Source organism: Janthinobacterium sp. 13, from assembly GCF_002749695.1.
In the GTDB taxonomy this organism is placed as follows: domain Bacteria; phylum Pseudomonadota; class Gammaproteobacteria; order Burkholderiales; family Burkholderiaceae_D; genus Janthinobacterium; species Janthinobacterium kumbetense.
Genome location: NZ_PEEQ01000001.1, coordinates 3,496,861 through 3,553,367 on the forward strand (window position 1 = coordinate 3,496,861; position 56,507 = coordinate 3,553,367).

Sequence of the window (56,507 nt, forward strand, 5' to 3'; positions counted from 1 at the left end):
TGAATTTTGGTTTCGCTTATATTGTTTTCTTGGAGAAATAGCATGTCGTTTTACGAAAAACTCAAAGCCCTCAACATCGAATTGCCAGTCGTTGCCGCACCAGCTGCCGCTTACGTGATGCATGCCCGCACGGGCAACACCGTCTTCCTGTCCGGCCACCTGGCCAAGAAGGATGGCAAGGTCTGGGTGGGTCAACTGGGCAAGGACGTCACCACGGAAGAAGGCAAGATCGCCGCGCGCGGCATCGCCATCGAACTGATCGCCACCTTGCAAGACGCATGCGGCGGCGACTTGAGCAAGGTCAAGCGCATCGTCAAGGTCATGAGCCTGGTCAATTCCACTTCCGAATTCACGGAACAGCACCTGGTGACCAATGGCGCCTCGGAACTGTTCGTTGAAGTCTTCGGCGACAGCGGCAAGCACGCCCGCTCCGCCTTCGGCGTGGCGCAAATCCCGCTGGGCGCTTGCGTCGAGATCGAACTGATCGCCGAACTGGCCTGATCAGCTGAGCATGCCGGCGCTTGCCGCCGGCTCGCCTTTTCCTCCTTTCCAGCAAGAGCGGAACCGCCATTGGGGTGGAGGGATCGGTGTATTCAAGAAAAAAACGGAGACACGTAATGAAAACGAGTGAACAAGGCTTGCACCGCGGCCTGGGCGAGCGGCAGATTCGCCTGATGGCGCTGGGCGCCGCGATTGGCGTGGGCCTGTTTTTGGGTTCCGGCAATGCGATCAAGATGGCCGGTCCCGGCATCATGCTGTCGTACATCATCGGTGGCGCGGTCATCTTCATGATCATGCGCGCGCTGGGCGAAATGGCCGTGCACAATCCCGTGGCTGGTTCCTTCAGCCGCTATGCCCAGGATTACCTGGGTCCCCTGCAAGGCTATCTGACGGGCTGGAACTACTGGTTCCTGTGGCTGGTCACGTGCGTGGCGGAAATTACCGCCGTCGCCATCTACATGGGCATCTGGTTCCCCGACGTGCCGCGCTGGATCTGGGCCCTGGCGGCCCTCGGCTCCATGGGCGCGATCAATTTGCTGGCCGTGAAAGCCTACGGCGAATTCGAATTCTGGTTTGCCCTGATCAAGGTGGTCACCATCATCCTGATGATCGTTGGCGGCACGGGCATGATCATCTTCGGTTTCGGCAATGGCGGCGTGGCCATCGGCATTTCCAACCTGTGGACGCATGGCGGCTTCTTCCCGAATGGCGCGCAGGGCGTGCTGATGTCGCTGCAGATGGTGATGTTTGCCTACCTGGGCGTGGAAATGATCGGCCTGACGGCCGGCGAAGCGGCGAACCCGAAGAAATCGATTCCCGACGCCATCAATTCGGTGTTCTGGCGCATCCTGATCTTCTATGTCGGCGCACTGTTCGTCATCCTGTCGATTTACCCATGGAATGAAATCGGCACCACCGGCAGCCCCTTCGTCATGACGTTCGAACGCCTGGGTATCAAGACGGCCGCCGGCATCATCAACTTCGTCGTGCTGACGGCAGCCTTGTCGTCGTGCAATGGCGGTATCTTCAGCACGGGCCGCATGCTGTACAACCTGGCGCTGCAAGGCCAGGCGCCGAAGGCGTTTGCGGAAACGACGGCCAGCGGCGTGCCGCGCCGCGCCATCCTGGTATCCGTCTTCGCGCTGCTGCTGGGCGTGCTGCTGAACTACCTGGTGCCGGAAAAAGTGTTTATCTGGGTCACCTCGATTTCCACCTTCGGCGCCGTCTGGACCTGGGGCGTGATCTTGGTCACGCAAATCCAGTTCCGCAAGACCTTGACGCCGCTGGAAATCAAGAACCTGGCCTTCCGCATGCCGTTCGCGCCCTACGGTTCCTGGATTTCGCTGGCTTTCCTGGCGCTGGTGATCGGCCTGATGGCGTATTTCCCCGATACGCGCATCGCCCTGATGGTGGGGCCGGCCTGGCTGATCCTGCTGACGGTGCTGTACTACGCGCTGGGCCTGGCGCCGAAAGACCGCCGCGATGACGTGCCGCAAGGCTACGAAGCGGGCTGGCCGCCGGCCGACGTGCCGCATGGCAAGAAGTAATCCAGCCTAGTTGAGCTGAATCAAAAGCGCGCCCCTGCACTTGCAGCGGCGCGCTTTTTCTTTCATATTGGCCATTCCATGCCGCACTAGCGCCAGTACGCGTTTGATGGCGCACGCCTGGCGTTGTTTCCTTGCATCAAAGTTCTGTTTAGCTGAACCGATGAAAGCCCTATAATCGCTTAGTTTTGAAAATGGACGCGATCTTTCCGGTTTTTTCCAGGTAAGTAATCGCCAGGAAATTATTGTGAATTTATAGCAAACAGAAGTGGATGCGATGCAAGGCGCCCGGCGCGACGCAGTGCGAGCACTGCTAGCGATGGGCAACGCAGCAGCGCGCCACTTATGGAAGCTAGAAAACACAAGAATTTATTGGGGGTTACTTAAGGCCGGGGCGCCGTTTTTAAGTGTTTTTACCCGTCATGCGAAAATACGTATGCCTCATAAAGGAAGTCTAGTGAGCCAAACCCTGGTCCAGAAACTTTGCCGCACCAAGCCGATCGATACCACGGTCGAATATGGTGAAGGCCTCAGCAGCAGTGGCTTGAGCCGGTCCATCGGCCTGTTTTCCCTCACCATGATCGGCGTGGGCGCCACCATCGGCACGGGCATTTTCTTTACCATGGTCGAAGCCGTCCCCAAGGCGGGCCCTTCGGTCGTCCTGTCTTTCCTGATCGCCGCCATCACGGCCGGCCTGACGGCCCTGTGCTATGCGGAGCTGTCGTTCCGCATTCCCGCCTCCGGCTCTTCGTATTCGTTTGCCTACGCCACCGTGGGCGAGTTCCTGGCCTTCATCATGGCCGCCTGTCTGCTGCTCGAATACGGCTTGGCGGGCAGTGCCGTGGCCATCGGCTGGTCGTCCTACCTGAATAATTTCCTGGAAAATGCCTTCGGCTGGCACATTCCCGAGATGCTGCGCACGCCGATGATCGTTTCCGGCCCGCATGGCATGGAGTTTCATGCCGGCCACATCAACTTGCCGCCCATCTTCCTGATCTGCATGTGCGGCTTTTTGCTGCTGCGCGGCGCCAAGGAATCGGCCCTGATGAACGCCATCATGGTGATCATCAAGCTGGCGATCCTCGTGTTTTTCATCGTTATCGCGTTTTCCGGCTTCAATGCCGACAATTTCTTCCCCTTCTTCAATGCCGACAATAGCAAGGGCTTTGCCGGCATGACGGGCGTGACGGCGGCGGCCGGCACCGTCTTCTTCTCCTTCATCGGCCTCGATACGGTGGCGACGGCCGGCGACGAAGTGAAAAATCCTACGCGCAATGTGCCGCGCGGCATTCTCGGCGCCTTGCTCATCGTCACCGTGTTTTATTTGCTGGTGGCCGTGGCCGCCCTGGGCGCGCAACAGGCGAAATTGTTCGAAGGCCAGGAAGCGGGCCTGGCGGTGATCCTGCAAAACGTCACGGGCAAGACCTGGCCCGCGCTGGTGTTGTCGGCCGGCGCCGTCATTTCCGTCTTCAGCGTGACCCTGGTGACGATCTACGGCCAGACGCGCATCCTGTTTGCCGTCAGCCGCGACGGCCTGATCCCGAAGTCGTTCCAGAAGATCCACCCGCGCACCCTGGTGCCGGTCAGCAATACCATCATCGTTTGCCTAGTGGTGGCCGTGGTGGCCGGTTCCGTCGATGCCACGTACCTGTGGGACATGGTCAGCATCGGTACCTTGACAGCCTTCATGGTGGTGTCGATCGCCGTGCCCGTGCTGCGCCACAAGCAGGGCGCGAACCGCATCGAAGGCTTCAGCGTGCCGTTCGGGCCGTACGTGATTCCTGGCCTCAGCGTGCTCGCTTGCCTGTACATCATGCGCGATTTGCCGCATACGACGTTTGTCGTGTTCAGTGTGTGGATGGCGGTAACGGTAGCCATTTACTTCCTGTACAGCATGCGGCATTCGCATCTGGGCAAGAAGGCCCGCTAATGCAGTCTGTTCCCTCCGAAACCGCCGCGCTTGCCGGCGGTTTTTTTTATTTCTAACCGGAATTTACATGATGAAAATAACTGATCTGGCCGCTTGCGGCTTGTTGGCAAGCAGCCTTCTGGGTACCCTGGCACAGGCCGCTCCCGCCACCGAGCCGGCCTTGCGCGATTACCGTGCCGTCGCCCTGTCGGCCAACGGCCAGCGCATCGCCGCCATCGAATCGAGCAGGGCGGGCGAACAGCCGCAGCGTCCGCACGCGGTCATCGTCGTGCGCGACGCCGCCAACGGCGCCATCGTGCAGCAATTCGATCCGTGCGCCGTGTGTTCCTACGACAAGCCCAGCTGGTCGCCCGATGGCCGGCAGCTGGCTTTTGTCGGCTACGACGCCAAGGCGGGCACGGCGCAGCTGTACCTGGCCACGATGACACAGGCGCAAGCCCAGGTATTGACGAGCATCAAAGGTGTGGCCAGTACGGCGCGCTGGTCGCCGGATGGCAAGCAGCTGGCCCTGCTCGCGACGGTGGGCGCGCGCAAGCTGGCCGGCGCCGTGGAAGCGGGTGCGCGCCAGGTGGGCGAAGTGGGCAGCGAAGACGATGCCCAGCGCATCGCCGTCGTGCCGGCCAGCGGCGGCGAGCCGCGTCTGCTGTCGCCCAGCGACACCTATGTGTATGAATACAGCTGGACGCCCGATGGCCGCGGCTTTGTCGCCACCAGCGCGCAAGGCAATGGCGACAGCAATTGGTGGGTTGCCAAGCTCAGCCATATTGATGCGGCCACGGGCGCGCTCCGCGTGATCGCGTCGCCGTCCATGCAGCTGAACCTGCCATCGGTCTCGCCGGACGGCAAGACGGTGGTCTTCATCGGCGGCCTGATGAGCGATTTCGGCTCCATCGGCGGCGATATCTACACCGTACCGCTGGCCGGCGGCACGCCGCGCAATCTCACGCCAGACTATCGCGGCACGTTCAATGGCGTCGTCTGGCGCGGCGCCGGCTTGCTGGCAACGGCCCTGATCGACTCGCAGCTGGCGCTGGTACCCGTCGATGCGCAAAGCGGCCCGGCCCGGCCTGTGCTGCTCGGTGAGCTCAGCAGCAGCGGTAGCGATGGCCGCCTGTCGTTCAGCGCCGATGGCCGTCACGCCGCTGCCGCCCAGGAAGATTTTACGCACGCCAGCTACCTGGTGGCGGGACCGGTGGGGCAGCTGAAAAAGATTACGCGCGACAATGACGGTTTTGCGCCGCAACTGACGGTGCAGAACGTGGGCTGGAACAACGAGCAATACAAGGTGCAAGGCTGGCTGCTGGGGCCGTTGAAGGCGGATGCAGGCAAGCGCTACCCGATGGTCGTCAATGTGCATGGCGGCCCGGGCGCCGCCGCTTCGCCCCGTTACGTGGGAGCGAGCACCCTGATCCATGAATTGACGCAAAAGGGTTATTTCGTCTTCCTGCCCAATCCGCGCGGCAGCTTTGGCCAGGGCCAGGCCTTTACGCGCGCCAACATGGCCGACTTCGGCGGCGGCGACTGGCGCGACATCCTGGCCGGCATTGATGCCGCGCAAAAAGTGGCGCCCATCGACGGGGACCGCCTGGGCCTGATCGGCCATTCGTATGGCGGCTTCATGACCATGTGGGGCGTCACGCACAGCGACCGCTTCAAGGCGGCCGTGGCGGGCGCGGGCGTGTCGAACTGGATCAGCTATTACGGCCAGAACGGCATCAACCAGTGGATGATCCCGTTCTTTGGCGCCTCCGCGTATGACAATCCCGCCGTCTACCGCAAGGCTTCACCCATCGAATCGATCAAGGCGGCCAAGACGCCGACCCTGATCTACGTGGGCGAGCGTGACGTGGAAACGCCGGCGGCCCAGTCGCTGGAATTCTGGCACGGCTTGCGCGCCATGGGCGTGCCGTCCAGCCTGTTCATCTACGATGGCGAAGGCCATTCCTTCCGCAAGCCCGAGCATCAGCGCGACTTGCAGAAGCGCACCATCGGCTGGTTTGAGCAGTATCTGAAGTAAGTTGCGCCGGCTTAGCGCGGCGCTACAATATGCACGATCGCCGCGCTATGTATCACGATCTTGTCCGCATCTGCCTGTAACAAGCGGATACGGCGCTGCACCAGAGGCCAGCCCGACCAGGTCACGTCGCTGACGGGCGGCGCGGCAGGCACTGCCAGCGGGGCGCTGATGGCGGCCTGGTTGTCGAGCTGTTCCAGCGCGCGCGACAGGGTCAGACACACTTGCGTATGGCTGTGGCCAAGCAGGGCGTTGACGGGCGCGACGGGCAGCTGGCTGGCATGCCGGCCCAGGATCGAGCGCAGCGCCGCCACGTGGGCGACCAATAAATAATTTTGCACGATGAACAGGTTGATGTCTTCCACGGCCCGCTGCTTGCTGGCCGGTTCATCGAGCATGCGCACCAGCGCCGAGCTGAGTGCGGCCAGGCTGTCCATCAGGCGCTTGCGCTCGATGCGGTAGGCGAAGTCGTCGAAACATTTCCCCTGCAGCAGCGCGAAGCTGGCCTGCATATAGCTCACATTCACATTCAGCACCTGGCGCACCAGCCGTGGCAGGCTCTGGTATTCCCAGTTGGCCAGCACGAAGCTGAACACGGTCGCCACTGCCGCGCCGATCAGGGTGTCGATCAGGCGCTCGCTGACGAGGTTCGGGTTGCTGGGCGCCACCAGGTGCATTTGCAGCAGAATCATCAGGCTCACGGCGATGGCCGTGTAGCGGTAGCGCAAATAGATGAAGGTGGGCGTGGCCACGATGGAGAGGAACAGGATGGCCATCAGCACGATATTGCTGTGCACGAAGCGGATCACGATGGCCGTGATGATGCAGCCGATGATGGTGCCGATGATGCGGTCGGCGCGGCGCTGGCGCGTCATGCTGAACGTGGGGCGCAGGATGATGACGATGGTCAATACTATCCAGTAGCTGTGCGCCGCATATGGCAGCCAGTGTCCGATCAGCAATCCCACCGAGATGGCCATCGAGACGCGCAGGGCGAAGCGGAACACGGGCGAGTCCAGGCGCAGATTCGACAGCAGGGTTTTCAGTTCGTATTTCTGCTGCGACAAGAACGGCGCCATGTCCGCACCGCTCCAGAACGGCACGTTGTCATACACTTTCTGGCTGGCCAGGTGCAATTCCGCGATCATTTTCAGAATGGCGCGGATCTTGTTGCGCTGCGCGCGCAGGGTAGCCAGCGCTTCCTGCGCAGCATCGCCTTTTGCGTGCAGACGGGCAATTTCCTCTTCGATATCGGCCCATTCCTTGTCGTAACTGATCTGCGCATACGAGGCGCGCTTGCGCGTGACGGCATAGGCCACGGCTTCGATGTCGCGCGCCGCCTTGTAGGCCAGGTCGTGCAAGGATTTCAGCACGTCGGAGTCGGCCAGGTGCTGGCGCAGCAGCGCGTAATCCGTGTGTGTGGAGAGTATCAGTTCATACAGATCCAGCATGCACACGTGCACCTGCACGACGATAGCATCCTTGCTGTTCTTGTGGCTGCGCAAAATCAAGTCGCGCGATGCCTGCTGGCGGTCGGCCAGGATGCTTTGATGGCGCACAAGTTTGTTGAACTGTTCCGTCAGGTTAAAACGCGTGTCGTAGAAATCGGCCTTGATGTCGATGTAGGCCGCCAGTTCGAACAGGGCTTCGGCCAGCACTTGCTGCTTGATGCGGTGGCGCAAGACCCAGGCGATGGCCATGGCGTACGCCAGATAGATGAGGCCACCGAGCATGAACAGGCCCGCATGGTGGAACGATTGCTGCCACGTCATCTGGTGCTCCATCGACATGGTCATGATGAACAGGGCGGCCAGCTGCAAGGGCATGGATTTCTTGCCGTACACCACCATCATGCTGGCGAGGAAACTCACGAGCACGAGCACCGTCATCAACAGCCACTGCACGGGGCCGCACAGGCTGATTAGCAAAGTGACGGCACTGCACAGCAGCACGGAAGCGAGCATTTCATTGAACTTGTGGCGCAGCGGGCTGGGCATGTCCATCAGGGTCGTGCACAGGGCGCCGATGCACACCGTCATGGCGGTGGCGCTGTCGCTGATTTCCTGGGTCAGCAAGGCCAGGCCGACGAGACCGATGGCCACGCGCAAGCCCAGGTAAAAATAATGGCTGTAAATAAAGGTGCGCAGGTTCAGTGCGTAGTGCATGGGATTACCTTGTGGGCAGGGCACAGAAAGAGGCGCCGCACCGGGGTCTCCGATGCGGCGCCAGGATGTTGCAGTCGCTACAGCCTTGATTTACATCAGGGCAATTACGGGATATCTACGCCATTCCGGCTCGGCAAAGCGCTGGCAGTGTGCAAAGATGAAATTCAGCACGGCTTCCTGATTGCTCAGCAGGGCGGGATTCGCTGCTTTCCACTCGGCGAATTTGGCGGCCAGCGCCGGCTCGTCGCGCAGCAGCTCGGATGCCATGTCTTCGAACACGTAATCGGAAAACGCTTCTTTCTTCTCCAGCACGCTGTTGAAGAAACCCCAGCGGAAGAAGCTGTCGTGCGCCTGCGGCTCCAGGGTTTCCACGGCGTAGCGGGCGTTGTCCTGGTCCAGGCTGACGACATAATCGCCTGCCTGCACGGTGAACTGGCCCGCGCGCGTTTCCAGTTCCACATTGTCGTGGAACATGTGGCCTTCGTAGGCCGTGGCCCGCGTGCCGACGTCGGTGATATGGTAGTAGCGCGCCGTTAGCGTCTGTTCGGTGGTGATGCGGTGCATTTCGACGCCGTTCCAGCGCAGCCGTTCGATGACTTCGCGCCACGCTTGCGGCACGATATAGGCTTTCGGCGCGGCCACGGTGACGTCCGCATCGAAGCGGTTGTAATACTTGATATCGCGTTCCCACGGCTGCGAGCGGTCGTAGGACAGGCGCTGGTAGTCGCCCAGCAGACTCGGCGTGTATTGCGCCGCATAGCCCTTGAAGGGGAAGGTCGACGGCTGTTCTTCATTCATGGTCCAGTGGATCGGCCACGCGGCTTGCGTGCGGCCGGCCGCCTTCGCTTGCGCGCGCAGCTGCTTGATCTGTTCGCCATGTTTGACCGTGAACGCCATGGTGATGTCGAGCAGGGCGCGCATGGAGGCGTAGCGGTCGGCAAACGGTTTCAACATGTGTGTTTCCGGCATGAAACCAATGACGTGATGCAAGGCCGCAAACCCGGTCGAGAAACGGGGCACTTCGAGGAATTCGGCGATGCCGTGGTCGGGACTGTCCTTGACGGGATTCACATACGGGCAGGTGGGCCAGCCGGCTTGTTCCATCTGCGCAAAGATGTGCGGCAGCATGGTGTCTTGCAGGAAGGGACCGAGGCCATTGCCCAGCTTATCCGTCTGCGTGTGGATCAAGGTCATCGTGTACGGATAGTCGGCGCCGTTCGACGTGTGCGTGTCGACCATCACGTCCGGGTCCCAGCTGGCCAGCAGGCGGTTGAACACCTGCGCGTTCAGGCTGTCGCACTTGATGAAATCGCGGTTCAAGTCCAGGTGGCGGCTGTTGCCGCGGAAACCGAATTGCTCCGGGCCATCCTGGTTCACCCGCGACGTGTTGGCGCGGTTCAGGCTGCCATCGACGTTGTAGATCGGAATGAACAGCAATACCGTGCTGCCCAGCGCCGCCAGGCGCTCCGGCTGCGTGCAGAGGTCGCGCACGATGGCCATGCAGGCGTCGATGCCTTCCGGTTCGCCCGGGTGGATGCCGTTATTGTTGAAGAACACGGTGCGGCCTGCGCGCTTGATTTGCTCGCGGTCAAACACGCCGTCCGCGCTGACGACGCCAGCGTGGATGGGCACGCCCGAGTCGGACAGGCCGATCTGTTCGAAGTGCAGCACCTGCGGATAGCGTGCGGCAAGATCTTGATAGAAGGTGATGCATTCCAGCCAGGTCGTGGTCTGGTTGTGGTTACCGAGTTCGTAGGTCGTGCGCAAGTCTGGTGGCATAGCGGTCTGAGTCTGGGAGGGGGAAGGCGCGCTGGGTAAGTACGCCCGCTAGGGGCCAATTGTAGCACCGGCTCTTGCCTTGAGGCGCCGCAGGGGCTGGTTGCCGTACTTGTGTTATGAATACGTTTCACGCGCAAGGGGAGGCGGCATGGGCAAGGCGGCGATGGCAGCGCTGGCGGCGCTGGTGTGGGGGATAGGCCTGGCGGCGCAGGCGGCGCCATTGCGCTTGCCTGCGGGCAAGGAACCGGTGGCGCAGGGCGGGTCCGTCACGGCCGTCGCGCAGGGCGCGTTGATACGCTACCGGGGCTGGTTGCTGGCCATCGATGGCGCCGTGCCGGAAGAGCGGCCTGACATCGTGCTGACGTCGGCGGATGCGCGCCACGCGCCGCTGCTGCAGATCGGCGCCACGCAGCGCACCTTGCCCCTGTGGTCGGCCTTCGAGCTCGTCAAGGGAAGCGCGCGCCTGCGCATCACGGCGCTGCCGGGGCTTGAAGCGCTTCCCGCGCTGCTGCTGGACTTTGGCGAGAGCGACTACCGCATCGTGATTCCCGCCGCCCCCATCGAACGGCAAGCCCATCCACTGCTGGCGCAGCGCTTTCCCGGCGCCGACCTGGCCTTGCTGCTGCAGGATGGCCGGCGGGTCATGTTGCCGCTGGGAAGTGGCAGCGCGCAAGTGTTTGGCGCAGAGCAAGCCGTGCCTTACCGTTTTGCGAAAGTGAACAAACGTTAGGCGAAAAAAAGCCACTCCCGCAGGAGTGGCTCAGGCTAAAGCGCCCGTTGCCGGGTTATTGCTTTTTGTTATTCAGCGCCCATTTCTTTCAGCAGGTTGTCCGCGTGGTCGATGTGTTTCATGTTCCACAGCATGTAGCGCAGGTCGACCTGGATCGAACGGGTGTTGGCCTTGTTGTAGTCCCAATCGGAAATGATCGAGTCCAGGGTGCCGTCGAAGGCCAGGCCGATGAATTCGCCTTTCGAGTTCAGCGCGGCCGAACCGGAATTGCCGCCGGTGATGTCCAGGGTCGCCAGGTAGTCGACCGGCACGGTTTTCAGCTTCGGATCGACGAATTTACCGAAGTCCTTGGCTTTGATCGCAGCCAGTTGATTTGCCGGTGCATTGAACTCGCCCTGGCCCGTGGCTTTGGCCACGACGCCATTGACGGTGGTGAACGCGGTCCAGGTGGTGCCGTCGGCGCCATGGTCACGGCCGGCAACGCGGCCGAAGGTGACGCGCAGGGTGCTGTTGGCGTCAGGATAGACGGCTTGGCCTTTGCTCTTCATGAAGGCAATTTTTGCTTTCATGTAGTTGGCGTAGGCTTGCTGGATCTTGCCTGCCAGTTCTTCGTCTTCCGCTTCGTTTTTCAGCGAATCCGGATACATGGCGACGGCTGCCTGGATGAAGCTGTCCTTGCTGGCCTGGAATTCGGCTGGCGTGCGTTTCAGCCATGCTGCGCGCTCGGCCTTGTCGGCCAGCTTGCTGCCCGCATACAGTTTGTCCAGGGCGGCGGACAGGTCGGCTGGCGACATGCCGTCCTTGATGCCGATGGCGGCGTCAAAGCTGGCGCGGCGCTGTGCTGCCGGTTGCGCGGCGTACTTGGCCAGGCTGTTCAGTACCAGCGCCTTGTCGACTTTTTCATCGTAGGTGCGCTCGACCGACGTGATGCCCGCTTCCAGGCGTGGCAAGTCGCGCGACTGGTAGCCGGACTTGCGTTCCGTGTCGGCCTTGGTGCTTTCGTTGGACAGGCGGTACAGGCTGCGTGCCGTGTTCAGCAGGCGTGGCTGTGCGTAGCCCAGGAAGAAATCGCGCTTGGTGTCGGCATCGCGCTCGGCGATCAGCTTTTCCACTTGCTCGATGTCGCCGGCAAATTCCGCCTTGCGGGCAGCATTCGCGTTGACCCAGGTTTTCAGGGCTTCATGTTCTGCCGTCTTGCGTGCCAGGAAGTCGCTGCCCGCGTACGAATCGAGCATGCCTTGGCGGTTCTTGTAGTAATTGTTCACGCCAGCCACCTGGCCCGCGTATTTCAGGGCAACATCCTTGTTGTCCTTGGTTTCGCGCGCGATGATGGCCAGGGTTTCGCCCGACGCTTTCACGAAGGCCGGGTAGTTCCAGTCAAACGTGAACGCCACTTCCGATGGCAGGCGGTGACGGTTGGTGCGGCCAGGGTAGCCCAGCGCCATGACGAAATCGCCTTCTTTCAAGCCATCCTTGGCCAGTTTCAGCACGTGTTTTGGCTGGTATGGCACGTTGTCCTTGCTGAAGTCGGCAGCTTTGCCGTCTTTGCTGACGTAGGCGCGGTAGAAACCGTAGTCGCCCGTGTGGCGTGGCCACATCCAGTTGTCGGTGTCGCCGCCGAACTTGCCCACGCCGGCCGGAGGCGCGTGCACCAGGCGCACGTCGCGGATTTCCAGTTGCTTGATCAGGTAGAACTCCAGGCCGCCGTAGTAGCTCGACACGGTGCAGCGGAAACCCGCTTCTTTTTCGCATTCGGCGACCAGTTTCTTCTGGTTTTTCTCGATCGCGTCGATGCGTGCCTTGCCTTGCAGCTTGGCCACGTCGGCGGTGATGATCTTGTCGCTGACATTGGTCACGGCGGAGGTGACGAAGATGCGGCTGCCTGGGGCGGCCGGCAATTCTTCAGCGAACGTCTTGGCCAGGAAACCGTTGGCCAGCAAATCGCGCTCTTTGGTCGAATTGACCGCCACGCTGTTGTAGACGCAATGGTGGTTGGTGGCAACCAGGCCTTGCGGCGAGACGAACGAGGCCGAGCAACCGCCCAGGCTGACGATGGCGCCCATCGGGAACTCGGTCAGTTTGGTCAGGGTGGTCGGATCGAGTTTCAGTCCGGCCGCTTTCAGTTCCTTGGCTACTTGTGGCAGCTGTTGGGGCATCCACATGCCTTCGTCGGCGTGTGCGAAGTTGCTCAGGATAGCGAGCGCGATTAAAGATTTTTTCATTCGAGTTCTAGTCTTTTACATGAAGGGAAGTCGGAACCAACGTGTACCCAGTGTTTTTTCTCAGCGGGCGACCTAGAGTATCCGCACCGAACTCGCACTAGTCAATCACATTTTCCCGGCGGCATGTTTGTGGTTGCTTGTTTAAATGGCACTATTTTCGACATTGCAGGGGGAGAAAGCGGCTGCCAGCGGGCATTTTCCCGTACCTCGGCTGTGGTATTGTCCATACAATTGTCCTGGCAGCAATAAAAATGGCCAGGCGCCTGCGCGGCCCGGCCATTTGCGGATGTGCTGCTTTTGGTCTGCTTAGCGTATTTTGCCGCGGCGCAAAAGATTCACGATGCCCAGCAGGATCACGGCGCCCAGGAACGAGACGAGCAGCGAAGACAGGCTGAAATTGTCGCTGTTGATGGTACCCGTGCCGAACAGGGGCGCCAGCAGCCAGCCGCCCAGGAAGGCGCCGACGATACCGACGACGATATTGAGGAAGATGCCCTGTTGCGCATCCGTTTTCATGACCATGCTGGCCAGCCAGCCGATGACACCGCCAATAACGATCCAGATAATGAAATTCATGTAATCCTCCGCGCGATGGATGAGTGGTTGTGCCAGAGCGGTGCGGCCTGCACGTCATGGCAAATTGATACTGATGCCGCACGATAGAAAAGTCCAGCGGATTCGCATGGCGCATGCAAAAGCCCGCCTGGCTGCGGGCAGCGAGGCGGGCTTGTCATGCGGCAAGGTCGTGTTTAATCGGCCTTGATGGCTTCCACCTGGATGGCCAGCTTGACTTCCGGCGAGAACGCCGGCATGCCGTAGTTCAAGCCAAAGTCGCTGCGCTTGAATTCTGCCGTGGCATCGGCACCGCACACTTCACGCTTGTAGCGCGGGTGCATGATGCACTTGAACTTGCTCACGTTCAACTTGACGGGCTTGGTCACGCCCAGCAGGGTCAGTTCGCCATCGACTTCCACCAGTTGCTCGCCGTTGAACTTGAGCGACTTGCTCTTGTAGGTGATTTCAGGGAATTTCTCGACGTTGAACATGTCCGCTTTCTTCGCGTGCGTGTTCATGGCGTCCAGGCCGAAGTCGATCGAATCGGCATCAATGACGAGGTCCAGGCTGCCCGCCTTGGCGGCGCGGTCCAGGGTGACCGTCCCCTTGGTCTTGTTGAACTTGCCACGCCACACGGACATGCCCATGTGATCGGCTTCGAAGCTGGGGAAGGTGTGCGTCGGGTCGAGGTTGTAGGTGTCGGTAGCGGCCATGGCCGAACCCGCGCCGGCGGCTGCCAGCACGGCGATCATCAAGTGCTTAAGTTTCATCAATATCCTAAAAAGAATCGGTTGGTGGTGTGATTTTAATCAGTAGCGGTTGAAAAACGTTCAGGGCAAGGCGCCTTGCCGAAGGCAGTACGGAATAGTACGACGAGGCAAGAGCAACGCAGCCATGGACGTTTTCTCAGGTGTTACTGCGCGGCGACGTGGAACTTGATGGTGACCTCGTCGGCAACCATGCTCGTGTCTTTCCACTCGCCTTCGCCGATGTTGTAGGTCAGGCGCTTGATCGGCAGGGCGCCGTCGAACGCATATTTGCCGCCGTCGGCTTTCACCGTCAGGGGGAAGGTCACGTCGGTGGTCTTGCCTTTGATGCTCAGCTTGCCGCTGACCGTCAGCTTGCCCGCGCCAGCGGCCTTGATGCTGCTCGAGACGAAGGTGGCTTTCGGGAACTGGGCCGCGTTGAACCATTCTTTCTTGGCCACTTCCTTGTTGTATTCCGGGTCGCCGATATCGATGCTGGCCGTCTCGATTTCCACCGATGCTTTCGACGCATCCGGCGTGGCCGGGTTGTAATCGATGGCGATATTGAATTTCTTGAACTTCGCTTCCACGGGCACGTTCATTTGCTTGAACACGGCCGACACGCTGGTCTTGGCGGGATCGACTTTCAGCAGGGTGGCGGCAGTGGCGGCCACGGACAGGCCCAGCAGGGAAGCGAGGACGATGCGTTGGGTGGTTTTCATCTTATTTTTCCTGGAGTTTCAGTGAGCAAAGCAGATTAAGAAGGGCTTGGAACGCCGGACAAAACCGCAAATCGCGACGCGCAGCAGGTTTGGTTCGACGTTCCTATGGCAGCATGCGCTTCAGTACGCCATCGCGGTCGATGAACTGGTGCTTCAGCGCCGCCAGCACATGGGCGGCCACGGCGGCGGCCATCGTCATGTTCAGAACATAATGAATCTCTTTTAAAAGCGGCTTAAGTTCCGGGTTCGGCGCCATGATGACGGGCAGCTGGAACAGGCCCAGGTAGACCACGGGAACGCCGGCGGCCAGGGTGTACAGGTAGCCGGAGACGGGCACGGCGAAGATCAGGATATACAGCAGCACGTGCATGGCGTCGGCCGCCTTCTTTTGCCAGGCCACCATGCTGGCAGGGTGCGGTGGCGGCACATTGGCCTTGCGCCACAACAGGCGGATGGCGGCGATAGCCAGCACGGTCACGCCCAGCCACTTATGCCACGAGAAATATTTGAGCTTGGTGGGCGTCAGGCCGGGAATATCGACCATGACCAGGCCCATGACGAAGGCGCTGATGATCAGCAGGGCGGTCAGCCAGTGCAGGATGATGGCGGTGGTGGTGTAGCGTTGCATCGACGGCTTTCTTGAAAGTAGTACGTGTTAGGACTAATTCGGCCTAATATACCAAAGAAAAGCAAATTGCGCTGCGTGCTGCAGATTCTACAAGAAAGATTGCCGGAAAAACCGCGGGGCGGGCAGCATTTGTGTGCTGGCCGCCCCGCGGGAGTGGGATCGTGAAGATCCCCATGTGGAAACTGCTTAGATGGCTTTGGCCAATTGCGCGGCGATACCGATGTAGTTAGCCGGCGTCATGGTCAGGAGCACGTCCTTGGCATCCTGCGGAATGGCCAGGCCATTGACGAAGGTTTGCAGCGCTTCTTTCGAGATGCCCTTGCCGCGCGTCAGCTCTTTCAGCTGCTCGTACGGGTTTTCGATGCCATAGCGGCGCATCACGGTTTGCACGGGCTCGGCCAGCACTTCCCACGTCGCGTCCAGGTCTTGCGCCAGGCGCGCATGGTTCACTTCCAGCTTGTTCAGGCCGCGCAGGCAGCTGTCATAGGCCAGCAGGGTGTAACCGAGGCCCACGCCGATATTGCGCAGCACGGTCGAATCGGTCAGGTCGCGCTGCATGCGCGAGACGGGCAGTTTTTCCGACAGGTGTTTCAGCACGGCGTTGGCCAGGCCCAGGTTGCCTTCCGAGTTTTCGAAGTCGATCGGGTTGACCTTGTGCGGCATGGTCGAGGAACCGATTTCGCCCGCTTTCAGTTTTTGCTTGAAGTAGCCCAGCGACACGTACGTCCAGATGTCGCGGTTCAGGTCCAGCAAGATCGTGTTGGCGCGCGCGAAGGCGTCGAACAGTTCAGCCATGTAGTCGTGCGGCTCGATCTGGATGGTGTACGGGTTGAAGACCAGGCCCAGGCGCTGTTCGATGACGGCCTGCGAGAATGCCGGCCAGTCGAAGCCGGGGTAGGCGGACAGGTGGGCGTTGTAGTTGCCGACGGCGCCATTCATCTTGCCGAGGATTTCCACTTGCTCGATGCGTTTCACGGCGCGCTGCAGGCGGGCCACGACGTTGGCAAATTCCTTGCCCAGGGTGGTCGGGCTGGCCGTCTGGCCGTGCGTGCGCGACAGCATCGGCACGTCCGCATTGTCGTGCGCGATTTGCGTCAGCCTGGTCACCAAGCTTTGCAGGGCCGGCAGCATCACGCCGTCGCGCGCGGCTTTCAGCATCATGCCGTGCGAAGTGTTGTTGATGTCTTCCGAGGTGCAGGCGAAATGGATGAATTCCGACGCCGCCACCAGTTCCGGCACGTCCGCCACTTGTTCCTTCAGCCAGTACTCGACGGCCTTGACGTCATGGTTGGTGACCGCTTCGATGGCCTTGATGCGGGCCGCGTCGGCTTCCGAGAAGTCGGCTGCCATCTTGTCGAGCAGGGCGCTCGCTTCGGCCGAAAAAGGCTTGATTTCGGCGAAACCGGCTTGCGACAGCGCTTGCAGCCAGGAGATTTCCACTTTCACGCGGTGGTGCATGAAACCGGCTTCGGACAGGATCGGGCGCAGCAGATCGGTCTTGCTGGCGTAGCGGCCATCGAGCGGAGACAGGGCCGACAGCGTGGAATACGGAGTAGTAGAAGTCATGAGAGCGGACGCAAGTTAAAGAAACGGTTGGCGTGTGGCGCGCGGGGAGGGCAGGGCTATTGCAATACAGCAACACTGACGGCGCCACAGTAAAGGGCGATTTTACCACCGCTGGCCGCTGGCCAGCCGTCCGTTGGCCGCCGGCACGCCGCTTTTGGACCGAATCCGGCGCCGATGCGGCGTGCCTGCCACACCCGCCGGGCCGCCGGGCGCGTGCTGCCAAACAGCGCTGCCGCCGATGCTATACTGCTTGCTGCTCCCTTACCTTAAAGTACCTATGAAACTGATCGGTTCCCTCGCCAGCCCGTATGTCCGCAAAGCCCGCATCGTGCTGGCGGAAAAAAAGCTCGACTATGTCTTCGAGCTGGAAAACGTGTGGGTGCCGGAAACCCGCATCGCCCAGGCCAATCCCCTGGGCAAGGTGCCCTGCCTGGTGATGGAGGATGGCAGCACCTTGATCGATTCGAAAGTCATCGTCGAATACCTCGACACGCTCACGCCCGTGTGCAAGCTGCTGCCGGCCGGCGGCAACGGCCGCGAGCGGGCCGACATCAAGAACTGGGAAGCGCTGGCCGACGGCATTCTCGACGCGGGCGTGCTGGTGCGCCTGGAGCGCACGCAGCGCCCGCCCGAGCAGCAAAGCGCGGCCTGGATCGCGCGCCAGCTGGACAAAGTCACCCTGGGCCTGGCGGCGCTGGAAGCGCGCCTGGGCGAGAGCGCATATTGCGCCGGCAAGAACTACACCCTGGCCGACGTGGCCGTGGGCTGCACCCTGGGCTGGCTCAGCTTCCGCTTCCCGGAAATCGACTGGCGCGCCGATCACCCCGCGCTGGCGCGCCTGTTCGACAAACTGTCCGAACGGCCATCGTTCAAGGATACCGTGCCGCAGTAAAGGCGCGGACGTAAAAAAACCGGCGATTGCCGGTTTTTTTATCTGCCTCGAAGAAAAATTACTCCTCAATCGCCATCTGGCTTTGCAGGTAGTTCTGGATGCCGACTTTGGCGATCAGGTCGATCTGCGTTTCCAGCCAGTCGATATGTTCTTCCGTGTCTTCCAGGATCATCAGGAACAGGTCGCGCGAGACGTAGTCGCCCGCTTTTTCGCTGATGGCGATGCCTTCCTTGACGGTGGCGTGCGCGGCGCGTTCCAGCTTCAAGTCGCATTCCAGCATTTCCGGCGTGTTCTCGCCGATCAGCAGCTTGTGCAGCGCTTGCAGGTTCGGCAGGCCGTCGAGCATCAGGATGCGGTCGATCAGCTTGTCGGCGTGTTTCATTTCGCCGATCGATTCTTCGTATTCCTTCTTGCCCAGCTTCTCCAGGCCCCAGTGCTTGTACATGCGCGCATGCAGGAAGTACTGGTTAATGGCCGACAGTTCGTTGGTGAGCTGTGCGTTGAGCATGCGGATGACTTCTTTATCGCCCTTCATGGGATTTCCTTTGTTCTGTGTCGCGTTCGATGATGAAACCGGAGGCTGCTGGCGTTCACTGCCGGGTGGCGCTGGCTGCCTGGTGGCGCGCAGGTTGCCGGTTTCGCTATGCCCGCATGATAGCGCAAAATATGGGCGATTTCGGGCGGTAAACGGCATTTTTCCGTCTTTTTAACGTAAATATCGTGCGAATAAAACCCATTCTCAAATGGATTGGCACATTTTTCCGTTTTTTATTTGCTAAGGAAAATGATGGCCATTCTCATTCGCGTTCCTGGCGCTTTTTTGCTGCTGCTGGCGCGCCTGCATGGCCGCGCTGAAAAGGCGTGAAATGTTGGTCCGTTCTTGCTTTTGTGTCTTCTTGGGCGCTGCCGGCGATGCGATAATCAGGCAGCGATATTTACTGAAAAAGGATAGCAAGATGATGCTGCATATACCCGGCGTGCTGACGCCGGAACAGGTCACGCAGTTTCGCCAGCGCCTGGCGCAGACGGACTGGGTCGACGGGCGCGCCAGCGTCGGGGCACAAGGCGCGCAAGTCAAGCGCAACCGCCAGCTGGCGGAAGGTTCGCCGCTGGCGCTGGAACTGGGCGAGATCGTCAGCCGTGCGCTGATGGCCAATCCCCTGTTCTTTTCCGCCGTGCTGCCGCTGCGCATCCTGCCGCCGTTCTTCAACAGCTATGCGGGCGGCGAGCACTATGGCCTGCATATCGACGGCGCCATCCGCACGCCGAAAAACGGCATGCAATCGATGCGCGCCGACGTCTCGTCGACCGTGTTTTTGAGCGAGCCGGACGAGTACGAAGGCGGCGAGCTGGTGGTGGTCGACGCGTATGGCACGCATGAAGTGAAATTGCCGGCCGGCGACGTGATCGTGTATCCGTCGAGCAGCGTGCATCAGGTACTGCCCGTCACCAGCGGCGAGCGCATCTGCTCCTTCCTGTGGACGCAAAGCATGGTGCGCGAGGATTGGAAGCGCAGCATGCTGTTTGAGCTCGATCAAAACATCCAGAGCGTGCGCGGAGAACACGGCGATTCGCCGGCGACGGTGGGCTTGACGGGGCATTATCACAACCTGCTCAGGATGTGGGCGGAGATGTAGCGCGCAAAAAAAAGTCTGCCTGGCCCGGGGATGTAGGCTGGCAGACTGAAACAAGCAGTTGCTTGACTGGTACAGAAAACAGGGCGCAAAAAAGCAAGCAGGGCACAGGGTGCGGTGCTTGCGGGCTGGCAGCGGCGCAAGGGCCGCCGGAAGGCTAGCTCAGTTGGAAGGTCAGCGGTACTAACACGTACACGGGAACAGGCTTGCCGTTTTCGATCATCGGCTTGAACAGCGCGCGCTGGGCGGCCTGGCGGCCCGCTTCGTCGAGGTTGCCGTAGCCGGTCGATTTATGGATCAGGATTTGCTCGGGCAAGCCCTTTTCATTGATCAGGATGCGCAACACCACGGTGCCGCTCTCGCCCAGGCGGCGCGACAGATTCGGGTAGATCAGTTGCGGCGCCTTGATGTATTCGACGCTGCTGACGGTGCGCGGCGTCGACGGCGCCGGAGGCGTGGGCGACGGTGTCGATGGCGCTGTCGGCGCAGCGGTGGCAACCGGTGCCGCTTCGGCGCGCGTCGGCTGCGGCGGCGTGATCGTCGGTTCGCTCGGCGCCACGGCGATCAGCGGCAGCGGCGGGATCACGGCGCGCGGCACGGGGGCGCTCAATTCCACGGTTTTCGGTACGGACGGCGCTGGCGGCTTGGGCGGCGCCGGCGGGGCGATGATGCTGATGGTGGTGATGGTCGGCATGGCCGCCGTGACCACGCGGCTCAGCAGGCCGCTCTGGATGGCGTAAAAGCCGGCGATGTGCAGGACGACGATGGCCATCAGCGGCGCGAATTTGTTGCGCTTCTTGTCGAAGTCGGCAAATTGCTGCACGGCCTGCACCGTTACGGGCGGGGGCATCATCGTCATGGCGTTCATCGCTTTCTTTAGTTTGTCAGTACAGCTCGCATCAATACGGTTTCTTGCAGCGCCACGGTGGCGTTCAGGTGATCGTTCAGCACTTCCCGCGCGCAGGTGTGGCATTTGCCGCAGCAGGTGGCCACGCCCAGGTCGCGGCGCAGTTCGGCCATGCTGGACAGGCCAAGATCGACGGCTTGACGGATTTCACGATCAGATATGTTGTTGCAGACACATACAATCATTGATACACCTTCTGGCTGGAGGATGAACAGACACTAGTGCTGGAAAGCATTGTTGCTAGTGTTTTAATGAGAATCATTATCATTACGTTTCATTGTCGCGCAAAGCGGGGGACAATGCAAGTGATTTTGATCAAGTGTGCGGCAGTTGGCGGCCTGGCGCCGCAGCTTCACAGGCCATGTTTCCGAATGACGCAGCCCTTGATGGGGGCGGCTCTCCGGGCTAAATAAAAACTATTCGCATTCATGTTTATAATGCTGGTATTGTCTCGGACGGTCGCCGTCTGGACGGATTGAATGGCCGCTTGTCGGTAATGCGCAACAGTTGCGTTTTACGTCACAAACCTGGAACCGGTGCAAGGCGCCTTGCGCCGTCGCCGGTATCAGGTGTTCTTAATTTGAACGGAATTTGCTCATGACTCTAGTTCCACCCATGATGACGCTCGATGCGCTGGCAGTCGGCCAGAGCGGCACGGTGTTGCATATCACGCCCCACACGGCAGGACAGACGGAGGACGGCGTCGACCTGGCCCGCCGCCTGATGGAGCTGGGATTCGTTCCCGGCGAACGAATCCGCATGCTCAAGCGCGGCATTCCCGGCGGCGATCCGCTGGCCATCAAGGTCGGCAATGCCACGTTCGCACTGCGCCGCTTCGAAGCGGCGCTGATTACGATTCAACCGCTGCTTCAACCGGAATGACCATGGGTGCTGTCGAAACTATCGTGGATGCAGGCGTGCACAAGCCGCCGCATCAGCCACAAATTGCCTTGCTGGGCAATCCGAACTGCGGCAAGACCGCCCTGTTCAACCGTTTGACGGGCGCGCGCCAGAAAGTGGCGAACTACGCCGGCGTGACCATCGAGCGCAAGGAAGGCCATTTCACCTCGCCAGCCGGCAAGCCCGTGCGCTTGCTCGACCTGCCGGGCGCCTACAGCCTGTCGGCCACCACGCCCGATGAAGCCATCACGCGCGACGTGGTGGGCGGCTTGCGCCGCGGCGACCCGCGTCCGGACGCCATCATCTGCGTTGTCGACGCCACCAACCTGCGCCTGAATCTGCGCCTGGTGCTGGAAGTCAAGCGCCTGGGCCTGCCCATGCTGCTGGCGCTGAACATGACGGACGTGGCGCGCAAGCGCGGCATGCTGATCGACACGGTGAAACTGTCGCAGGAACTGGGCATGCCCGTGGTGGAAACCGTGGCGGTGCAGCACGATGGCGAAAAAGCCCTGCTGAACGCCATCGACGCCATGCTGCCGCTGCCGGCCGTGGCAGCGAAACCGCTGGCGGCCATCGATGCCGTCACCGTCGAAGAAACCCAGCGCGAAGTGCGCCGCATCCTGTCCGCCGTCAGCAATGACACGAGCGACAAGGGCAACCTGACGGAAAAGATCGACGACGTGGTGCTGCACCCCGTGTTCGGCCCCATCATCCTGGCCGTGCTGATGTTCCTGATCTTCCAGGCCGTGTTTGCCTGGGCCGCCACGCCGATGGAAATGATCACCGATGGCGTGGGCCACCTGGGCGCCGTACTGACGGCGAACATGCCAGACGGTCACCTGAAAAGCCTGCTGGTGGAAGGCATCATCGGCGGCGTCGGCAGCGTGCTGGTGTTCCTGCCGCAGATCCTGATCCTGTTCTTCTTCATCCTGAGCCTGGAAGACTGCGGCTACCTGCCGCGCGCCGCCTTCCTGCTGGACCGCCTGATGGGCGGCGTGGGCCTGTCCGGCCGCGCCTTCATCCCGCTGCTGTCGAGCTTTGCCTGCGCCATTCCCGGCGTGATGGCGGCGCGTACCATCCAGAATCCGCGCGACCGCCTGGTCACCATCATGATCGCGCCGCTGATGACGTGTTCGGCGCGCCTGCCCGTGTATGCGCTGATCATCGCCGCCTTCATCCCGGAACGCCAGGTATGGGGCTATCTGAGCCTGCAAGGCCTGGTGCTGTTCGTGCTGTACTTCGCCGGCATCATCTCGGCCATGGCCGTGGCCTGGGTCATGAAGCGCGGCATGGGCGTGCGCGGCAACCAGCCGCTGATGCTGGAATTGCCCGCCTATCACTGGCCGCACTTGCGCAACCTGGCCGTCAGCCTGTGGGAGCGCGCGAAGATCTTCCTCACGCGCGTCGGTACCATCATCCTGAGCCTGATGATCATCCTGTGGTTCCTCAGCACCTTCCCCGGCGCGCCGGATAACGCCATCCACCCGCCGATCTACTACAGCCTGGCCGGCATCCTGGGCCGCGGCCTGGAAGTGATCTTCGCGCCCATCGGCTTCAACTGGCAGATCTGCATCGCGCTGGTGCCGGGCATGGCGGCGCGCGAAGTGGCCGTCGGCGCCCTGGGTACCGTGTATGCGCTGTCGCAGACGGGCGATGCGCTGGCCACCACCCTGGAGCCGCTGATCGCCCATTCGTGGTCGCTGGCGACCGCGCTGTCCTTGCTGGCCTGGTATGTGTTCGCGCCGCAGTGCCTGTCGACGCTCTCCGTGGTCAAGCGCGAGACGGGCGGCTGGCGCTATCCGCTGCTGATGGCCGGCTACATGTTTGCCCTGGCGTATGCCGCCTCGTTCATCACGTACCGCGTCGCCCTGATGCTGGGCGCTTAGGAGAAAACCATGTGGCAAACCCTCATCGTCGCCCTGATCGTCGCAGCCGCGCTGTTGCATTTTTCAACCAAGTACCTGCCGGCGGGCGTGCGCCGCGCCATCGTGCGGGGCCTCGTGCGCTGCGGCCTCGATGAAGCGAAGATGTCGACCTTCTTCAAGGTGGCGCCGGGCTGCGGCAGCGGTTGCGGTTCCTGCGGCTCGTGCGACAGCCCGCCGCCGCCGTCAAGCGCGCCGCCAGCCGATGGCAGCAGCAAGCGCGTGATACTGATGCAGGTGCAGCGCTAATTGCAGTGTAGCCACGGGCGCGCCCGTGGGCTACACTGGGCTTTCCGCATGGCAAGGAGTGGCAATGGCGATACTGTTGATCTTCATGTTTTTGTTTGCGGTCGCCACCTGGCTGCTGGCCAGCCGGCGCGGCCGCCACGGGGGACTGTGGTTCGGCATCGGCCTGTTTCTCGGACCGTTTGCCTTGCTGGCGGTGGCGGCCTTGCCGCCGGTGCTGGCGCGCTGACCTTGTATGATTAAAACCCGCAAGCGCGGGTTTTTTTTACGCCTGCGCATCCGCGTGGCGCAGCCGGTACTGGCGCGGCGAGCAAGCCATGACGCGCTTGAAGGCGTGGCTGAAGGCGCTGTCGGAATCGTAGCCCAGCGCCTGCGCGATCAAGGTGACGGGCGCGCTGCCGCCCTTCAGGCGCCGCGTGGCCAGGCGCATGCGCCAGCGCAGCAGATAGTCGAGCGGCGTTACGCCCACCCGCTTCTTGAAGTGCAAGGCAAAGGCGGAGCGCGACTGCCCCGCGACGGCAGCCAGCTGCGACAAGGTCCAGCGCCGCGCCGGTTGCGCGTGCATGGCCTCGATGGCGGCGCGCAGCCGTGGATCGGCCAGCGCGAACAGCCAGCCCACCGGGTGCGAGGCCTGCGCTTCAAGATACTGGCGCAGCATTTGCAGCAGCATCATGTGGCCAAGGTGGCGCGTCATCAGCGCCGCGCCGGGCGCCGTCGCCTGCAGTTCCTGCGCCAGCCGTTGCAAGGCCCAGTGCAGCACGCTGGCCTGGTCCGTATCGCCGCGCACGTGCAGCAGCGGCGGCAGGCAGTCGAGCAGGATGGCCGCCTCGTCGCCAAAGTGGAAGCGCCCGCCGATGAGGAAGAAATCGTGCTGCGGCGCGCCGTGGCGGGCCACGCCCTGCTGCGTGTACCGGTACACTTCCAGCGCTGGCGCGGCCGGCAAGCCGGGCGTGCTGGCCAGGGTGAACGCGCGTCCCGGCGCCAGCAGGAAGCAGTCGCCCGTCTGCAGCTGCACGGGAGCGTCGATACCCGCGACCGTCAGCCAGCAAGCGCCTTCGATCACGGCGTTGAACTTGATGCCGTCCGGCGGTGGAAAATCGATGGCCCACTCGCCGCCCGCCTTCAGGCCGGCAAAGTAGGAGCTGCGCGTATCAAACAGCGAGAGTACATCGGAGAGCAAATCCATGGTGGCGGCAATTCTGGACGATGGCGATAGTATTGCGGATTTTACGCCATTCACCGTCCAGAACTGCTCGCGCAAAATACGCATGTCGCCAGCCATCCCGCGCTGGCCACCCACATGCAGAGGCAGACATGACATACGGCGATCACAGGCAAATTCCCCTTCATTCCGGCTTCGGCGCGGCCACGACCGCCAGCGAGGTGCTGGCTGGCCGCGACCTGTCCGGCGTGCAGGCCATCGTCACGGGCGGCGCGTCGGGCCTGGGGCTGGAAACGGTGCGCGTGCTGGCTGGCGCCGGCGCCAGGGTGCTGGTGCCGGCGCGCGACCAGCATCAGGCGCAAGCGGCCCTGGCCGGCATGGCTGGCGTGGAGGTCGCGGTGCTCGACCTGTTCGATCCGCAATCGATCGACGCATTCGCGGCCGCCTTCCTTGCCACCGGCCGCACCCTGCACCTGCTGGTGAACGGCGCCGGCATCATGGCCATGCCCTTGCTGCGCGATGCGCGTGGCTACGAGGCGCAGTTCGCGACGAATCACCTGGGGCATTTCCAGTTGACGGCGCGCCTGTGGCCCGCCTTGCGGCAGGCGCAGGGCGCGCGCGTCGTGTGCGTGTCGTCGCTGGGACACCGGCAGGCGGGCGTCGACCTGGACGACCCGCATTTCCTGCGCCAGCCGTACGACAAATGGCGCGCATATGCGCAGTCGAAAAGCGCCAATGCGCTGTTTGCCGTGGAACTGGACCGTCGCGGCGCGGCGCACGGCGTGCGCGCCTTTTCGCTGCATCCGGGCGCCATCCTGACGCCGCTGGTGCGCCACCTGGACCAGGATGATTTGCGCAGGGTGGGAGCGCTTGACGATGCGGGCCACGTGAATCCGCCGCCGCAGTCGGGTTTCAAGAATGTGGCGCAGGGAGCGGCCACCACCGTCTGGTGCGCCACCAGCGCGCAGCTTGAGGGCATTGGCGGCGTGTATTGCGAGGATGGCGATATCGCCCCCTTGGTGGAGGACGACAGCATGGGGCCGGGCGTGCGGCGCTGGGCCATCGATCCCGGGCAGGCAAGCCGGCTATGGATGCTGAGCGAACAGATGACGGGCGTGCGCTTCGATTGCGACGCGGCATAAAAAATGCCGGGCAAGGCCCGGCATGTGCAGGAGGGGGCGTGGCTTTACGCCTTGCCCGCCAGTTTTTCCACCACGGGCACCAGCGCGGCCGGGCGGCAGCCGAAGGCGGCCAGGCGGCCTTGCGCATTCGGCGCCAGGTCCAGGTCATACGGCAGGCGGCCCGCCACCAGCCACAGTTTATCCTGCGGCAGGGCGTCGACGAGGCGTCGCTGGCCGTCGACGAACATGGCGTTATACGTTTGCAGCACGATCTGCTGCGCGCCTTGCGCAAAGGCGATGGCCGCATTGACTTCTTCGTCCAGCGCCTCGGCCGACAAGGCGTACTCGCGCACGTCCAGGCCCGCTTCGAGCAGCGCCGGCAGCATCGAGCTGCGCGCTTCCTTGTTGCGGCCCAGCGCCACTTCGTCGATTTCGCTGCGCGAACGCACTTCCACCGTCAGCAGGGTCACGGGCAGGCCCGCGTCGAGCGGGCGGTAGTCGCCCTGCACGCGCAATGCCGCTTTTTGCAGCAGCTGCGACAGGGCCATGGCGGCCGGCTGCATCAGCGCCGGCGGGGTGAGCGGGCGCGCGCGCCAGTCGCGCACGGCGCGGTTGCGCTTGAGTTCAGCCACGCGGGCACAGGCCGCGTCGATGCGGGAGAGCGCGATGTCGCCGCGCTGCACGGCGGCGATGACGGCGTCGATGGCGGCCGTCTGCTGTGCTTCGCGGTGCGAAATGAGGACGATGTCGGCGCCTGCCTGCAAGGTAGCGATGGCGCCCTGGGCGATGCCGATGCCGTCGGCAATCGCCGCCATTTCCAGGCAGTCGGTGATGACGACGCCCTTGTAACCCATTTCACCGCGCAGCAGGTCCGTCAGCACGCCTTGCGACAGGGTGGCCGGCACGCTGGTGTCGGACTCGAAGGCGGGGAAGACCACGTGCGCCGTCATGATGGCGTCGACGCCGCCGGCAATGGCCGCGCGGAAGGGCGCCAGTTCCACGGCGCGCAGGCGTTCCTTGTCGTGCGGGACCAGGGCCATGGCGTAATGCGTGTCGATGGCCGTGTCGCCGTGGCCGGGGAAGTGCTTGGCGGTGACGGCCATGCCGCTGGCGCGCTGGCCGCGCATGGCCGCCATGCCGTAGTCGATGACGGTGGCGGCATCCTCGCCATACGCGCGCACGCCGATGACGGGGTTGTTGCGGTTGTTGTTTACGTCCAGCACGGGGGCGAGCAGCAGGTTGATGCCCACCTGGCGCATTTCATCGCCGCTGATCTGGTTCATGCGTTCGCAATCGTCGATGGAGCCGGCCGCCTGGAAAGCCATCGCGGCGGGAATCGGCGTGACGCCCTGCTCGATGCGCATCACCATGCCGCCTTCCTGGTCGATGGAGATCAGCAGCGGAATGTCGGATACTTCCGCGTTGATCTCCTGCAGTTCGCGGCACAGGGCGGACACTTGCGCGGGCGTGTGCACGTTGCGGCGGAACAGGATCACGCCGCCCACCTTCTTGTCGCGTATCAAGGTCTTGATATGCTCGTCCGCCTGCAGGGCGTCGAAGCCCACCATGAATAGCTGTCCTACTTTCTCGCGCAAACCCTGCTCCATGCTGCAACTCCTCCGGTATTCATTCTGATGACGACAAGTCCGTATTGTGGCCCGCGGCGGCGCAATGGAGCGCTCACCGGAAAGCTGCCTTGGTTTTGACCTTATTTTGGTATTGTATTGGATTTGGGTTTTTGCGCAAGTGGTTATTAAGTGGTATTGCTCCACTTGCGCAAAGCCGGGTTCAATCCAGGCGCTGGAACGATGCCGATTGCGCCTTCGGCCAGTACAGGCCGAACACGGGCGGCAGCTGCGGCAGCTGGCTCGGGTCGAGCAGCTGGCCCGCTTCGAGGAAGGGCAGCAGGGCCGAGGCCAGTTTCACCTGGTTCGGCGAGATGCGGCGCACCAGGTGGTGCGGGCGCAGTTCCTGCGGATGCGCCAGGCCGGCGGCGGCGATCAGTTCGGCCAGCGCCTTCATGGTGTTCTGGTGGAAGTGCGCCACGCGCGAGATCTTGTCCGACACCACCAGCGCACGCTGGCGCTGCGGGTCTTGCGTGGCCACGCCCGTGGGGCAGCGGTCCGTATGGCAGCTTTGCGATTGGATGCAGCCCAGGGCGAACATGAAGCCGCGCGCCGAATTGCACCAGTCGGCGCCCAGCGCCAGCAGGCGGGCGATGTCGAAGGCCGTGATGATCTTGCCCGAGCAGCCGATCTTGATCCTGTCGCGCAGGTTGGCGCCCACCAGGGTGTTATGCACGAGCACCAGCGCTTCCTGCAGCGGCGTGCCCACGTGGTCCGTAAATTCCAGGGGCGCGGCGCCCGTGCCCCCTTCGCTGCCGTCGACAACGATGAAGTCGGGCGTGATGCCCGTTTCCAGCATGGATTTGACGATGGCGAAGAATTCCCACGGGTGGCCGATGGCGAGCTTGAAGCCTGTCGGCTTGCCACCGGAGAGCGTGCGCAGGCGGTCGATGAAGTGCAGCATTTCCAGCGGCGTGGAAAAGGCGCTGTGCGCGGCCGGCGAGATGCAATCCTCGCCCACCATCACGCCGCGCGTGGTGGCGATCTCGATCGTCACTTTCGGCCCCGGCAGCACGCCGCCGTGGCCCGGCTTGGCGCCCTGCGACATTTTTAGCTCGATCATTTTCACCTGCTCGGAGCTGGCGTTGGCGATGAAGCGTTCCTCGGAAAACGTGCCGTCCTGGTTGCGGCAGCCGAAGTAGCCGGAGCCGATTTCCCACACCAGGTCGCCGCCGTTTTCGCGGTGGTAGGGGCTGATGCTGCCTTCGCCCGTGTCGTGCATGAAGCCGCCGCTGCGCGCGCCGCCGTTCAGGGCCAGGATGGCGTTGGCCGACAGGGCGCCAAAGCTCATCGCCGAGATGTTGAAGACGCTGGCCGAATACGGTTTTGAGCGCGGGCAGTCCGGATGGTTGCCGATGTCGATGCGGAAGTCGTGGCCCGTCACCTTGGCGGGGGCGATGGAATGGTTGATCCATTCATAGCCAGCTTCGTACACGTCGAGCTGGGTGCCGAACGGGCGCTTGTCCGTCTGTTCCTTGGCGCGCTGGTAGACGATGCTGCGCTGGCTGCGCGAGAACGGCGTCGCCTCGCTGTCGCTTTCCAGGAAATACTGGCGGATTTCGGGGCGGATGCTTTCAAAAAAGAAGCGGAAGTGCGCGAGGATGGGGTAATTGCGGCGCAGGGCGCGCTTCGTTTGCAGCAGGTCGCTGATGCCGACCAGGGTCAGCGCGCCGGCCAGCACGGGCAGCCAGTAGTGATCGTAGTAAAACAGGGACAGGACAAAGATGGCTGCCGTCGCAATGAAGGTCAGGTAGCGAAATGGTACTAGGTGCATGGGCACTCCGGGGAAGTCAGGCTGATATTGCTGAGTGTACCGGTGATTTGTAGATCTTGCTGACTGGCAAAGTGTACTGTCAGAGTGACGCTATCCATACGTGCGACACCTGACAAAACCGTAGCGAGCGGTAGCGATTTGTGGCCGAGAAGCGCAACCGTACTTTAGTACGGTGAGCATCGCCGGCCGCAAAGCGCGACGCGCAGTAGGTTTGGTCAGGTGTTCACCGTTGTGCGGCGCGGATGCGCTCGACCCGTTCGGCGCTGGCCGGATGGCTCGACAGGTACGGCGTGCCGTGGTCCAGCTTGCCCAGGGCGACAAACACCTGCGCCAGGTGTTCCAGCGGGATGCCGTTCTGGCGCAGCATGGCGATCGCGTAGTCGTCCGCGTCGCGTTCGACATCGCGCGAGTACTTCAAGTCCAGCAGCAGCGGCGGCAGGGTCGCCACCACCGTCGACACGTCGCCGAACAGCAGCGCGGCGCCGGCACCCACGGCCGAGGTCTGGATGATGCGCCGCGTCAGGTGGCGCTGCTGCAAGTGTCCCAGTTCATGCGCCAGCACGCCCATGATGGCCTGGTCGTCCGGCAGCAGTTCGATCATTTCATCGGTCAGCACGATGTCGCCGGACGGCAGGGCAAACGCGTTCGGGCCGATCTTGCTCTTGCGAAACACGATGCGGTGCTCGGGCGTGCTGTCGCCGGGCGTGGCCAGGCGCGCGAACTGGGCGCGCAAGGCTTGCTGGCGCGCGCCATCGAGCTGGCTGGGCGCGAATACATGGCGGTCCAGCATGTCGAGCACGCCCTGGCCCAGCTGCCGTTCGACCGACTGCGGCAGGGTGTACGCGATGCCCTTGGCCGCCAGCGGCAGCAGGTATTGATAGCTGAGCCACAGGGCCACGATGGTGGCCACCGTGGCCAGCAGGGCGCCGCGCCAGCTTTGCTGCAGCCGCACCACCCAGCCGTCGCGGTGGCCCGTGTCGTGCAGCAGGCTGTTGAAGGCTGCCTGGTCGGCGATTTCCAGGTAGGCGCCGTCGGCAAAGCTGACCTTGCGCACGGCGTGGCTGCTGCGTTCGGACACGTGCAGCTCGCCCAGCGGGCAGCTGCGCTCGATGTCGCCGGCCAGCACGGCCTGGCCATCGCGCACGCTGAGCGTGACGTGGTACAGGCGCGAGGTCTGGCCGTCGAAATAGCGCGCGGGCACGGGTGCCGCGCCCGGCGCGTGGTGATCGAGCGTCATGCTACAGCGACAGGTCGAAGTCCAGCAGGTCGACCACGCCTTCGCCCGTGGCCGACACTTGCTGGCCCGTGGCGGCGACAAATTCGTCCAGGCTGCCGTGCACCAGCATGGACGTCGCTTCCAGGCGGTACTTCAGCCAGCGCACGTGGGCGAATGGCGTAAACAGGCCCAGGGTGACGACGATGCCCAGCAGGTTGCTCAGCATGACGAAGGTGGTGCGGCCCCACGTCAACTGCGACTGGAACTGGTGCTGCTGCAGGCGCGTGTGGTTCCAGATCAGGTTCTGGATCATGGTCAGGAACAGCGGCAGCACGGTGAACGCCCACAGGTACAGGGCGCCGATGGCAAACAGCAGGCTGCCAACTTTGGTCTTGTCATTCGCATTAGCCGCAAACGAGGCGAACACGCTGCCGAAGACGACGAAAATCAGGACCAGCAAGCCGCCCAGCAGCAACGCGAAGAACAGCAAATAGGTCTTGTAGAAGCTGCCGACCGTGGCGTCAAAGCTGAAATGGGTGGCGCCGAAACGGCTTTGCGTGTGCTGGAAGCGCTTCAGGCGCTGGTGCAGGAAAGGCGTCATCAGGCCGCCCGTGAAGGTATTCAGGATGGGCAGCCATAGGAAGTACTTGTAGGCTTCCTTGGCGCTGCCGCCAAAGCCGAAGCGGATGCCGCGGTAGCTGGTGTTGTACAGCTTGAATTGCAGGCTTTTCCAGACCAGCCAGGGCAGGATGGCGGCCAGCAGCACGAACATCAGCAAGCCCACGACGGGCGAGACCTGGAAGGCGATGTTGTAGCCGGCGATCAGCACCACGGCGGCGATACGGCCTTTCAGGATGGCGACGGCGTTGCCGTGGTATTCGAAGCTGCCGCCCGCCAGGTGGGTGCTCGAGTAAAAGTAGCGGTTGCGGCGCACCTTGGCCCAGGCGGAATAAATGCCCAGGGTGACGATGCTCAGCAGCAGGTTGACGATCCAGATACGGAAGTATTCGCTGCCGGTGGCGCTGAAGGTGATGGCTTCTTGTCGGGGAGTAGTGTTGTTTGCGTCGAAATCCACAGGGGTTTCCTTACTTATTGGAAACAAAACAAGATAAGGGATTATTGAAAAGTTATCAATTGAAAATACTGTTTTTCGCAATTTTTTCGTCGATTCGCTTGCGCTGGCCCGATCCGGCCGTCCCCGGCTATACTGGAACTCAACCATTGTTACCGGGAAAACCATGATCGTCGTCCACCATCTGAACAATTCGCGCTCGCAGCGCGTGCTCTGGCTGCTCGAGGAATTGGGCCTCGACTACGAGGTCAAGCGCTACCAGCGCGACCCGAAGACCATGCTGGCGCCCGCTTCGCTGAAGGCCGTGCATCCGCTGGGCAAGTCGCCCGTGATCACGGATGGCGCCAACACCATCGCCGAATCGGGCGCCATCATCGACTACCTGGTCGAGCGCTACGGCAATGGCCGCTTGATCCCGGCGGCGGGCACGCCGGACAAGCTGCGCTGGACCTACTGGCTGCATTTCGCGGAAGGCTCGGCCATGCCGCCGCTGCTGCTGAAGCTGGTGTTCGACAAGGTCGAGTCGTCGCCGATGCCGTTTTTCGTCAAACCCATCGCACGCGGCATCGCCAGCAAGGTCAAGAGCAGCTTCATCATGCCCAATATCAACAGCCAGCTGGCCTACATGGAAGCGGAGCTGGAAAAAACCAAATGGTTTGCCGGCAATGAATTCACGGCGGCCGACATCCAGATGAGCTTTCCGCTGGAAGCGGCGGCCATGCGCGGCGGACTCGACGAGCGCCTGCCGAAGCTGACGGCCTTCCTGCAGCGCATCCATGCACGCCCGGCCTACCAGCGCGCGCTGGAAAAAGGCGGGCCCTACGATTTCGTCAAATAAGCGGCATTCAAGGCCGATATGCGGGGAACCATACGGTAAAATGCCCGATTCAACCAGCATCCACTTACCGCATGGCCAGACTCCTCGCTATCGACGGCTTGAATATCGTACGCCGCGTCTACGAAGCCAGTCCTGAACCCGATTCCGACCTGAAGGCGGAGATCGCGCTGCGCCATGCGCTGTCGTCGTTCCGCACCCTCATCAACGACCACGAGCCGACGCACATCCTGCCGGCCTTCGACTTTGGCGGCCCCACCTGGCGCCACGCCCTGTATGCCGGTTACCGCGAGGGGCGCCAGCCCATGCCGCAGGTGCTGCGCGACGCCTTGCCCGGCTTTTACGCCACGCTGGCCAGCTTCGGCATGCACGTGGTCAGCATTCCCGAGGTCGAGGCCGACGACGTGATCGGTACGGCCGTCATGCGCTGGCTGCACGAGGGGCGCGGCGCGGCCGTCATCGCCACCACCGACAAGGATTTGCACGGCTTGATCGCCCACGGCGCGCTCGTGTGGGACCATTTCAAGGGCATCTGGCACGACCACGCCTGGGTCGAGAAAAAGTTCGGCGTGCCGCCGGAACTGCTGCCCGACCTGCTGGCGCTGATGGGCGACGTCACCGACAGTATCCCCGGCGTGTCGAAGATCGGCCTGAAGACGGGCGCGAAACTGTTGCGCGCCTACGGCAATATCGATGCCGTGATGGCTGGCGCGGGCATTTTGCCGGGCGCGCTGGGCGAAAGCCTGCGAAAAGAGCGGGAAATACTGTATCTTTCAAGAAAGTTAGTGGCGCTGAAAACGGATGTCACGTTAGGCGTGACCTGGAACAAGCTCGTGTGGGAAAAATAGAGCTCTTTTGGCCAGAACACGGAATAAATCAAGCAAGGAAAGTAATCATGATGTTAAAGACAGTCCTGATCGATAGCAGCGCCGTGGCGCGCGGCCTGCTGAACACGGTCCTGACCGATGGCGGCTACGATGTCTGCGGGCAGACGCATACCAGCGCGCTGGGGCTGGCGCTGCTGGTCAAGCACCACCCGCATTTCGTGTGCATCGCGCGCGAGCAGGTGGAAGACGGGAGCAATGTGGTGCAGACCATCCGCGCCCAGTATCCGAAGACGCTCATTTTCATGGTCTCGGGCGGCATCGACGCCGCCTCGCTGCAGGCGGCCCACGCCATGGGCGTGTCGGGCTTCATCGTGAAACCGTTCATGGCCGACACGGTCCTGAAAACCGTGCGCAATACCGTCATTGCCATGGTGCGCAAGCAGCAGGCACTCGCTGCCGCCGCGCAAGGCAATTCCTAGACGCCGCTCAGGCCTGTGGCGCTGGCGATGATGCCGCCGCCAAGGCACACGTCGCCGTCATACAGCACGGCCGACTGGCCGGGCGTGACGGCCCATTGCGCCTGGTCAAACGCCAGGCTGAAGTGTTCATTCCCGTCCGGCAGCAGCTGGCAAGCCACGTCGGCCTGGCGGTAGCGCGTCTTGGCGCTCAAGGCGCCTGCCTGCGGTGCGCTGCCTGCCACCCAGCTGGCCTGGTCGGCCGTCAAGGATGGCGACAGCAGCCACGGGTGGTCATGGCCCTGCACCACCCACAGCGTGTTGTTGGCGATATCCTTGCGCGCCACATACCAGGCGTCGCTGCTGCCGTCCGCGTTCTGGTACGACTTCACGCCGCCGATGCCGATGCCCTTGCGCTGGCCCAGCGTATAAAAACTCAGTCCCACGTGTTCGCCCACGGTCTTGCCGTCGGCCGTCTTCATCGGGCCCGGCTTGTAGGACAGGTAGCGGTTCAAAAATTCGCGGAACGGGCGTTCGCCAATAAAACAGATGCCCGTCGAATCCTTCTTTTGCGCGTTCGGCAGGGCCAGTTTCTCGGCGATCTGGCGCACTTGCGTCTTCGGGATTTCACCGAGCGGGAACAAGGTCTTGGACAGCTGCGCCTGGTTCAAACGGTGCAGGAAGTAGCTTTGATCCTTGCTGGCGTCGACGGCTTTCAGCAGCTCGTAGCGGCCCGCATCGGTGGGCGCCTGGCGCACGCGCGCATAGTGGCCGGTGGCGATCAGGTCGGCGCCCAGGGTCATGGCGTGGTCGAGGAAGGCCTTGAACTTGATTTCGGCGTTGCACAGCACGTCCGGGTTCGGCGTGCGGCCGGCCTGGTATTCGCGCAAGAAATCGGCGAACACGCGGTCCTTGTATTCGGAGGCGAAATTGACGGCTTCGATATCGACGCCGATGACGTCGGCCACGCTGGCCGCGTCGATCCAGTCCTGGCGCGTGGAGCAGTATTCCGAATCGTCGTCATCTTCCCAGTTTTTCATGAACAGGCCGATGACTTCATAGCCTTGTTCCTTCAGCATCCATGCCGCGACCGAGGAATCGACCCCGCCCGACATGCCGATAACGACTTTCTTCTTGCTCATCTTGCTTTCCAGTTACTTTAATAATATGGCAATGCGTATTGCTATGCGCTATTGAAAACGGACGCATGCGTGTGCAGCAGGGCCAGCGGCGCGCGCCGGCCCGCCAGGTATTCGTCCACGCACTGCAGCACCAGCGGGCTGCGGTGGCGTTCCTGGCACGCCGCCAGCTCGTCGCGCGTCATCCACAGGGTGCGGATGATGCCTTCGTCCAGCGGGCGGTCATGCTCGGCGCCGGCCGTGCCGCAAAAGGTGAAGCGCAAATAGGTCACGTCCTCGCCCGTGCGCAGTGACTGATAGCGCGACATGTACATGCCGACCAGTGCCGTGGGGATGAAATCGTAGGCCGCTTCTTCCAGCGTTTCGCGGATCACCGCCTGTTCCAGCGACTCGAACGGGTCGAGGTGACCGGCCGGCTGGTTGAGCTTGATGCCTTCGCTGGTCTCTTCTTCAATCAGTAAAAACAGGCCGTCGCGCTCGACGATGGCGGCAACGGTGACAGAGGGTTTCCAGATTCTCGGCATGATTCCATCCTTGAAAGAGCCGACATTTTATCTTGTTCTGCGCGCGCGGTTTGAACCCGGCCTTCTGTTGCGCGGACATATTGATAAATGACAACGTTTTAGCAAATAGCGGTGGGAGGTACTTACGTCTTTCCCGGGGAGCGCACTAGCATGGGGGCTTAGTCGCCAAGATGGCAGGAAACGCCCGCTAATATAGGCTTTCCCTGTGGCCAAAACAAGCGCGCACGCACGCTCGACTGTGGTGAGATTGACACACCTTTCCCACAATATGGGCGCCGCGCCGCATGGTGAAACGAATCGTGGGATGCTGGTGAAATTAGTGTCGTACGACTAAAAGTTGCTGGTTCACAAACGTTTAACGCGCTGCTTTCCGTGTTAGATTCTAGTCAGTTTATCAATTAGCGGAGGCATCATGAGGATAGGCATACCGGCCGAAACACGGCCTGGTGAAACACGGGTGGCAGCAACGCCCGAGACAGTCAAGAAGCTGGCAGCCAAACATCAGATCGTCGTGCAATCGGGAGCGGGCCTGCAAGCGTCGATTCCCGACGATGCGTATGCCGCCGCCGGCGCGCAGATCGGCACCGCCCAGGAAGCCTATGGCTGCGCCATCGTGCTCAAGGTGCGCGCGCCCGATGCCGATGAACGGGCCCTGATGGCCAGCGGCACGGTACTGATCGGCATGTTGAACCCGTTTGACGCGGACAATATCGTCGCCATGGCCACGGCCGGCCTGTCCGCCTTCGCGCTGGAAGCCGTGCCGCGCATCACGCGCGCGCAGTCGATGGACGTGCTGTCGTCGCAGGCGAACATCGCCGGCTACAAGGCCGTGCTGGTGGCGGCCAACACTTACCAGCGCTTCATGCCGATGCTGATGACGGCGGCCGGCACCGTCAAGGCGGCCCGCGTGCTGATCATGGGCGTGGGCGTGGCAGGGCTGCAGGCGATCGCCACGGCCAAGCGCCTGGGCGCCGTCATCGAGGCGTCCGACGTGCGCCCGCCCGTCAAGGAACAAGTGGAGTCGCTGGGCGCCAAGTTCCTCGACGTGCCTTTCCTCACGGATGAAGAAAAAGAGATCGCCAAGGGTTCGGGCGGCTATGCGCGCGCCATGCCGGCCGACTGGATGCGCCGCCAGGCCGAACTGGTGCATGAACGGGCGAAACTGGCCGACATCATCATCACCACGGCACTGATTCCCGGCCGCGCCGCGCCCGTGCTCATTTCCGAAGAAACGGTGAAGGCCATGAAACCCGGTTCCGTCATCGTCGACCTGGCCGTGGAGCAGGGCGGCAATTGCCCGCTCTCGGAACTGGGCAAGACGGTGCTCAAGCACGGCGTCTACATCGTGGGCGAACCGAATCTGGCGACCCTGGTGGCGGCCGACGCTTCGGCCCTGTATGCGCGCAACGTGCTGGACTTCTTGAAGCTCATCATCGACAAGGACGACCAGTTGCTGATCGACCGCGAGGATGAAATCATCAAGGCCAGCCTAGTGTGTGCGGGCAGCGAAATCTTACGTAAATAAGTTACAAAAACAACGCGGCACCGGGAGAGAACCACATCATGGAAATCAGTCACACCATCATTAACCTGATCATCTTCGTGCTGGCCATTTATGTCGGCTACCACGTCGTCTGGACCGTCACGCCGGCGCTGCATACGCCGCTGATGGCCGTCACCAATGCCATTTCCGCCATCATCATCGTCGGCGCCATGCTGGCGGCCGGCCTGACGCAAGGCCCGCTGGCGCAGGCGGCCGGCACCCTGGCCGTGGCCCTGGCCGCCGTCAACGTGTTTGGCGGCTTCCTCGTCACGCAGCGCATGCTCGAGATGTTCCGTAAAAAAGAACCGAAAGCCAAGCAAGGAGCAAAAGAATGAGTCACGCCATGAGCTTCGTCACCCTGAACCTGGTGACGATGATGTACCTGATCGCCTCGGTGTGCTTCATCCAGGCCTTGAAAGGCCTGTCGTCGCCCTCGACGGCGCGCCGCGGCAATGCCTTCGGCATGAGCGGCATGGCCATTGCCGCCGTCACTACCGTGGCGCTGATCCTGAAACTGAAGGAGCAGCAGGCGGGCGGCATGGGCCTGACCCTCGTCATCATCGGCATCGTCACGGGCGGCGCCATCGGCGCCTACCTGGCGAAAACCGTGGAAATGACGAAGATGCCGGAACTGGTGGCGGCCATGCATTCGCTGATCGGCCTGGCGGCCGTGTGCATCGCCGTGGCGGCCGTCTCCGAGCCGTGGGCCTTCAATATCGCCAAACAGGGCGAGGCGCTGCCCATCGGTAACCGCTTCGAGCTGTTCATCGGCACCTTTGTTGGCGCCATCACCTTCTCCGGTTCGGTGATCGCCTTCGGCAAGCTGTCGGGCAAATACAAGTTTCGCCTGTTCCAGGGCGCGCCCGTCAGCTTCAAGGGCCAGCACATGCTCAACCTGGTGCTGGCGCTGGTGATGATCGCGCTGGGCCTGGTGTTCTGCTTTGCCGACGGCGCCGAGCCGGCCTGGACGCCGTTCATCGTCATGGCCGTCATTGCCTTTGCGCTGGGCGTGCTGATCATCATCCCCATCGGCGGCGCCGACATGCCGGTGGTGGTGTCCATGCTCAACAGCTACTCGGGCTGGGCCGCGGCCGGCATCGGTTTTTCGCTGAATAACTCGATGCTGATCATCGCCGGTTCGCTCGTCGGCTCGTCCGGCGCGATCCTGTCGTACATCATGTGCAAGGCCATGAACCGCTCGTTCTTCAACGTCATCCTCGGCGGCTTCGGCGGCGATGCGCCGGCCGCCGGCGTGGCGGGCGCACAGGAACAGCGTCCCGTGAAATCGGGTTCGGCCGATGACGCCGCCTTCATCATGGGTAATGCGGAAACCGTCATCATCGTGCCCGGCTACGGCCTGGCCGTGGCGCGCGCGCAGCACTCGCTGAAAGAACTGGTGGAAAAGCTCACGCACAAGGGCGTGACCGTCAAGTATGCGATCCACCCGGTGGCGGGGCGCATGCCGGGCCACATGAACGTGCTGCTGGCCGAGGCGGAAGTGCCCTACGACCAGGTCTTCGAGATGGAAGACATCAACGGCGAATTCGGCCAGACGGACGTGGTGCTGGTGCTGGGTGCGAACGACGTGGTCAACCCGGCGGCGAAAGACCCGAAATCGTCGATCGCCGGCATGCCGATCCTGGAAGCCTACAAGGCCAAGAGCATCATCGTCAACAAGCGCTCGATGGCGTCCGGCTATGCGGGCCTGGACAACGATTTGTTCTATCAGGCGAACACGATGATGGTGTTTGGCGACGCCAAGAAGGTGATCGAGGATATGGTGAAGGCAATCGAGTAAGGCAATGCCTTGGTCAATTGAAGATGGCCCGCCTTGCGCGGGCCGTTTTTATTGGCCGGCCGCTGCCGCGACGACATGGTTGCGTCCCTGGTGCTTGGCGACATACAGGGCCTTGTCGGCATCCGACATGGCCGCATCCAGGCTGGCGCCCTGCACCAGCGGCGCCACGCCGATGCTGATGGTGACGTGCAGCGGGGAACCGTCGGGCAGCACGGTGACCGCCGCCGCCACGGCTGCGCGGATGCGTTCGGCCACCTGGTGTGCCTGCTGCAGGCTGGCGTCGGGGAACAGCAGGCCGAACTCCTCGCCGCCGAGGCGCGCCGCCACGTCGGTGATGCGTCCCGTGTCGCGCAGCGCCTGCGCCACCGTGCGCAGCACGGCGTCGCCCACGGCATGGCCATAGCGGTCGTTGATCTTCTTGAAGTGGTCGAGGTCGGCCACGCCCACGCTCAGGGCGGCGCCGCTGCGCGCCGCGCGCGCCATCGCCTGCTCGGCTTGCGCTTCATAGGCGCGCCGGTTCGGCAGCGACGTCAGCGCATCGTGCAGCGCCTGCTGTTCCAGCTGCGCCAGCAGGCTGGCGTTTTTCGCCGCCAGTTCGCGCCGTTCGCGCACGTCGAGCAAGAAGGCACCGAAATAGCGCATGCCGTCGACCACGCCCAGGTCCATCGCCTTCATTTCGATGGGAATCATTTGCGTGTCGCGGTGGCGGATGGCGAATTCGCGTATCTTGCCCAGCACGCTGGAGGTGCGCGAGCTGCGGATGTAGTTGAGCACGTGGTTGTCGTGCTGCGCGCCGACGGCGTCGGGCAGCAGGCCGTTCAGGGTCTGGCCCAGCAATTCCCCGCTGGCATAGCCCGACAGCGTTTGCATGGCGCCATTGATATAGCGGATGCGGCACTGCTCGTCGATGATGATGACGGCGTCGAGGGCGTCTTCCAGCAGGCGGGAAAAGAGGACTTCGGGAAGAGCGGCAGGCGGTGCTGCGGGCAATGCATCTGTCATGGAACGGTCGCCAAAAGCCAGGTGACAGCCATTGTCGCATCCGCGGGCCGTTTACTCCATGCCGGATCGCCCGCCTGTTTCTTTTTCGCCCGTGCCCTTTCCTTATTGCTAAGACTTAGCGGCGGCCGTACATCATCAGCTCGGCCAGCGTCTTGCGCGCAGGGGGAAATGCGTCCAGCAGGCCCAGCGACAGGCCCAGCAAGCTTTGCGTGGGCGCGTTGCCCGTGAAGATGCGCGCCATGGTGTCGGTGACGCGCACGGTCAGCCCCCGGTCGGCCTGGCGCAGGCTGGCGTAACGTTCCAACCCGGCCGGGCTGCTGTCCTGCGCCAGCACGCGGGCCAGCACGGCGGCGTCGCGCAAGCCCAGGTTCAGGCCTTGTCCCGCCACCGGATGCAGGGTTTGCGCCGCATTGCCGATGGCGACCGTGCGCGCCGTGCCGCCCGCCTGGGCGTTCAGGCCCAGCGGATAAGCCAGGCGCGGCGTCGTGTGGGTAAACCGCCCCAGGCGGCTGCCGAAGGCGGTGCCCAGGCGCGCCAGGAAGGTTACTTCGTCGAGCGCCAGCAACTGTTCCGCGCGCGTGGGCGGCACGCACCAGACCAGCGCGTAGCCGTCGTCCTGCGGCAGCAGGGCCAGCGGCCCTTCATCGGTGAAGCGCTCGTACGCGCGGTGGGCGACGGGATCGCTGGTACGCACGTGGGCAATGATGGCGCTTTGACCATAATCGCGGCTGACGGCGCGTTCCGGCTGCTGGCCGAACAGGCCGCCCTCGGCCTGCACCAGCAGGCTGGCGCGCAAGCTGGAGGCGGCGCCCGCCTGGTCGATCTGCACGCTGACGCCGTCGGCGTCTTCCACGCTGCCCGTGACCAGGGCCGGGCGCAGGCTGGCCACGCCCAGGCGTTCGCACACGTCGGCCAGCGCGCTGACGACGGCGCCGTAACGGGCCACATAACCGAGCGCCTCGACGCCATGCTCGCCGCGGTCCATCAGGCTGCGCCCGAACTTGCCGCGGCGCGAAACGTGAATCTGATGAATCGGGGTCGCTGCCACGGGCCAGGCGCCCGCTTCCTCGAGAATCTGGCGGCTGCCGTGCGACAGGGCGATGGTGCGCGGGTCGCGCCTGGCTTGGTCGAGGGATTTGGCGTCGAGCAGGGCGATGCCGGCGGCGCGGCTGCCGCGCTGCACCAGCAGGGCGGCCAGCGCCATGCCGACGGGGCCGGCGCCGCAGATGGCGAGATCGAAAGTGGACGGTGTATGCATGCGGCGGCGTTAATCCTGTGACATCAGTTGTTCGATTTCAGCGACGCCCTTGGGCGCCGTGCTGAAGACTTCGTGGCCTTGCGGCGTGACCAGCACATCGTCTTCGATGCGGATGCCGGTATGCCAGAACTGCTCCGGCACGCCCGCGCCGGGGCGCACATAGATGCCCGGTTCCACCGTCAGCACCATGCCCGGTGCCAAAGCGCGCCATGGCTTGCCGGGTGCGTCCGTGTCGCGGTAGGCGCCCACGTCGTGCACGTCCATGCCCAGCCAGTGGCTGGTGCCGTGCATGTAGAAGGGCATATACGCCTTGTCGGCGATGACGTCCTGCGCGCTGCCGCTTTTTTGCCGGTCCAGCAAACCCAGGTCCAGCATGCCTTGCGCCAGCACCTGCACGGCCGCCTCGTGGATGGCGCTGTGCGGCAAGCCGGGGCGCACCATGTCCAGCGCCGCCTGCTGCGCGGCCAGCACCAGCTCATACAGGTCCCGCTGCGCGGGGCTGAAGCGGCCGTTGACGGGCCAGGTGCGCGTGATGTCGGAGGCGTAGCCATCGAGTTCGCAGCCCGCGTCGATCAGCACCAGTTCGCCTTCTTTCAGGAGCGCGTTGTTGGCGCTGTAATGCAGGATGCAGGCATTGTCGCCGCCGGCCACGATGGAGGAATACGCGGGGAATTGCGCGCCGCTGCGCCGGAATTCATACAGCAGCTCCGCTTCCAGCGCGTATTCGTGCATGCCGGGCCGCGTGGCGCGCATGGCGCGCGCGTGGGCCGCGCTGGAAATGGCGGCCGCGCGGCGCATCAACTGCTGTTCCTGCGTGTCTTTCAGCAGGCGCATGGCGTCGAGCATGCCATGGATGTCATGCGCGATGGCGGGCGCCGTGACGCCGCTGCGGGCCTTTTGCCGCACATTGTGCCGCCAGACCTTGACCTGCGCATCGAGGCTGCCGCCCAGCGCATAGTAAATGGCGGGGACGTCGGCCAGCAGGCGCGTCATCTCCACGTCGAGTTCCTCGATGGGGAAGGCGGCGTCGAAGCCGAAGCTGGCGCGCGCCGCCTCGGGGCCGTGGCGGAAACCGTCCCAGATTTCACGCTCCGTATTCTTGGCGCGGCAAAACAGGATGGTGCGCGCGGGCGCCGTGGCGCTGGCGGCCACGAGGGCCACGGCGCTGTCGGGCTCCGTAAAGCCGCTCAGGTAATAGAAATAGCTGTCATGGCGGTACGGATAATCGCAATCGCTGTTGCGCGGCACTTCGGGCGCCGTGGCAAGGATGGCCACGCTGCCCGGCAGCATCTGCGCCAGCAGCGCCGCGCGCCGTGCCGCGTAGTTGGCCATCATGTTGCGCTGGCCTTGGCCGTGACGCCGTTGAGGGCGTCGAGCTGCGCCGGCGTGCCCACATTCGTCCACTCGCCCGGATAGACTTCGCCGCCCACGCGGCCCTGGTCCGCGTACTGGCGCAGCAAATCGCCCAGTTTGGCGTGGCTGCCGGGCGCGATGCCGTCGAACATCTCGGGACGGTACACGCCGATGTTGGCGAAGGTCCACTTGGTGTCGTCCGTATTGTTGATCGCGAACAAGGTCAGGCCGAAGTCGCCTGTGGGATGGAAGTCGGGATTGGGCACCAGGTACGTCCAGGCGATGTCGCGCTGGTCGGCCGGATACGGCGTGCCCAGCACATCCTTGTCGGCCAGCACATCGAGTACTTGCTTGAAATCAAAGTAGGGGCAATAGATGTCGCCGGAAATGGCGAGGAATGGTTCCTCGCCCAGCAGGTGGCGCGCCTGGGCGATGCCGCCCGCCGTTTCCAGCGGCGTGCTCTCGGGCGAGTACGCGATGCGCGCGCCATACGCGCTGCCGTCGCCCAGGGTTTCCTCGATCAGGTGGCCCAGGTGCGAATGGTTGATGACGATGTCCGTGATGCCGGCGCGCACCAGGTTCAGCACATGCCAGACGATCAGCGGACGGCCGCGCACTTTCAGCAGCGGTTTGGGACAGGTATCGGTAAGCGGACGCATCCGCTCACCGCGGCCTGCGGCAAAGATCATGGCTTTCATGGGTAGTCGTTTTCTGTATCGGTAAGTCGGCTGCGCGGGCACGCCGCGCAGCGGGAAGGTGCCTAGAATGTATAGCCGACTTGCGGAGTCTTGTTTTCCAATGCATCGAGCAGACGCACCAGCGGCTTGAGTTCCGTATAGCGGTTGGCCGTCTTGCGCACGTAGTCGAGCACGGTTGGCAGGTCGCCCATGTACAGATCCTTGCCGTCGCGGTAATTCAGGCGCGCGAACAGGCCGAGGATTTTCAAATGGCGCTGCAGGGCCGTGAATTCGAAATCGCGGTAGAAGGCGTCGATATCGGGATTGACTGGCAAGCCCAGCTGCTTGGCGCGCTGCCAGTAGCGGATCACCCAGTCGAGCACCAGTTCTTCGTCCCACTGGAGATACGCGTCGCGCAGCAGCGAGGCGATGTCGTAGGTGACGGGGCCAAAGACGGCGTCCTGGAAATCGAGAATGCCGGGATTGGGAATCGAGCCATCGTTGATGTGCATCAAATTGCGCGAATGGTAGTCGCGGTGCATGAACACTTGCTGCTGCGACAAGATATTCGCCGTGATGGCTTCGAAGACCTTGTCCAGCTGGGTTTGTTGCACATCCGTCAAGGTGGCGCCCAGGTGCTTGCCAATAAACCATTCCGGGAACAAATTCATTTCGCGCAGGATGAAGGCGCGGTCGAATTCGGGCAAGACGTCCGGCTGGCTGGCCAGCTGGATTTTCATCAGCGACTCGAGCGCTTCCGCGTACAGCACGCTGGCATTGTCGTGGTTCAGGGCGTCGAGGTAGGTGGTCGTGCCCAGGTCGGAGAGCAGCAGGAAGCCGTTGTCCAGGTCTTGCGCGATGATCTCGGGCACGGACACGCCGGCACCTTTCAGCAAGCCGGCCACCTTGACGAAGGCGGGCACGTTTTCGCGCTCGGGCGGCGCATCCATGGCAATCAATGTACTTCCTGGCAAGGTTGTATTGCCTGGCAGCACATCGAGACGGTAGTAGCGGCGGAAGCTCGCATCGCTGGAAGCGGGGCGGGCGGAATCGGGCGCAACGAGGTTCAGCGGGGCCAACCAGGCTTTCAACAGGGTCAGGCGAGCGTCGGCGGAGGCCGGCGCGGCAGGGGAATTGGGGGAGAATGACATTAAGCGGCCTGTGGAATCGGGTTGATGGTGCGGAGGGTAGGAGAACCCCATTGCTGGAAGCTCTCCCCCCTAAGAACCGTGCGTGCGACTTTTACCGCACACGGCTCAAGCATAATAAAAGTCCCTATGCAGGGACCGGCTTCGCAACTTGTAAATCGTTTGCGTGCACATTTATATGGCAATTTGGGTGCAATAATACGCGATTTCCAAGGGCGTCGGAACCACCTGCCACACGGTGTTCTATGTGGTGGTCATGCCATCCGGTTTCCATGTTCATCTCGTATCCACACAGAGCGCACAAGCCACGTTGGTCGAGGTAGAGCTTGGCCCACTCACGCCGGTAGGACATGTTTTTCAACATGCGTTCCTGCCGAAGGGTTTCGCCGTACAGTTCCCATTGCGGATCGTAGGGGTGATAGCCGCCCTTGATCTTCGTGTGACGCAGAATCGCTGTACCTGGTAACGAGTACAGTTCCTTCATGGCCTTATTGCCATTCTTTGTGACAACGTCCGCTGCAAACCCCCGATTTCCACTTTCGGTTGGGCGCCAGTATCGGTCGCGTATCCAACTGTCGGTTTTCTTCGGATGCCTGCGCATGGCCCAGCGACGAAGCCGCCAGTACAGCAGCGACTCCATCGTCGAAAACGCCTCCTTGGCGACTACAGGGCTGTGATATTGCGCCCAGCCCCGCAGCATGGGGTTCAGCAATCGAATGAGATTCTCCTGCTTCGCCCCGATGTTTTCGCTGACCGTCTTCCTCAGCTTTTCATAGAACGCCTTCATGTTCTTCTTACTTGGCTTGATGAGCAGTGTCCCGCAATATTTTCGGAAGTTCCACCCCAGGAAGTCGAAGCCCTCATCGATGTGCACGATCTTGGTTTTGGCACTGGACAATCGCAATCCTCTGACTGCAAGAAATGCTTCGATCCAAGGCCTGATTTCCGTCTCCAGCAGTTCCTTCGATCCACTGGTAACGACAAAATCGTCCGCATATCGCACGACACCAACTTTGAGCTTGCCTGCCTTTGACTTGCCGAATTTTGCACCGAGGTGCGCAATTAGTTCAGTCTCCAGCCCGTTCAACGTCCAATTCGCAAGGGCAGGGCTGATAATGCCGCCCTGTGGCGTTCCAGCTGTGGTTGCCATCAATTGCTTCCGGTCAACTACCCCGGATTTCAGCCATTTAGACAGGATCAACTTATCCATGAAGACATTGTCGACCAGCCATTGATGGTTGATATTGTCGAAAAAACCTTCGATATCCGCATCTAACACCCAGGTTGCCGAGACTTTCCGACAGGTCTGGAGAAAAATTTGCGACATCGCATCGGCCGTTGAGCGATTTTTGCGAAACCCGTATGAGTTGGGATCGCTTAGCGTTTCCAAGACCGGATCCAAGGCCAACAGGTGAAGTGCCTGCATCGCCCGGTCCCGCATGGTAGGGATGCCCAGTGGGCGCATCTTTCCATTTGACTTGGGAATAAAGACCCTCCGTAATGGCAGGGGCCTATAGCCTTGTTTCTTCAACTGCGCAATGGCAGCGAACTTCTGCGTTGCTGAGTCCCACAACTGCTGGTCCACGCCTGCAGTTCGTTTGCCTTGATTCTCTGTCACTCGTTTGACTGCCAGCGCTTTCGCGCTGAACGAGTGGGTTAGCCACCTTTGCAGCGCTTTCGCCCTGCGCCAGTCGCCTTCCTGTGTAGCCTTCGTTAATCGATGCTGCATGGCTCTCACGTTGCGTTGTACGAGTCGCCAGTTGATGGCGACCCATTCAGTTGGCACGTGCGAGGACGCAGAACCGGCAAGACTGCTATCGGTTACTTTCATGCTGAACCTCGTGTAGTTGTTCCGACGAGACACAGCGCACCCCGAAGGGTGAGCTGCATCCCTTCGGGGTGGTTGAAAATGATGACTGCCTGGAGCCAGTACAGTCGTATGACGACTATTACACCAGATGGAAGTGGGCACCCTTTCAGGCCGGGACAAATCTTGAATCCCTATCTGGACCATTACAGCCCGGCATTCGCTTTTTCCATCCTCCTCTACCCGCTCCCCCAAGGGCGTGCCTTGCGGTTTGCTTGCCGCTATCTCGGTTCTTTGATCGAGCGGCAGGGAATCGGGCTTACCACGTTCCCAACGATATCGACGCGACAGCTACATCGCGACTGGCTGTTTAGGGCCCATCTTTCCCCCGGTGGCTGAATGACGACGTATCCCCAGAATCCACGGAGATAACCAGCCACGTACCGTTTGGTTTAGGCCTGCCAGCAGCTTTGGCCTATTAATATTTACGAGGGTTCAAACGATGGTTCACATAACATTGCCCTTGCAGCACTCACCTAGCCCCTAGACCGCATCGCTGCTTGCAGTTTCCAGCCAGACGTTCGCACGCCGGGCTGCCGGAAAAGAATGGGGGTACGTTGTCCCTGAAGCTTTGCACCCCGCCGTTACCGGCGACGCACATTCAAGTAGGTGACAGATGGTCGTACATCCGGTCATGGCAGCAGTTGCAGAACTGAAGCATGACAAGATATCGAAGAGTTTCACTCGGGTATGACTCAGCTGAGAGAAAACCGAGTCTTGCAGAGAACTGTTGAAATATAGAAAATTGTAAGCAAATGTAAAATATCCACAAGCTTTGCAAATAAACTACAGTTTCAATGTTTTATGTAAACAAAACAGGCAAAGGCATAGCTACTCGCCGGTGATTCGGCGGGCGTATAAGACTGACAAGGCACCTTCTCGTAGCGTGTCTTGTCTTGCTAAGAATGGGTACTCCGGGGAGCCCCTCACTGTTTTATCACTGGTAAACCAGGGATTTGCCTGCGCAGTTCCTGCGCTGCTAGCCGTTACTGCTACGTTGCGACCGGGGCCAGCTACCCGAGCTTTAAGGCGTGTCGCACAGATTCCCATATAATAAGGGATTCAAATCAAAAAATCGCCTGTCAATGGTGCTTGCCCCTTCCAATTCATGAGCTGGTTTTCGGCCTCCCCCCCTTCGCAGCGCTGGGCTTTCGCCATCAGCGCGCTTGTCGCCGCCACGACGGTGCCTGTCCACGCCCAGAAAGCGCCGCGTCCGGTTCATGTGGAAGATCCCGACGCGCCCACCGTCATGACGGCGAACAGCATGAAGGGTCGCCCCGAAAGGGAGCTCAATCTCGATCAGAATGTCGTGATTGAGCGCGGAAAAACCACAAAAATGACGGCCGATACAGCTTGTTACAAACAAGTTGAAGATGAGTTCGACGCCGAGGGCCATATCAAGATGTGGCGTTTCGGCGATTACTACACGGGCGACGTCCTGAAGCTGAACATGGAGACCGGCAAGGGTTTCCTGCTCAACCCGACATACCGCTTCGAAGTGGGCGGCGGCCAGGGCAAGGCTGAGCGCGTCGACTTCATCAACCCCGATGAAGCCAATGTCATCGACGGTACCTACAGTACCTGCGAAGGGCCGAATCCGGACTGGTACCTGAAATCGAGCACCTTGAACCTCGATACGGGCCGCGACGTGGGTACCGGCAGCAAGACCATCATCTATTTCAAGGACGTGCCGATCCTGGGCACGCCGGGCATCTCGTTTTCGCTGTCGGGCGCGCGCCGCTCGGGCTGGCTGGCGCCCACGCCGGGCTTTGCCTCGAAGAACGGTTTCGAGCTGCTGATGCCGTACTACCTGAACATTGCGCCGAACCGCGACCTGACCCTGTACCCGCGCTACATCCAGCGGCGCGGCATCCAGCTCGGTGCGACGGGCCGCTACATGGGCGAGACGGATGCCGGCGTGTACCAGGGCGAAACGTCGTTTGAATTCTTGCCTAACGACAAGCAAACCAAGACCAACCGCTACATGATCAAGTCCAAGCATGAGCAGGCGCTGGCCAAGGGCTGGAGTTACAGCTGGGATTTGCGCGAGGCGTCCGACAATAATTACCCGAACGATTTTTCGAAAACCGTCGCCACCGCCACCGAGCGCCAGTTGCTGCGCGAATTGCGCACCGATTACCGCACCGAGGACTGGAGCCTGACGGCGCGCGTGCAGAATTACCAGGTGCTGCAGGATCCCGATCCCACGGCGACCGTGCCGCGCCCGTATGACCGCTTGCCGGCGGTGAACTTCCACGCTGGAAAATATGACGTCTGGGGCGGCTTCGACTGGACCTTCGACGCGGAAGCGACGCGTTTCGCCCATCCGACCCAGGTGCAAGGGTCGCGCCTCGTGGCCGTGCCGCAGGTGAGTTTCCCCATCGTGCGCCCTGGCTACTTCGTCACGCCCAAGCTGATGCTCAATGCCAGCGCATATCAGCTTGATAACGATGCCAGGACCAAGGCGCTGCTGTTCAATACGACCTCGTTTACGCGCGCCGTGCCCACTTTCTCGGTCGACAGCGGCCTGGTGTTTGAACGCGACACGAATCTGTTTGGCGCCAAGGGCGGCACGCAAACCCTGGAACCGCGCCTGTTCTATGTCTATACGCCGTACCGCGACCAGTCGCAGTTCCCGAAATTCGATACGGCCGACGGCACCTTCAACCTGACGCAAATCTTCACGGAAAACCGGTTTGTCGGCAGCGACCGCATCGGCGACGCCAACCAGGTCACGGCCGCCCTGGTATCGCGCTTCCTGCAGGCGGACGGCACGGAACGCATGCGCCTGACCTTCGGCCAGCGTTTCTATTTTGCCGACCAGCGCGTGCAACTCAATTCGACCACGCCCGTCAACCAGTCGCGTTCGGACATCCTGCTGGCCGCGACGGGCCGCGTGTCCGAGACTTGGACCGCCGACAGCCTGGTGCAGTACAATCCCAGCGATCGCCAGTTGATGAACTACAACTACACCTTGCAATATCAGCCAGGTGCCAAGAAAGTATTGAATTTCAGCAATCGTTTCCAGCGTGGGGATGCTGGTTGGCGCAATGCGGAAGTATCGACGCAATGGCCGTTGACGGACCGCCTGTATGGCGTGGGCCGCATCAGTTACTCCTTGAAGAACCGCAGCATGCTGGAAAGCCTGGTCGGCCTGGAATACAAGGGCGATTGCTGGGTGTTTCGCATGGGCGCGCAGCGTTTCGTGACGACGTCCAATACCGTTTCGACGCCGATCTTCTTCCAGCTGGAATTGACGGGCTTGTCGAATGGCCTGGGTCTGGGCGCGAATGGCTTGGAAACTTTTACAAAAACCATCCCTGGTTACCAGACACTGAGCCAGCCACTCCGTTAAGATAGGCACCGTTGCCGCCGCCGGTGTTCCCGGCGCTGGCACAAACCGGTTTTTTTATTCACCTGAACTCATGAGCGCTCTACACATTATGCGTAATGCCAGTATGCACCAACTCAAAATTGCAACGGTTTTGTTGTGCGCCATTTCCGGCGCCACGACCAGTAGTGTCTGGGCGCAACAGGCTGCGTCAGCGCCTGTCGCCAAGCCCGCCGCCGCGGCACCGGCCAAGGGGTTCACGCCGCCGGCCTCGAGCAGTGGCCAGACCATCGACTCCATCGCCGTCGTCGTCAATGACGAGGTGATTACGCGTAATGAAGTGGCGGCCCGCATCACGAGCGTGGAGCAGCGCATGAAGGCGCAGAACGTGCCCTTGCCCGATCCTGCCGACCTGCGTCGTCAATTGCTGGAGCGCATGATTGTTGAACGCGCCCAAATGCAGCTGGCCAAGGAAATGGGCGTGCGCGTGGATGACCTGACCCTGGACCGCGCGATTAGCCGTATTGCTGAACAGCAAAAAATGACGGTACAGGAACTGCGCAACCAGATGGAAAAGGAAGGCACGCCGTTTGCGACTTTCCGCGAACAAATCCGCGATGAAATCATCATGCAGCGCCTGCGCGAGCATGAAGTCGATGCCAAGATCCAGATTTCCGATTCCGAAGTGGATAACTTCCTGGAAGCGGAAAAAGCGGCCGCCAGCGAACAGGTGGAACTGAACCTGGCGCAGATTCTCGTGCGCATTCCGGAAAATTCCAGCCCCGAACAGATCGCCGCGCGCCGCGCGCGCGCCGAAGAAGTCAGCCGCCAGCTGCGCACGGGCGCCGATTTCGCCAAGATGGCCGCCACCTATTCCGATGCCAGCGATGCGCTGAGCGGCGGCGATATCGGCTGGCGCCATAGCGACCGCGTGCCGCCCCTGTTCACGGAACAGTTGCTGAAACTGAAGCCGGGCCAGATCACGCCTATCATCAAGAGCAACACCGGTTTCCATATCCTCAAGCTGGTGGACCGCCGCAGCGCGGCCGAAGCGCAAGCCGTCGCTGCCGTGCAGCAGACGCATGCCCGCCATATCTTGCTGAAAGTAACCCCGACCTTGTCGGCTGCCGAAGCCAAGCGCAAATTGCTGGAATTGAAAGAGCGTCTCGATAACAAGGCCGCCAAGTTCGAAGACCTGGCCCGCTTGTTCTCGAACGACGGTTCCGCGGCCAAGGGCGGCGACCTGGGCTGGCTGTATCCAGGCGACACCGTGCCGGAATTTGAAACGGCGATGAATGCGCTGAAACCGGGCGAAGTGAGCCAGCCGATCGAATCGAGCTTTGGCTTCCACCTGATCGAAGTGCTGGAACGCAAGAGCGATGACGTCTCGAAAGAGAAACAGCGCGCCGCCGCACGCAATGCCTTGCGCGAACGCAAGCTGGAAGAAGCGACGGAAAACTGGGCGCGCGAAGTGCGCGACCGTGCCTACGTCGAATTCCGCGCGGACGACCAGTAATGCTGCTGATTCATTGCGCATGAGTAACTTGCCCCTTGCACGCCGCCCGGCCATCGCCATCACTTGTGGCGAACCGGCCGGTGTCGGCCCGGAAATCTCCATACGCGCGGCCTGGGCCATGCGCAATGAAGTCAACTGCATCCTGCTGGGCGACGCCGCCTTCCTGGCGCTGACGGCCAGCCTGATCGACCCGGACATCCGCCTGGCGGCGCTGTCGCTGCAAGCCGTGCGCAACAGCGGCTTGCCCCAGTTCGGACCGGGCCGCCTGGCCGTGATCGATATTCCCACCGTCAACAATGTCATCCCCGGCGTGCTGGACAAGGAAAACGGGCGCTCCGTGCTCGCTACCCTGGACGCGGCCGTGGAAGGTATCCAGGCCGGCTGGTTTGGCGCCATGGTCACGGCACCCTTGCAAAAGAGCACGATCAACGACGCCGGCGTGGCCTTTTCCGGGCATACGGAATACTTGGCAGAAAAAACCGATACGCCGCAGGTGGTGATGATGCTGGCCGGCGAACCCGGCCATGGCGAACCTACCCTGCGCGTGGCGCTGGCCACCACGCATCTGCCCTTGAAGGACGTGTCCGCCGCCATCACCCTGGACAGCCTGGCTGTCACCCTGGACATTATCCAGCGCGACCTGCAACAGAAATTCGGCATCGCCGCGCCACGCATCCTGGTAACCGGCCTGAACCCGCACGCGGGCGAGGGCGGCTACCTGGGACGCGAGGAAATCGATGTCATCGCTCCGGCGATTGCCGCGGCGCAAGCGCGCGGCATCGATGCGCGCGGACCGTATCCGGCCGACACCTTGTTCCAGCACAAATACCTGGCCGATGCCGATTGCGTGCTGGCCATGTACCACGACCAGGGCTTGCCCGTGCTGAAATACGCGACCTTCGGGCGCGGCATCAATGTCACGCTGGGCTTGCCGCTGATCCGCACCTCGGTCGACCATGGCACGGCGCTGGACCTGGCCGCGCAAGGGCTGGGGCTGGCCGATTGCCACAGCATGGAGCAAGCCCTGCAAACGGCGCTCGCCATGCTGCGCGCCAGCACCCGCGCCTGACCGCCCACCGGTTTTACCCCGCTACACCGCCTCTAGAATAGAAAAACAGAATATGAAACACGTTGCCCGCAAACGCTTTGGCCAGAACTTCCTGCATGACCGCTTCGTCCTCGACGACATCACGGCCGCCATCGCGCCGCAGGCGGACGATGCCATGGTCGAGATCGGTCCCGGCCTGGGCGCCATGACGGAGCAGCTGCTGCGCCATTTGAAACAGATGCATGTGGTCGAGCTGGACCGCGACCTGATCGTGCGCCTGGAAAAGACCTTCAATCCGGCCAAGCTGACGATCCACTCGGGCGATGCGCTGAAGTTTGATTTCGCGCAAATTCCCGTGCCGGCCGGCCAGAAGCTGCGTATCGTGGGTAACTTGCCGTACAACATCTCCAGCCCGCTGCTGTTCCACCTGGCGGACTTCGCGCCGCTGGTGCAGGACCAGCATTTCATGCTGCAAAAGGAAGTCGTCGAGCGCATGGTGGCCGAACCGGGCAGCAAGGCGTATGGCCGCTTGTCCGTGATGCTGCAATGGCGCTATGACATGTCGCTGCTGTTCATCGTGCCGCCGACGGCCTTCGACCCGCCGCCGAAAGTGGAATCGGCCATCGTGCGCATGATCCCCGTGGCCGAGCGCCTGGCGTGCGACCAGGCGACCCTGGAAGCGGTGGTCATGAAGGCCTTCTCGCAGCGCCGCAAGGTGATCCGCAACTGCCTGGCCGGGATGTTTACGGAAGAACAGATCAAGGCGGCCGGCATCGACCCGACCCTGCGTCCGGAAACCGTGGGCCTGGAGCAATATGTTGCCCTGGCGAACTTGCTGAAGGCGCCGGCCTAAGCCCCCGGTTTAACTCAAAACCACTGGTCGACCTGCTGCAGATCTTGCCGCAACGCTGAAAAGCAATCGTCGACATGGTGGTTGCGGCTGATTTCATTGCGCCGCATCAAGGCGATCTTGCGCTTGCACGTAGGCTGGCGCAGCGGCGCCACGTGCAAGTCCTCGTCGTTGAGGAAGGTCGTGTACAGGCTGGGCATGATGCCCACGGCGATGCCGGCGCGCACTACGCCATACAGCGACTCGCTGTGGATCATCTGGTACAGGCTCGACGGGCTCAAGCCATGCTGGCGCAGGGCGCTCGAGGCGAACTCCCAGATGCTGCCCTTGGTAAACACGACGATTTCCTGCCCCGCAAGCTGTTCCCAGCGCACTTCCTTGAGCGGCGCCAGCGCATGGCGTCCCGCCGTCACCAGCACCAGCTCGTCCTCGAACAGGCCCACGCTTTCCAGCGACACGGAGCCGGGCACCTCGATGCCCACGCAAAAGTCCAGCTGGCCCGAATGCAGCGCGTGCAGCAAGCCATCGTTGGGCATGTCCGACAGGACGATTTCCACTTCATCGCCATGTTGCTCGCAGTAGCGCGCCACCACCACGGCCGTCATCGCCATGGCCGAGGGGATGGCGCCGATGCGGATGCGGTGGCGGCCGCTGCCGATGGCGCGCTGGATGTCGGCAAAGGTATTGCTCGCCGTATTCAATAAATGCGTGGCGTAATCGAGCGCCAGCTTGCCTTCGCGCGTCAGTTCCAGCTGGTGGGTTGTGCGGTTAAACAACTTTTTTCCCAGTTGATTTTCCAGCAGCTTGATCGACGCGCTGAGGGCCGGCTGGGTCACGCACAATTCCTGTGCAGCCTTGCTGAAGCTGTTTACCCGGGCTAAGGTGGCAAACGCTTGCAAATGTCGTAAGGAAATCTTCTTGCTCAACTCATGCATGGTTTTGCTTATTAGAAAAAGTAATGGATTTATAAAAATAAACAAATTTTCTTATCCCGCAATTTACCATATTCTGGACTGGTCTTTACTTGTCTTGAATGCAACAATATTCGGGAGAAGAGCCTGGAATGCGGCGCCGGCACTCGCGGCGGTGCGCCAGGCAAGGGACGCATCAATAAAATAATTCCAAAAAAACTCAGGGTTTATTCTTTTTAGGGCGGCGGCGATGAACAAATGGATGACTGGAACGATGGTAGTTGGGGGCTTGCTGGCGGCGCAGGGCGCGGCGCAGGCGCAAAGCAGCGTGCAAGTGTATGGCTTGCTGTCGGCCGGTATCGGCTATGTATCGGATGAGGGTAACGGCAGCCGCACGCATGCGCTGAGCGGTACGAATCAGAATCCCCGCATCGGTTTCCGCGGCCAGGAAGACCTGGGCAACGGCACCAAGGCCATCTTCGCGCTGGAAAACGGTTTTAACGTCATGACGGGCACGGCTTCGCAAAGCGGCCGTCTGTTCGGTCGCCAGTCGTATGTGGGCCTGTCGAGCAACGACAAGGGCACCCTGACCCTGGGCCGCCAGTACGAAGCCGTCAAGGACTTGCTGGGTCCTGTGGTCATCGCCAGTAACGGCGTGCACATTGGCGACAACGACAATGGCTACAACAACCTGCGCGTGCAAAATGCCGTCAAGTACGTCAGCCCGAACATCAGCAACCTGTCGTTTACGGGTTTGTACGGTTTCAGCGAAAATCCGGCAGATTCCAACCGCAACCGCGTCTACAGCATGGGCGCCGGCTACAAGGTCGATGCCTTCAGCTGGGCCGTCGCCTACACCAAGATGGATCGCCCGAACAGCCCGGACGCGCCGAATGGCGCCATCGGCAATGACTATGGCAGTTCCCTGTTGATCTTCAACAAGAGCGCCGTCAAGGGCGCGGGCGTGGACAGCCAGGCCATCGCCGGCACGGGAGGCTTTTATAATGTGGGCAGGACCAAGTTCGGCGCGTTGTACACCAACGTGCGCTACCACTACCTGGATCAAAGCAACCTGACCCTGCAAAACGTGGACTTGAACGTGAACCACAAGCTGACGGAAGCGTTGAACCTGGGCGCGTCGTATTTCTTTACCACTGGTAAATATGACGTGATCAACAAGACGCCGAAATGGCATCAGGTCAACTTCCAGGCCGATTACTTCCTGTCCAAGCGCACCGATGTCGCCATCACCTGGAGCTACCAGAAAGCGGCCGGCGATGCGACGTTCGCGCGCGTGTTCGGCTTCGGCGCCTCGGGCGGCAAGACGCAAAGCGTGCTGATCGTCGGCATGCGACATTATTTCTGAGTCTGATTCATCTTTACAGGCGCTGTCCCGCAGCGCCGTCCCCTGAAAGGAAGCATCTTGAAAAAGCACCTCATGTTGGCGTTGAGCCTAGGCTTGCTGGCCAACGCCGCCCACGCGGAAAAACGCGAGCTGGTCATTTCGGCCTACCCGATTGCCCAGCCCTTGTTCATGAAGTATGTGTACGAGCCGTTCAAGGCCAAATGCGGTTGCGATATCAAGGTGGAAACGGGGAATAATGCGGACCGCATCGCCAAGCTGGTGGTGCACAGCAAGAACCCGGTGATCGACCTGGTCTTGCTGTCCGATTCCGGCATGCTGGAAGCGGCGCAAAAGGGCGTGATCCAGCCCATGGATTACTCCAAGCTGAGCAATTACAAGGCGCTGTACGACGTGGCGAAAAACCCCATTGGCGGCAATTTCGCCGTCGGCTACACCCTGTATTCGGTCGGCCTGGTGTACCGCAGCGACAAGATCGCCCCGCTGACGTCCTGGAAGGACCTGTGGCGCCCCGAACTGAAGGGCCGCGTGGCCTTCCCCGACGTGAGCACCACGCAGGGCCCGTTGATGCTGCGCATGGCCGATGCGGCCTGGGGCGGCAAGACGGACGACTACGCCACCGGCTTTGCGAAGATCGTCGGCATGAAGGGCAACGTCGTCACGTTCTCGAAAAACAGCGCGCAGTTGGCCGCCCTGTTCGCCCAGGATGAAATCTGGGCCGCGCCCGTGGCGCGCTTCACCTGGTCGCAAATGCTCAAGACGGGCCTGCCCCTGAAATGGAGCATCCCGGCCGAAGGCCAGGCGGCCGGCATGAACGTGATGGGCATCGTTGCCGGCTCGAAGAATGCGGACCTGGCGTACCAGCTGATGGATTTCTGGCTGTCCAAGGAAGTGCAGACGCAGCTGGCGACCAACCTGGTCGATTCGCCCGTCAACAAGGACGTGCGCCTGTCGGTGGCCGCCGCGCAATTCAACACCTATGGCGCCGACCAGATCAATTCGCTGAAATTCGTCAAACCGGAAACCATCATCAAGCAGCGCAGCAACTGGATGACGCAGTGGAACAAGGCCATGAGCAAATAGTGGTGACGAGGAGAAAACACCATGTTTGCTGATCCAAAAAAGCGCCTGGGACTGCTGCTGGTCCTGCCGGCGCTGATCTTTATCGTTGTCTGCTTCCTGTTGCCCGTGCTGGCCTTGCTGGTCGACGCCTTCCGCGTCGGCGACGGCATGCAGTGGGGCGTGGACCGCTTCGTCGAATTCTTTTCGCAAGAGTTCAACCGCACCATCTTCTGGCGCACGCTGCGCATCGCCGCGCTGGTGACGCTCGCTTCCATCATCCTCGGCTACCCGGCCGCGCAAGCCGTGGCGCGCGTGTCGCCGAAGTGGCGCGGCCTGGTGGTGGGCATGATGATCTTGCCGCTGATGGTCTCGCCGATCGCGCGTACCTACGCCTGGATCGTGCTGCTGGGCCGCAATGGCGCCGTCA

The 56,507-nt window shown here is 61.9% G+C and carries 50 protein-coding genes (1 of these 50 running past the window's edge); 25 read left to right on the forward strand and 25 right to left on the reverse strand.

Annotation, left to right across the window (positions count from 1 at the left end; genetic code table 11):
- Positions 1 to 42 precede the first annotated feature (42 nt).
- From CLU94_RS15295 to CLU94_RS15310, 4 genes are all read left to right on the forward strand, one after another.
- Positions 43 to 501, forward strand: a complete 459-nt coding sequence (locus CLU94_RS15295; RefSeq protein ID WP_076571881.1) for a RidA family protein — start codon at positions 43 to 45, stop codon at positions 499 to 501.
- 116 nt (positions 502 to 617) lie between these two features.
- Complete coding sequence (locus CLU94_RS15300) at positions 618 to 2,048, forward strand: amino acid permease (RefSeq protein ID WP_099666226.1); 1,431 nt, start codon at positions 618 to 620, stop codon at positions 2,046 to 2,048.
- 454 nt (positions 2,049 to 2,502) lie between these two features.
- Positions 2,503 to 3,975, forward strand: a complete 1,473-nt coding sequence (locus CLU94_RS15305; protein ID WP_099666227.1) for an amino acid permease — start codon at positions 2,503 to 2,505, stop codon at positions 3,973 to 3,975.
- Positions 3,976 to 4,042: 67 nt separating this feature from the next.
- Entirely contained in the window at positions 4,043 to 5,992 is a 1,950-nt protein-coding gene (locus CLU94_RS15310; protein ID WP_257218823.1) for a S9 family peptidase, read from the forward strand.
- An 11-nt stretch (positions 5,993 to 6,003) separates the two neighbouring features.
- Here CLU94_RS15310 and CLU94_RS15315 read toward each other — a convergent pair whose 3' ends face one another.
- Both CLU94_RS15315 and CLU94_RS15320 read right to left on the reverse strand, forming a co-directional pair.
- On the reverse strand, positions 6,004 to 8,154 hold the full coding sequence (locus tag CLU94_RS15315) for an FUSC family protein (RefSeq protein WP_099666228.1): 2,151 nt from the start codon (positions 8,152 to 8,154) through the stop codon (positions 6,004 to 6,006).
- Positions 8,155 to 8,244: 90 nt separating this feature from the next.
- Positions 8,245 to 9,933 (reverse strand): M14 family zinc carboxypeptidase, encoded by a 1,689-nt coding sequence (locus CLU94_RS15320; protein WP_099666229.1) that lies wholly within the window; start codon positions 9,931 to 9,933, stop codon positions 8,245 to 8,247.
- A gap of 148 nt (positions 9,934 to 10,081) precedes the next feature.
- On the opposite strand from CLU94_RS15320, the gene CLU94_RS15325 reads away from it, so the two are divergent.
- On the forward strand, positions 10,082 to 10,663 hold the full coding sequence (locus CLU94_RS15325) for a hypothetical protein (RefSeq protein ID WP_099666230.1): 582 nt from the start codon (positions 10,082 to 10,084) through the stop codon (positions 10,661 to 10,663).
- 68 nt (positions 10,664 to 10,731) lie between these two features.
- Here CLU94_RS15325 and CLU94_RS15330 read toward each other — a convergent pair whose 3' ends face one another.
- From CLU94_RS15330 to purB, 6 genes are all read right to left on the reverse strand, one after another.
- Entirely contained in the window at positions 10,732 to 12,885 is a 2,154-nt protein-coding gene (locus tag CLU94_RS15330; protein ID WP_099666231.1) for a S46 family peptidase, read from the reverse strand.
- A 306-nt stretch (positions 12,886 to 13,191) separates the two neighbouring features.
- On the reverse strand, positions 13,192 to 13,461 hold the full coding sequence (locus CLU94_RS15335; protein ID WP_071075198.1) for a GlsB/YeaQ/YmgE family stress response membrane protein: 270 nt from the start codon (positions 13,459 to 13,461) through the stop codon (positions 13,192 to 13,194).
- Between the two features lie 173 nt (positions 13,462 to 13,634).
- Positions 13,635 to 14,210 (reverse strand): YceI family protein, encoded by a 576-nt coding sequence (locus CLU94_RS15340; protein ID WP_077408818.1) that lies wholly within the window; start codon positions 14,208 to 14,210, stop codon positions 13,635 to 13,637.
- 143 nt (positions 14,211 to 14,353) lie between these two features.
- Positions 14,354 to 14,908, reverse strand: a complete 555-nt coding sequence (locus CLU94_RS15345; RefSeq protein WP_034778891.1) for a YceI family protein — start codon at positions 14,906 to 14,908, stop codon at positions 14,354 to 14,356.
- A 103-nt stretch (positions 14,909 to 15,011) separates the two neighbouring features.
- Positions 15,012 to 15,536: a cytochrome b gene (locus CLU94_RS15350; RefSeq protein WP_046684510.1), complete on the reverse strand. Its 525-nt coding sequence runs from the start codon at positions 15,534 to 15,536 to the stop codon at positions 15,012 to 15,014.
- Positions 15,537 to 15,722: 186 nt separating this feature from the next.
- Entirely contained in the window at positions 15,723 to 17,102 is a 1,380-nt protein-coding gene (purB, locus tag CLU94_RS15355) for an adenylosuccinate lyase (protein ID WP_099666232.1), read from the reverse strand.
- 277 nt (positions 17,103 to 17,379) lie between these two features.
- On the opposite strand from purB, the gene CLU94_RS15360 reads away from it, so the two are divergent.
- Positions 17,380 to 17,994: a glutathione S-transferase N-terminal domain-containing protein gene (locus CLU94_RS15360; protein ID WP_099666233.1), complete on the forward strand. Its 615-nt coding sequence runs from the start codon at positions 17,380 to 17,382 to the stop codon at positions 17,992 to 17,994.
- A 58-nt stretch (positions 17,995 to 18,052) separates the two neighbouring features.
- Here the strand turns inward: CLU94_RS15360 and bfr are convergent, their stop codons facing one another.
- A complete protein-coding gene (gene bfr / locus CLU94_RS15365) occupies positions 18,053 to 18,529 on the reverse strand; it encodes a bacterioferritin (RefSeq protein WP_034745609.1) in 477 nt (158 codons plus the stop codon).
- Positions 18,530 to 18,950: 421 nt separating this feature from the next.
- Here bfr and CLU94_RS15370 point away from each other — a divergent pair, with 421 nt between their 5' ends.
- Complete coding sequence (locus CLU94_RS15370) at positions 18,951 to 19,631, forward strand: Fe2+-dependent dioxygenase (protein ID WP_077408815.1); 681 nt, start codon at positions 18,951 to 18,953, stop codon at positions 19,629 to 19,631.
- A 154-nt stretch (positions 19,632 to 19,785) separates the two neighbouring features.
- Here CLU94_RS15370 and CLU94_RS15375 read toward each other — a convergent pair whose 3' ends face one another.
- Both CLU94_RS15375 and CLU94_RS15380 read right to left on the reverse strand, forming a co-directional pair.
- On the reverse strand, positions 19,786 to 20,487 hold the full coding sequence (locus tag CLU94_RS15375; protein ID WP_077409313.1) for an energy transducer TonB: 702 nt from the start codon (positions 20,485 to 20,487) through the stop codon (positions 19,786 to 19,788).
- Between the two features lie 17 nt (positions 20,488 to 20,504).
- Entirely contained in the window at positions 20,505 to 20,720 is a 216-nt protein-coding gene (locus CLU94_RS15380; RefSeq protein WP_034745611.1) for a (2Fe-2S)-binding protein, read from the reverse strand.
- Positions 20,721 to 21,132: 412 nt separating this feature from the next.
- On the opposite strand from CLU94_RS15380, the gene CLU94_RS15385 reads away from it, so the two are divergent.
- The 4 genes from CLU94_RS15385 (at position 21,133) to CLU94_RS28405 (ending at position 23,832) form a co-directional block, all read left to right on the forward strand.
- Entirely contained in the window at positions 21,133 to 21,417 is a 285-nt protein-coding gene (locus tag CLU94_RS15385; RefSeq protein ID WP_077408814.1) for a FeoA family protein, read from the forward strand.
- On the forward strand, positions 21,414 to 23,321 hold the full coding sequence (feoB, locus tag CLU94_RS15390) for a ferrous iron transporter B (RefSeq protein ID WP_373610055.1): 1,908 nt from the start codon (positions 21,414 to 21,416) through the stop codon (positions 23,319 to 23,321). Before CLU94_RS15385 ends, feoB begins: the two co-directional genes overlap by 4 nt.
- A gap of 9 nt (positions 23,322 to 23,330) precedes the next feature.
- Positions 23,331 to 23,606 carry a hypothetical protein gene (locus CLU94_RS15395; protein WP_099666235.1) on the forward strand — a complete coding sequence of 92 codons (276 nt, stop codon included), beginning with the start codon at positions 23,331 to 23,333 and terminating at the stop codon, positions 23,604 to 23,606.
- A 64-nt stretch (positions 23,607 to 23,670) separates the two neighbouring features.
- Positions 23,671 to 23,832, forward strand: coding sequence for a hypothetical protein (locus CLU94_RS28405; RefSeq protein WP_180278671.1), 162 nt, complete (start codon positions 23,671 to 23,673; stop codon positions 23,830 to 23,832).
- Positions 23,833 to 23,868: 36 nt separating this feature from the next.
- On the opposite strand, the gene CLU94_RS15400 is transcribed toward CLU94_RS28405, so the two are convergent.
- Positions 23,869 to 24,789 carry an AraC family transcriptional regulator gene (locus CLU94_RS15400; protein WP_099666236.1) on the reverse strand — a complete coding sequence of 307 codons (921 nt, stop codon included), beginning with the start codon at positions 24,787 to 24,789 and terminating at the stop codon, positions 23,869 to 23,871.
- Between the two features lie 128 nt (positions 24,790 to 24,917).
- Here CLU94_RS15400 and CLU94_RS15405 point away from each other — a divergent pair, with 128 nt between their 5' ends.
- Positions 24,918 to 25,907, forward strand: coding sequence for an oxidoreductase (locus CLU94_RS15405; RefSeq protein ID WP_099666237.1), 990 nt, complete (start codon positions 24,918 to 24,920; stop codon positions 25,905 to 25,907).
- A gap of 44 nt (positions 25,908 to 25,951) precedes the next feature.
- Here CLU94_RS15405 and nagZ read toward each other — a convergent pair whose 3' ends face one another.
- From nagZ to CLU94_RS15425, 4 genes are all read right to left on the reverse strand, one after another.
- Positions 25,952 to 27,493, reverse strand: a complete 1,542-nt coding sequence (gene nagZ / locus CLU94_RS15410) for a beta-N-acetylhexosaminidase (protein ID WP_099666238.1) — start codon at positions 27,491 to 27,493, stop codon at positions 25,952 to 25,954.
- Between the two features lie 181 nt (positions 27,494 to 27,674).
- A complete protein-coding gene (locus CLU94_RS15415) occupies positions 27,675 to 29,285 on the reverse strand; it encodes an FMN-binding glutamate synthase family protein (RefSeq protein WP_099666239.1) in 1,611 nt (536 codons plus the stop codon).
- A 223-nt stretch (positions 29,286 to 29,508) separates the two neighbouring features.
- The gene (locus CLU94_RS15420) at positions 29,509 to 30,522 is read right to left on the reverse strand and encodes a M48 family metallopeptidase (protein WP_099666240.1); all 1,014 of its coding nucleotides are present in this window, start codon (positions 30,520 to 30,522) and stop codon (positions 29,509 to 29,511) included.
- A 1-nt stretch (position 30,523) separates the two neighbouring features.
- Entirely contained in the window at positions 30,524 to 31,576 is a 1,053-nt protein-coding gene (locus CLU94_RS15425) for a YjgN family protein (protein ID WP_257218824.1), read from the reverse strand.
- 163 nt (positions 31,577 to 31,739) lie between these two features.
- Here CLU94_RS15425 and CLU94_RS15430 point away from each other — a divergent pair, with 163 nt between their 5' ends.
- The 3 genes from CLU94_RS15430 to CLU94_RS15440 all read left to right on the forward strand — a co-directional run bounded on the left by CLU94_RS15430 (position 31,740) and on the right by CLU94_RS15440 (position 33,714).
- Complete coding sequence (locus CLU94_RS15430; protein WP_099666242.1) at positions 31,740 to 32,411, forward strand: glutathione S-transferase; 672 nt, start codon at positions 31,740 to 31,742, stop codon at positions 32,409 to 32,411.
- Positions 32,412 to 32,482: 71 nt separating this feature from the next.
- Positions 32,483 to 33,256 (forward strand): 5'-3' exonuclease, encoded by a 774-nt coding sequence (locus CLU94_RS15435; RefSeq protein WP_077408804.1) that lies wholly within the window; start codon positions 32,483 to 32,485, stop codon positions 33,254 to 33,256.
- Positions 33,257 to 33,306: 50 nt separating this feature from the next.
- A complete protein-coding gene (locus CLU94_RS15440) occupies positions 33,307 to 33,714 on the forward strand; it encodes a response regulator (RefSeq protein ID WP_034779039.1) in 408 nt (135 codons plus the stop codon).
- Here CLU94_RS15440 and mnmA read toward each other — a convergent pair.
- The gene (mnmA, locus tag CLU94_RS15445; RefSeq protein ID WP_099666243.1) at positions 33,711 to 34,832 is read right to left on the reverse strand and encodes a tRNA 2-thiouridine(34) synthase MnmA; all 1,122 of its coding nucleotides are present in this window, start codon (positions 34,830 to 34,832) and stop codon (positions 33,711 to 33,713) included. The genes CLU94_RS15440 and mnmA overlap by 4 nt on opposite strands.
- 41 nt (positions 34,833 to 34,873) lie before the next feature.
- A complete protein-coding gene (locus CLU94_RS15450; protein WP_010401817.1) occupies positions 34,874 to 35,353 on the reverse strand; it encodes an NUDIX hydrolase in 480 nt (159 codons plus the stop codon).
- 412 nt (positions 35,354 to 35,765) lie between these two features.
- Here CLU94_RS15450 and CLU94_RS15455 point away from each other — a divergent pair, with 412 nt between their 5' ends.
- Genes CLU94_RS15455 through CLU94_RS15465 form a run of 3 tightly spaced genes read left to right on the forward strand, consistent with a single transcriptional unit; the run spans position 35,766 to position 38,694 of the window.
- The gene (locus tag CLU94_RS15455; protein ID WP_099666244.1) at positions 35,766 to 36,878 is read left to right on the forward strand and encodes a Re/Si-specific NAD(P)(+) transhydrogenase subunit alpha; all 1,113 of its coding nucleotides are present in this window, start codon (positions 35,766 to 35,768) and stop codon (positions 36,876 to 36,878) included.
- Positions 36,879 to 36,916: 38 nt separating this feature from the next.
- Entirely contained in the window at positions 36,917 to 37,231 is a 315-nt protein-coding gene (locus CLU94_RS15460) for an NAD(P) transhydrogenase subunit alpha (protein WP_034778841.1), read from the forward strand.
- Between the two features lie 8 nt (positions 37,232 to 37,239).
- Complete coding sequence (locus tag CLU94_RS15465; RefSeq protein ID WP_099666245.1) at positions 37,240 to 38,694, forward strand: NAD(P)(+) transhydrogenase (Re/Si-specific) subunit beta; 1,455 nt, start codon at positions 37,240 to 37,242, stop codon at positions 38,692 to 38,694.
- Positions 38,695 to 38,742: 48 nt separating this feature from the next.
- Here the strand turns inward: CLU94_RS15465 and CLU94_RS15470 are convergent, their stop codons facing one another.
- The 6 genes from CLU94_RS15470 to ltrA form a co-directional block, all read right to left on the reverse strand.
- A complete protein-coding gene (locus CLU94_RS15470; protein ID WP_099666246.1) occupies positions 38,743 to 39,696 on the reverse strand; it encodes a GGDEF domain-containing protein in 954 nt (317 codons plus the stop codon).
- Positions 39,697 to 39,811: 115 nt separating this feature from the next.
- Positions 39,812 to 40,954, reverse strand: coding sequence for a UbiH/UbiF/VisC/COQ6 family ubiquinone biosynthesis hydroxylase (locus CLU94_RS15475; RefSeq protein WP_099666247.1), 1,143 nt, complete (start codon positions 40,952 to 40,954; stop codon positions 39,812 to 39,814).
- A gap of 9 nt (positions 40,955 to 40,963) precedes the next feature.
- Positions 40,964 to 42,286, reverse strand: a complete 1,323-nt coding sequence (gene pepP / locus CLU94_RS15480) for a Xaa-Pro aminopeptidase (protein WP_180278827.1) — start codon at positions 42,284 to 42,286, stop codon at positions 40,964 to 40,966.
- Positions 42,286 to 43,005, reverse strand: coding sequence for an N-acetylmuramate alpha-1-phosphate uridylyltransferase MurU (gene murU / locus CLU94_RS15485; RefSeq protein ID WP_099666249.1), 720 nt, complete (start codon positions 43,003 to 43,005; stop codon positions 42,286 to 42,288). Before murU ends, pepP begins: the two co-directional genes overlap by 1 nt.
- A 62-nt stretch (positions 43,006 to 43,067) precedes the next feature.
- Positions 43,068 to 44,135 (reverse strand): aminoglycoside phosphotransferase family protein, encoded by a 1,068-nt coding sequence (locus tag CLU94_RS15490; RefSeq protein WP_099666250.1) that lies wholly within the window; start codon positions 44,133 to 44,135, stop codon positions 43,068 to 43,070.
- 124 nt (positions 44,136 to 44,259) lie between these two features.
- Positions 44,260 to 45,963 carry a group II intron reverse transcriptase/maturase gene (ltrA, locus tag CLU94_RS15495; protein ID WP_099666251.1) on the reverse strand — a complete coding sequence of 568 codons (1,704 nt, stop codon included), beginning with the start codon at positions 45,961 to 45,963 and terminating at the stop codon, positions 44,260 to 44,262.
- Between the two features lie 1,144 nt (positions 45,964 to 47,107).
- On the opposite strand from ltrA, the gene CLU94_RS15500 reads away from it, so the two are divergent.
- The 4 genes from CLU94_RS15500 (at position 47,108) to rsmA (ending at position 52,747) form a co-directional block, all read left to right on the forward strand.
- On the forward strand, positions 47,108 to 49,354 hold the full coding sequence (locus CLU94_RS15500) for an LPS-assembly protein LptD (RefSeq protein WP_099666252.1): 2,247 nt from the start codon (positions 47,108 to 47,110) through the stop codon (positions 49,352 to 49,354).
- Positions 49,355 to 49,442: 88 nt separating this feature from the next.
- A complete protein-coding gene (locus CLU94_RS15505) occupies positions 49,443 to 50,846 on the forward strand; it encodes a peptidylprolyl isomerase (RefSeq protein ID WP_099666253.1) in 1,404 nt (467 codons plus the stop codon).
- A 19-nt stretch (positions 50,847 to 50,865) separates the two neighbouring features.
- Positions 50,866 to 51,915 (forward strand): 4-hydroxythreonine-4-phosphate dehydrogenase PdxA, encoded by a 1,050-nt coding sequence (gene pdxA / locus CLU94_RS15510; protein WP_099666254.1) that lies wholly within the window; start codon positions 50,866 to 50,868, stop codon positions 51,913 to 51,915.
- Positions 51,916 to 51,967: 52 nt separating this feature from the next.
- The gene (rsmA, locus tag CLU94_RS15515; RefSeq protein ID WP_076573213.1) at positions 51,968 to 52,747 is read left to right on the forward strand and encodes a 16S rRNA (adenine(1518)-N(6)/adenine(1519)-N(6))-dimethyltransferase RsmA; all 780 of its coding nucleotides are present in this window, start codon (positions 51,968 to 51,970) and stop codon (positions 52,745 to 52,747) included.
- A gap of 14 nt (positions 52,748 to 52,761) precedes the next feature.
- Here rsmA and CLU94_RS15520 read toward each other — a convergent pair whose 3' ends face one another.
- The gene (locus tag CLU94_RS15520; RefSeq protein WP_034778821.1) at positions 52,762 to 53,679 is read right to left on the reverse strand and encodes a LysR family transcriptional regulator; all 918 of its coding nucleotides are present in this window, start codon (positions 53,677 to 53,679) and stop codon (positions 52,762 to 52,764) included.
- 238 nt (positions 53,680 to 53,917) lie between these two features.
- On the opposite strand from CLU94_RS15520, the gene CLU94_RS15525 reads away from it, so the two are divergent.
- The 3 genes in view from CLU94_RS15525 to CLU94_RS15535 are tightly spaced (at most 57 nt apart) and all read left to right on the forward strand, a layout consistent with a single transcriptional unit that may run on beyond the window.
- Positions 53,918 to 55,021, forward strand: a complete 1,104-nt coding sequence (locus CLU94_RS15525) for a porin (protein WP_099666255.1) — start codon at positions 53,918 to 53,920, stop codon at positions 55,019 to 55,021.
- Between the two features lie 57 nt (positions 55,022 to 55,078).
- Complete coding sequence (locus CLU94_RS15530) at positions 55,079 to 56,101, forward strand: ABC transporter substrate-binding protein (RefSeq protein ID WP_257218825.1); 1,023 nt, start codon at positions 55,079 to 55,081, stop codon at positions 56,099 to 56,101.
- Positions 56,102 to 56,122: 21 nt separating this feature from the next.
- On the forward strand, positions 56,123 to 56,507 hold the start of the coding sequence (locus CLU94_RS15535) for an ABC transporter permease (protein WP_099666257.1). It continues 455 nt past the right edge of the window; 385 of the gene's 840 nt are visible here — the first part of the coding sequence; the start codon lies at positions 56,123 to 56,125; its stop codon lies off the right edge, out of view.

Bases quoted from the DNA above. Each gene is read 5' to 3' on its own strand.
- CLU94_RS15525 (WP_099666255.1), top strand. From the start codon at position 53,918: ATGACTGGAACGATGGTAGTTGGGGGCTTGCTGGCGGCGCAGGGCGCG.
- CLU94_RS15465 (WP_099666245.1), top strand. From the start codon at position 37,240: ATGAGCTTCGTCACCCTGAACCTGGTGACGATGATGTACCTGATCGCC.
- CLU94_RS15400 (WP_099666236.1), bottom strand. From the start codon at position 24,789: ATGGATTTGCTCTCCGATGTACTCTCGCTGTTTGATACGCGCAGCTCC.
- CLU94_RS15430 (WP_099666242.1), top strand. From the start codon at position 31,740: ATGATCGTCGTCCACCATCTGAACAATTCGCGCTCGCAGCGCGTGCTC.
- CLU94_RS15325 (WP_099666230.1), top strand. From the start codon at position 10,082: ATGGGCAAGGCGGCGATGGCAGCGCTGGCGGCGCTGGTGTGGGGGATA.
- CLU94_RS15370 (WP_077408815.1), top strand. From the start codon at position 18,951: ATGATGCTGCATATACCCGGCGTGCTGACGCCGGAACAGGTCACGCAG.
- rsmA (WP_076573213.1), top strand. From the start codon at position 51,968: ATGAAACACGTTGCCCGCAAACGCTTTGGCCAGAACTTCCTGCATGAC.
- mnmA (WP_099666243.1), bottom strand. From the start codon at position 34,832: ATGAGCAAGAAGAAAGTCGTTATCGGCATGTCGGGCGGGGTCGATTCC.
- CLU94_RS15385 (WP_077408814.1), top strand. From the start codon at position 21,133: ATGACTCTAGTTCCACCCATGATGACGCTCGATGCGCTGGCAGTCGGC.
- murU (WP_099666249.1), bottom strand. From the start codon at position 43,005: ATGAAAGCCATGATCTTTGCCGCAGGCCGCGGTGAGCGGATGCGTCCG.
- CLU94_RS15320 (WP_099666229.1), bottom strand. From the start codon at position 9,933: ATGCCACCAGACTTGCGCACGACCTACGAACTCGGTAACCACAACCAG.
- CLU94_RS15490 (WP_099666250.1), bottom strand. From the start codon at position 44,135: ATGTCATTCTCCCCCAATTCCCCTGCCGCGCCGGCCTCCGCCGACGCT.
- CLU94_RS15380 (WP_034745611.1), bottom strand. From the start codon at position 20,720: ATGATTGTATGTGTCTGCAACAACATATCTGATCGTGAAATCCGTCAA.
- CLU94_RS15395 (WP_099666235.1), top strand. From the start codon at position 23,331: ATGTGGCAAACCCTCATCGTCGCCCTGATCGTCGCAGCCGCGCTGTTG.
- CLU94_RS15315 (WP_099666228.1), bottom strand. From the start codon at position 8,154: ATGCACTACGCACTGAACCTGCGCACCTTTATTTACAGCCATTATTTT.
- CLU94_RS15435 (WP_077408804.1), top strand. From the start codon at position 32,483: ATGGCCAGACTCCTCGCTATCGACGGCTTGAATATCGTACGCCGCGTC.
- CLU94_RS15300 (WP_099666226.1), top strand. From the start codon at position 618: ATGAAAACGAGTGAACAAGGCTTGCACCGCGGCCTGGGCGAGCGGCAG.
- CLU94_RS15475 (WP_099666247.1), bottom strand. From the start codon at position 40,954: ATGCATACACCGTCCACTTTCGATCTCGCCATCTGCGGCGCCGGCCCC.
- CLU94_RS15360 (WP_099666233.1), top strand. From the start codon at position 17,380: ATGAAACTGATCGGTTCCCTCGCCAGCCCGTATGTCCGCAAAGCCCGC.
- bfr (WP_034745609.1), bottom strand. From the start codon at position 18,529: ATGAAGGGCGATAAAGAAGTCATCCGCATGCTCAACGCACAGCTCACC.
- CLU94_RS15520 (WP_034778821.1), bottom strand. From the start codon at position 53,679: ATGCATGAGTTGAGCAAGAAGATTTCCTTACGACATTTGCAAGCGTTT.
- feoB (WP_373610055.1), top strand. From the start codon at position 21,414: ATGACCATGGGTGCTGTCGAAACTATCGTGGATGCAGGCGTGCACAAG.
- CLU94_RS15340 (WP_077408818.1), bottom strand. From the start codon at position 14,210: ATGAAACTTAAGCACTTGATGATCGCCGTGCTGGCAGCCGCCGGCGCG.
- pdxA (WP_099666254.1), top strand. From the start codon at position 50,866: ATGAGTAACTTGCCCCTTGCACGCCGCCCGGCCATCGCCATCACTTGT.
- CLU94_RS15415 (WP_099666239.1), bottom strand. From the start codon at position 29,285: ATGCACCTAGTACCATTTCGCTACCTGACCTTCATTGCGACGGCAGCC.
- ltrA (WP_099666251.1), bottom strand. From the start codon at position 45,963: ATGAAAGTAACCGATAGCAGTCTTGCCGGTTCTGCGTCCTCGCACGTG.
- CLU94_RS15345 (WP_034778891.1), bottom strand. From the start codon at position 14,908: ATGAAAACCACCCAACGCATCGTCCTCGCTTCCCTGCTGGGCCTGTCC.
- CLU94_RS15330 (WP_099666231.1), bottom strand. From the start codon at position 12,885: ATGAAAAAATCTTTAATCGCGCTCGCTATCCTGAGCAACTTCGCACAC.
- pepP (WP_180278827.1), bottom strand. From the start codon at position 42,286: ATGGCCAACTACGCGGCACGGCGCGCGGCGCTGCTGGCGCAGATGCTG.
- CLU94_RS15450 (WP_010401817.1), bottom strand. From the start codon at position 35,353: ATGCCGAGAATCTGGAAACCCTCTGTCACCGTTGCCGCCATCGTCGAG.
- CLU94_RS15375 (WP_077409313.1), bottom strand. From the start codon at position 20,487: ATGACGATGATGCCCCCGCCCGTAACGGTGCAGGCCGTGCAGCAATTT.
- CLU94_RS15455 (WP_099666244.1), top strand. From the start codon at position 35,766: ATGAGGATAGGCATACCGGCCGAAACACGGCCTGGTGAAACACGGGTG.
- CLU94_RS15500 (WP_099666252.1), top strand. From the start codon at position 47,108: ATGAGCTGGTTTTCGGCCTCCCCCCCTTCGCAGCGCTGGGCTTTCGCC.
- CLU94_RS15310 (WP_257218823.1), top strand. From the start codon at position 4,043: ATGATGAAAATAACTGATCTGGCCGCTTGCGGCTTGTTGGCAAGCAGC.
- purB (WP_099666232.1), bottom strand. From the start codon at position 17,102: ATGACTTCTACTACTCCGTATTCCACGCTGTCGGCCCTGTCTCCGCTC.
- CLU94_RS15350 (WP_046684510.1), bottom strand. From the start codon at position 15,536: ATGCAACGCTACACCACCACCGCCATCATCCTGCACTGGCTGACCGCC.
- nagZ (WP_099666238.1), bottom strand. From the start codon at position 27,493: ATGGAGCAGGGTTTGCGCGAGAAAGTAGGACAGCTATTCATGGTGGGC.
- CLU94_RS28405 (WP_180278671.1), top strand. From the start codon at position 23,671: ATGGCGATACTGTTGATCTTCATGTTTTTGTTTGCGGTCGCCACCTGG.
- CLU94_RS15335 (WP_071075198.1), bottom strand. From the start codon at position 13,461: ATGAATTTCATTATCTGGATCGTTATTGGCGGTGTCATCGGCTGGCTG.
- CLU94_RS15295 (WP_076571881.1), top strand. From the start codon at position 43: ATGTCGTTTTACGAAAAACTCAAAGCCCTCAACATCGAATTGCCAGTC.
- CLU94_RS15440 (WP_034779039.1), top strand. From the start codon at position 33,307: ATGTTAAAGACAGTCCTGATCGATAGCAGCGCCGTGGCGCGCGGCCTG.
- CLU94_RS15405 (WP_099666237.1), top strand. From the start codon at position 24,918: ATGACATACGGCGATCACAGGCAAATTCCCCTTCATTCCGGCTTCGGC.
- CLU94_RS15470 (WP_099666246.1), bottom strand. From the start codon at position 39,696: ATGACAGATGCATTGCCCGCAGCACCGCCTGCCGCTCTTCCCGAAGTC.
- CLU94_RS15505 (WP_099666253.1), top strand. From the start codon at position 49,443: ATGCGTAATGCCAGTATGCACCAACTCAAAATTGCAACGGTTTTGTTG.
- CLU94_RS15460 (WP_034778841.1), top strand. From the start codon at position 36,917: ATGGAAATCAGTCACACCATCATTAACCTGATCATCTTCGTGCTGGCC.
- CLU94_RS15420 (WP_099666240.1), bottom strand. From the start codon at position 30,522: ATGACGCTCGATCACCACGCGCCGGGCGCGGCACCCGTGCCCGCGCGC.